Origin of the sequence: Paenibacillus hexagrammi (genome assembly GCF_021513275.1) — a bacterium.
Taxonomy (GTDB): domain Bacteria; phylum Bacillota; class Bacilli; order Paenibacillales; family NBRC-103111; genus Paenibacillus_E; species Paenibacillus_E hexagrammi.
The window spans coordinates 5,640,856-5,698,526 of the sequence record NZ_CP090978.1 but is presented as its reverse complement, the minus strand read 5'-3'; the positions used below and the strand labels follow the sequence as shown (position 1 = coordinate 5,698,526).

Here is a 57,671-nt window from a genome sequence, read left to right as displayed (position 1 = left end):
GTAGATGCCGTGATTGTTTTTGCGCGGTATGTATGCCTGCCGCATGCCCGGCGGGCTTTTTTGTGTTTGCTGAGGTGTACATCTATACATACTAAGGGGAAGAAAGGAAGTTGATGAAGGATGGCTAATTCACAAGCTGTATCCAAGTCTTTAAAGCTGACCGATATTCTGGTTACCATTGTGATTGCTGCAGTATTCGGAGTTATTTATAAAATATGGGGGCCGATGTATGACATCATTCAACCGCTTGGTCTACACGCCGAGCAGCTGAGCTATGGAATGTGGTTCATCGCGGCAACATTTGCATTTTTGGTTATTCGCAAGCCGTGGGTAGCCGTTTTGGCGGAGGTTGCGGCTGCAACGATTGAGACTTTTTTTGGCGGGGAGTGGGGAATTTCCACACTTGTTTATGGACTGCTGCAAGGCCTGGGCGCTGAACTTATATTTGCATTATTCCTTTATCGTAAAACGAGTGTTGGTGTTGTGGTTCTTGCATCGATCGGTTCCGCGATATTGTCTTTATTCGTTGACGCTTACTATGGATACATTGAATCCATGACCTTCTGGAACTACTGCTTGTTCATCGGGTTCCGACTGATTGGAAGTATCGTGATTTCCGGCTTTATCGCCTACTACCTGGCGGCTGCTATCGAGCGCACCGGCGTTCTGAATGCCATTCGCCCTGCATCGCAAAAAAGACTACGATCAATTGAGGTAATCGTATGACAACTATAACCCCCGTGTTGCAGCAGCCGTGACTGATTTGCGGCTCAAATATCCCGGAGACGACGCCCCCTGTTATTCAAGGGGGTTTCCTTTTCGTTCAGACCAGGTGAAAAAGTGCTTCTGCTCGGACCAAGCGGCTGTGGTAAATCGACACTGCTGCAAGTGCTGAGCGGGATGGTGCCGAGTGTGATTGAGATCCCGATGAAAGCCGAGGAACTCCGTACCCCGGAGCGCTGGGGCTATGTATTTCAGGACCCGGATACGCAGTTCTGCATGCCCTATGTCGATGAAGAGATTGCCTTTGTTTTGGAAAATATGCAAGTGCCGCGCGAGCAAATGCCTGCACTCATTCGGCACTATCTGGAGCTGGTCGGGCTTCAATTCGAAGACATCCACACCCCGATTCAAAATTTATCGCAGGGGATGAAGCAGCGGTTGGCTATTGCAAGCGTCCTCGCCTTGGAGCCGGAAGTGCTCTTCCTGGACGAACCGACTGCGCTTCTGGATGAAGAAGGGACGCAGCAGGTGTGGGAAACCATTCGGGCAACAAGCGAAGGCAAAACGCTGCTCATCGTCGAGCATAAGATACACGGCATTCTCGATCTGATCGACCGGGTTATTGTTTTGACGTCAAATGGCGAAATCCTTGCGGATGGCGAGCCTGCAGCGGTATTCGCTTCCTATAAGAAGGAACTCATTGACTTTGGCATTTGGTATCCTGGAGTTTGGGAGGATTACGATACGGAACGTGGAGACATTTGCAAGGAAGCGGCTGCACCTTCTTCCGAACGTGAGGTGCTCATCACTCTCGACGGCTTTCAAGCGCTGCGCGGCGGCGAGGTGAAGCTGGAGACCGGCATGCTGACCGTTGGATCAAGGGAGTGGGTTGCCGTTGCCGGACATAACGGTGCAGGCAAAAGCTCACTGCTCCTAGGCATGATGCGGCTTGTTCCTACGAAGGGCATTTGCGAGATTGCCGGAGTCCGTGGTAAAAAAGTAGCAGACATCGCCGATCACGTCGCTTTTGTATTTCAAAATCCGGAGTTTCAATTCGTGACCGGGTCGGTAGAGGAGGAAATCGCCTATTCCTTGGAGGAGGGGCAAGAGGGGCAGGTCGAAGAGCTGCTTCGAAAGTATCAGCTGGTTGAGCTCCGAAGCAGGCATCCCTTTCAACTCTCTATGGGACAAAAACGCAGGCTAAGCGTCGCCTCCGCTCTTGTGCGTAAGCAGCGCATCCTACTTCTTGACGAGCCTACTTTCGGGCTGGATGCCCGTAATACGTTTCATATGCTGGAGATGCTAGAGGAGTTAAGGCAAGAAGGAACCTCCATCATGATGGTGACGCATGACCATCATATCATTCAGCGATTCGCGGACCGGGTGTGGCAAGTTCAGCGCGGCCAAGTATCCGACTTGACTCCCGGTCAATACTTGGAGCAATTCGAGCAAAGTGAGAAGGGGGAGGTGCTGCTATGCAACTGAGCTTTGCATTTCGTGAAACGTGGCTGCACCGGGTGAACCCCGGCGTAAAGCTCCTTGCCTCCGTTGCTTTGTTTGCCATGGTTTTGTTTACGCACAATGTTAATGTCATGATGTACCTAACGGCTGGGACGATTCTGTGCCTGCTGCTGCTAACTGGCCATCCTATGAAGCGGATTCTGCTTTATACGTCACCGTTCCTGCTCATCTTTATCTCGTCGGCTACCGGCATGATGATGTTCGGAGAGGGAACGACAACCTGGTTCCGATATGGCATCATTCATGTTACGGAGGAGAGTTTCTTTCGGGGGATTCATCTGGGCTTTCGTGCTCTGCAGGTAGCATCTGTTGGTCTTTTGTTCAGTCTGACGACGCGGCCCGTTGCCCTATTTTATTCGCTAATGCAGCAATGGAAGGTTCCGCCTAAATATGCATACAGCTTTCTGGCTGCTTTGCGGATGATTCCAACTCTAATAGAAGAGTTCCAAACCTTGCGACATGCGCTCAAAGTCCGCGGCCGTAAGAAGCGCAATCTTCTGACCAGCTGGTACACAACGCTCCGTATGTACTCGATCCCTTTGCTTGCCCAAAGCATCAGGCGTGCCCACCGGACAGCCGTTGCGATGGAAGCCAAACGCTTCTCGGTCGGCAAGCAGCGCACTTACTATTACCATATCCGGTATTCGCCGGTCGATATCTGGTACGCGCTCAGTATCGCACTGCTGCTTACACTTTCGTATCTATGCGGCCATGTCCTGCCTTTCACCGCAATTACGGACGTTCGCTGATGCTCGGAAGAAGAAGGCCCGATTCATTTGAATTGGAGAGACTGTTGATTAACTGGAATGAAGAGCTCCGTAGTTTTCGGAGAAGCGTAGCGGGTGCCTTTGACAGTTTTGTTATCACCTTAGAAGGCTCTTATTTCAATCCAATAACAAAATGTCAACAGCACTCGGAGAAAATCTACTGAAGCTCGTAATGGATCCAACTTGATCAACATTCTCCCCCGATTCCTCTGAATCGGCTTTTTCGTGCGCCTCACAGTCGCACAATCTAAGTGGTTCAAATCCACTCGGTAACTTTACCCTTTAAAGTGCCGTAGCCGAAGCAGAAGTCCTAACTCCAGTAGGAGAAGGATTGGCAGGGTGTCTCTCGCGAGGGGGAATCCGAAGGGCCTGCAGGCAAAGTCCAGCCCGGAATGCGGTGAACCAGAGGTGGCGGAGATGTTGGATGACCCGCCGGAAAAACGGGGAAATCTATGCCATAGGCATATCTTGCAGGAAAGCGCGAAAGGGATATGACCTGCAAGGCTCATCTACGTGATTAGGGTCAGGATGGATGGAACAGAATGTGCAGATAACTGAGGGAAGTCTCGTAGTTTCCTCTGCGCAAACGCGTGTGAGGTAGGCAAGGTATAACCCTAAGGGGAAAGCCAAATCGATGAACTGCGAGATGGCGGATCGTTCCGTAGTAGCGAATAAGTCTGAGCCGATGAAAGCTGGTAACAGTCTAGAGGGGAAAACTCGGATGAGTATGCGCGTGGGGAAAAAAATATTCTTAGTCGCATAACCTGCTTCCACTTCAAAAGAGGGAAGACAGAGGCAAAGGGAACGTGCTTCGTCAAAGACTGTGAGTTCAAGTGAGTGGAGATCGTAAGCGCCTTAAACCAGAGAGGGTATGACCAAGAGGGTGCGTCCCGCCGAGAGCGAGATAGCGCTTGGGGATAGAGGCAAACTGGCGACCTGAGTACACCTCAGGCAACAGGAGCGATTGAAAAAAAAATTTTTTCTAACACGCGGTTGCATGAGGTAGAACGAGTAAGGAATCGATCATCTGTAGCGCGAACAAGATCAGCTTGGTGAGTAGCAGGTAAAGGTGGTGAAACACCAATGAAACCGAAACGACGATACTACTCCCTGATCGACAAAATATATCAAATGGACAATCTGAATGAAGCCTGGCTGGCAGTAAAGAAGAATCAAGGAAGTGGCGGAATTGATGGGGTAAGCATTGGTATGTTCGAGAAGAACATAGGCATCAACCTAAAGGAAATCCAAAGGCTACTGCAACAAGATCGGTACAAACCCGACCCTGTCAGGCGACATTTCATCGAGAAGGAAAACGGGAAGTTAAGACCGTTAGGCATTCCCACAATCCGAGATCGCGTATGCCAGCAGGCTGTACGTCAAATCATCGAGCCGATCTTTGAGCAAGACTTCTACTACTACAGCTTTGGCTTCCGACCTGGATACTCTGCGCATCAAGCAATAAACACGATTCGACGAGCAAAGCGCGGCGGATACGACTATGTGGTAGACCTCGACATTATATCCTTTTTCGATGAAATTCCGCATGAACTGCTGATGGAAAAGGTTCGTGAACGAATAACCGACGGTAAAGTGCTGACGCTCATTCGCGGATGGCTCACCGCAGGAGTCATGGAAGATGATCAGTTCCATGAAACGTTAGTCGGGTCCCCACAAGGCGGGGTCATCAGTCCATTACTTGCGAATCTATATCTGAATCATTTCGACTGGAGTATGAAGGAGAAGGGGTTTGCTGTGGTCAGATATGCAGATGATGCAGTTATTCTTTGCAAAACAAAGGAGCGAGCAGAAGAAGCATACCAAACGGCAAAAACCATCTTAGAAGGGGAACTTCAGCTGAGAATGCATCCAGAGAAAACGAAAGTGGTGCAATTCGATGAAGGATTCCGTTTTCTAGGATTTGACTTCTGGAAAGAATATCTCATCTTGCCGGACGCAAAAGTGAAGAAGTACAAAGAGAAAGTCCACAAGATCACCCGAAGGCAGCAAGGTAACAACCTTAACGAAATGATGAAGAAGCTAAATGAAGTGTCACGCGGGTTTGGTAACTATTTTGGGATTGGGAACGTAAAGAAAAAGTTTCAACGCCTAGACGAATGGACACGCATGAGAGTGCGAGCTTTTATGCGGAAAAAGAAGTCTACGGTTTCAAACCGGCTTATTCCAAACAAAGTATTGGAAGAAGCAGGGATGGTATTTCTAACAAACTTACTCACCACACGTTTCTAATTCAGCAGTGAAATTTGCAATCCGGTGACGGGTGAAGACGACTCACTCCTGAAGATGGGGAACTGACGAAGGAAAGCCGTGTGCGGGAAATCCGCATGCACGGTTTGATGAGGAGTCCGGGGGAGTAATCCCCCGTCTTACTCTACTTTTGCGGAGATGATTTCATTTTTCTGTTATAATAGGTTCAATATGCATATGAGGGGATGACTATGGAGTTTATAAGCACTAGAGGCAAAGTAGAAAAAATCGGGTTCATCGACACCGTGTTGATGGGACTGGCGGATGACGGGGGACTCTTGATTCCGGCGCAAATCCCGCAAATTCCGCAGGATAAATTGCAGCAAATGGCTTCCATGACTTATCAGGAATTAGCCTATGAGGTGTTCTCGCTCTACACAAACGATGAAATTCCTCAGGATGATTTGAAAAGTCTGATTCGCGACAGCTATGCGACCTTCCGTGACCCCGAGGTTACTCCAGTTCGCAAAGTGACGGACAATATGCACGTGATGGAGCTGTTCCACGGCCCGACGTTTGCTTTTAAAGATATCGCGCTGCAGTTCCTTGGCAACCTGTATTCCTACGTGTCCAAGAAGAAGAATACGATCATTCATATTCTGGGTGCGACATCCGGAGACACCGGCGCTTCGGCAATCGAAGGCGTCAGAGGCAAGGAAGGCATCCGCATTTGTATCCTGCACCCTCACCAGAAGGTCAGTAAAGTGCAAGAGCTGCAAATGACGACTGTCAATGACGAGAACGTCCTCAACCTTTCGGTCAAGGGAACCTTTGACGACTGCCAAAGAATTATTAAAGATCTGTTTGCTGATGTGGAGTTCAAGAATAAATATCACCTCCGTGCCATCAACTCGATCAACTTTGTGCGGATTTTGGCTCAGACGGTGTATTACTTCTACGCTTACTTCAAGGTTGCTGGAGCTTCAAGCGCACAAACTGTGAACTTCAGTGTGCCAACAGGTAATTTTGGCGATATTTTTGCAGGCTACTTAGCGAAAAGAATGGGATTGCCGGTCGGCAAACTGATCCTGGCAACCAACGAAAACAACATCCTGGAACGCTTCATTCAAGAGGGTGTCTATAAGCCAGGACAATTCGTCAGCACTTACAGCCCTTCCATGGATATTCAGGTGGCGAGTAATTTTGAACGTTACCTGTACTATCTGGTTGGAGAAGACGCGGAGAAGGTTGCTTCCTATATGGCGCAGTTTAAAGCTGAAGGCGAAATTCGCATCAGCGAGGAGCTGCTTGGCCAAGTCCAGCAGGACTTCGCGGCTCATGGTGTTAGCGGGGATGAGTGCCTGCAAACCATCAGCAGCTACTACAAGAACAATGACTACTTGCTCGACCCGCATACCGCCTGCGGTGTCGCGGCTTACGAGAAGCGTAATCCGCAAGACGAAGTGTGCGTGACGCTTGCAACGGCTCATCCGGCGAAGTTTAACGAGTCCATTGAAAAATGCGATATCGAGCAAACCTTCCCGGAACAAATCGCCGCATTAATGGATAAACCTCAGTACCAAACCGTCGTAGACGATTCGGAAAAAGAGATCGTGGAGCGGCTGGAGAAGTTTTATACGATTGGATAAAGAAGCAAAAAAGGTGCTCTGCCAGTGATGGCAGGGCACCTTTTTTGGTATGTGCTGCTTCCGAGGGGGAGCGACTGGTACGAAAGTATACCATAACCCCCTCAATAGGAGCAGCCAAAGATTACTCTAAGGGGCAATGTCACAAAACGTATCGGAAGGTATACTAGGTTTTGTAAGCGGGAGTTGCGTGGAGGAGGTAGAGAGAACACAATGAACCGTCTGAAATGTAAAGTTGCTGTCGCTTCATTGATGATTTCAACACTCTATACCATGAGTACCGCATATGCGTACTCAGACGCAGGGAACGTTCTGCAGAACTGGTATCAAGCACAACTTCATGATTCTATAAGCAGTGCGAAAGGTATCTTGATTCGTCAGCAATCCAACCATTCTGTAAAGGAACTGAAAGATGCTATTCAAGATATGATTTCACGAACAAATGGAAAATTGAAGAAGGTTGAATTTGAAGCTGGTATGCAAGTGATAGGTAGTATTCAGACAGTCAATGCTTCCTATCAAGCCCAAATCGAACAAGCGAGTAAGCAACTTAAAATTCAATCTGCCAAAAATCAATTTGAACGATATGTCAAAGAAACTAGTGAGCAGTTCGATATTGAACTTGATCAAACGGTTGACAAGTCGATTAAAGAGATGACATCAAGTATGGTTCAGTAAATTTTTTGAAGAGGTTTTACGTGAAAAGGGCTTGTGCGGATTAGTCAGTTTTGGGATTAATGGGTTCACTTCTCGTGAACACAGTTCAAACATATAAAAATCTAAAGGAGAATGATCGACAATGAAATCTTTGAAAAGCAAAATTGCAGTTGGTGTTATTGCGACAGGTTTAGTAGCAGGAATGGGGACAGCTTTTGCAGCTAAAGATGCAGGAGGACAACTTCAAAATTGGTATATTGCTGCTTCCACAATTACTAAAGGTCTAATAGCCGGTGATGTGGCTGGTTATGTTAAAAATCAATCTGCTCAATTCAAATCAGATTCTGCTGCGATTGACAGCAATGCTGTAACAAATGTTAAAGTAACTGGTGACACAGAGACAAGCCGAGTAACTGGAAATATTACAAAAAGTGTTGATCAATACGCAAGTCAATTGGACAGTAAGTCAAAGGACATAAAATCATATATGCCTGGTGAGTATGATTCAGCGGTAGCGTTTTCTAATGGTATTAATAACGGTATTGTTAAAGGGATTGCTGATACTGGAACAGCAAACATTAAGAAAGATGTTCCCGCGCAAGGTGCTGCTTCCTTGAATGGTCTGAACACAACGGTTGCTACGGCTCAGACTCAAGCAGTTCAAGATTTAAACAAGAAAATTGAAGAAACAAAAGGTGAACTGAAAGATCTTCTTCAAAAAGAAAGAGAAACTGCTGATACTGAAATTAAGGCAAACCTGGATAAACAAGTTATTGATAAGAAGGCTGAACTTCAAAAGCTTGCTGATGATCTTGAAAAACAAAACAAAGATGCCATTACAAATCAAGGTAAGTCTCTTGAAGATAAAGCTCTAAAAGATTTGGATAACATTGTAAACGATATCGACGGGACACGTTTGTGGTAAGATGTTAAATCTAATAGAAGGTCCTCTCGGACCTTCTAGCTTATTTTAATTAAGGATGAGGGAGGGTAAATTTATGAATCTTAAGTCAAAAAGAAAAATCGTTGCTGGATTTGTTTCTTTAACCGCTATAGTTGCTGCTACAACAAGTGTTTCTTACGCAGATGTAGATATTGCTGCTTCTTTGAATGCTTGGTTCAACAAGAAGACGGAGATTATTTTACAAAGCTTAGACGAGTCCATGAAGTCCGAAACAGAAAAGCAAAAAAACATGTTAAAGAAAGAACTGCAGCAACGACTTAATAGATCCTCTCAAGAACTGGAAGGATTTACAGAAGAACAGAAGCAGCTCCGCATCCAAGCGATTCAGCAATATGCGCAAGAGCTTGTAGATAAAATGGATGTAAAGACAGAAGTTGATCGTCAACAAATCGAGGAAAAGCTTTTGTTAATTGAGAATAGCGCTAAAGCTGCTATGGATTCGTTGGCTGCTACATATGTACCTCCGGCTGTTGTGTTTACACCTGCTACTCCTGTAACGGTGGGACAAGCTCCTGGAGCCATACCGGCGGGACCTGCACAAGATAGCGGTGCAGCTGTGCCTCCAGGTCCGGCACCATCTCAGGATAACAGTGCAGCCGAGCCTTCCCAGGATCCGGCTTCTGCTGAAGACAGCAAACCAGCGGATGCAATCACATCGCCGCCTGTTGTGGGAACCCCTGAATATTCTGAAACAGCTCCGACTACGCAGGAAGAAACGGTTCCCGCTGTGACCGATGACGTATATGGTGAACAATAGTTTATGACACTTAGAGGGAGAGCAGACTATGACGGAAGCAACTCTGGAGAATGGAATTCCTGGTGTTAAGAAAAAAATGAGGTATGGGGATGGATCAGGTTTTTCGTTCTTCTGGGAATAGCCTATATGCTTATTAATAATATGATCGGATTGACCCGAGTATCTGGAAACTCGATGAATCCCACACTTCAAAATTCAAGTATTGTACTATTAAATAAAATTCCGTTGTTTTACAGCCAGCCTGTGTACGGGGATGTTGTAGTTATTAAGGATAGCCGATTGGATTACAGTATCGTTAAACGTGTGATAGCTGTCGAAGGTGATCGCATAGCAATCCGCGACGGGGTAGTGTTTGTGAATGATAATCCGCTTCCAGAGCTATATACGTTTGGAAAATCGCAGGATATGGAAGAGCAAACCATAAAGAATAATTACATTTTTGTAGCCGGTGACAATCGTACGCCAGGTGCAAGTCTTGATAGCCGGGATCCGCAGATCGGCCAAATTCATATTAGTGCAGTCAGAGGCTATGCTGCAGTTTCCCTATTTCCGATGTATCGCATTGCCAAGCCTTTGAAATTATAAGTAGGTAAAAAAAGATCCGGCGGCTTCCGCGGATCTTTCGTCATATATTAGGCCTCGCGTTGCAGCTCGAATTGGACCAGGCCTTTGGAATAAGCATAAAGAGCTGCTTGAGTGCGGTCTGCTAAATGGAGCTTGGCAAGGATTTGGCTAACATGCTTTTTAACGGTGAATTCGGTGATATAAAGCTCGGTTGCGATCTCTTTGTTCGATCTGCCCTTACCTAAGGTTAGTAAGACTTCCAGCTCCTTAGGTGTCAGGTCGGAAAGGTCTGTTTCCATATTGGCTGGGCCTTGCTCCATGATTGTATCCATAAAGACCGGGTCGTAATACTTGCGTCCACGGGCGACTACCTCAACTGCATAAAGCAGGTCCTCGGGGAGTGCTTCTTTCAGACATATTCCTTCTACTTGCAGGGACTGTGCCAATTGAAGCTCGCCGCGGGTTATGGAAGAAGTCAGAATCATATATTTACAAAGGTGCCCCATTCGTCTGGCTTCTTGTATGAAATCTAGGCCATTATCATTGCCTAAGTTTAAATCAACCAATACGAGTTCCGGTTTAGTTGTATCCAGCAGCTGTAAAGCATCGTTAGCGCTCGATGCCTCTCCAATGATGTTCAAGTTATGTCCCGCAGCCACGACCATGCGAATTCCTTGGCGCACTAGGGGATGGTCATCTAGAATGATCATGTTGATCATATCGTCTTCCTCCATTAACGAGAAAAATATGATAATATACAATAGTTCGTTAGTCCTTGGTGTAATTTCCTGCAGTTTCCATTGTATAATAAATATTACTTTTTGACTACTTATTTTTGAGAAGTGGTGGTATTTTATGTCATATTTTAAGCGGGAAGCTCTATTTGGGTACTTACTTTTTCAGTTTGCAGCTCTTCTGCTAGGACTTTTGATCTACGGTAGAAATGGAGTGCATCTTGACGCGTTATTATTAATGTTCCTGCTTATTCAATTTGTATTTGGTTTGCTTCATCTCAATAATCCCCATAGCAAAATATCACGCCTATGTAATGTACTGAATCTATGCTTATCTGTTTATTTCTTATGGGGGACAGGGGGGCTCTCGAGTCCGTTCCTCTGTTACTTTGTGATAGGTTTACTGGTAATTAAGCAGTATGCAGACTGGCGCTTTTGCCATGCGGTTTGGCTGCTCTATCTCGCAGCGCTGCCTATTGTTTTGGCGCTCTTATATGATCGTGCAGTTCTACCATATATCGAGGAACAACTGCAATACGGTTTTTATATACTTTTCTTTTATGGCGCTGTTGGGACCGTGCAGTATTGGGCGGGGCGGTTGAAGATTCATTTCAGGAAGCTGGACCTGATCTATGCTTCAAGAGAGAAGCTTTCTAAGGATAAGGGAAGAGGACAGGTTCTGTATATGGAGGAGCTGTTGCGAGAGATTTTAGGTAACCGTACGATCCTCTTGTGTATGGATGATTCATCTGTATTTGAGAAGTCTGAGAGCTGGACGCACACGTACTACAATAATTATTTCAATCAGCATCCGTTGGAGGAGGATAGTGCTTATAGGTATGTGCCTTCGCCGACAGGGCAAATAGTATCCTTGTACATACAGACGCTGCGTCTCTGTAACGGTCAGCGTTATGGCTGGCTGTTAGTCGAAGCTGAGCCGGATGAGTTAGCCGAATATCATAAAAAATATATGAAGCTAATCCTGGCTCAGCATGAAGTTCACTATGAATATCAGGAAATTTTACGAAATGTCCAGAAAAGCGCGGTCACGCTTGAACGGGATCATATTGCCCAAAATATTCACGATGGCATTGCTCAAGAATTGTTCTTTATATCCATCCAATTGTTTCAATTGAGAAGCGCACTGTCTTCTGAAATTTCGTCCGAAACGGTTTCCATTCTAACAGAGATAGAGAAGAAGGTAAAAGAAAGTCATCGGGGGATTCGCAGTTTTATTGTTGAACTTAAGGATGAGAAGAGAAAGTTTAATCTTCATCATGCTATTCAGCAGCTGCTGAAGCGAATTACAGTGAATACGGGTATACATCCCGTCTTTGAGCATTCCGGATGGATTCCTCATGAGAGGCTTGAGATCGAGGAGACCATCTATCACTTGGTTGAGGAGGCTGTCAACAATGTAGTGAAACATGCTGAGGCTAAGCGGCTTTCCGTTCAAGTGAATGTAACAAGTGTACAGTGGACGGTTATTATTCAAGATGATGGTAAAGGGATGCCTGGACTGGCAGCGGATACGAAAGGGAAATTTGGCCTCAATGGTATGGAGAATCGAATTAAGGCTTTAAACGGCTCGCTTTCCTTTCATTCCGAAGAGCTTGCTGGTACTACAATTACGGCGTTCATCCCCAGAGATAGGAGCACGACATATGTATAAGGTGGTAATAGCCGATGATCGGCGGATGATCAGGCAAGGGTTGCGTATACTGCTTAGCGGACAAGCAGAATATAAGGTTATAGGTGAAGCGAGGGATGGAGACGAAGCCGTTGAGCAATGCTTAATGCTTGTCCCTGACCTGCTGCTTTCGGATTTGAAGATGCCTGGCACCCCGATCATAGAAGCGGTTAAGTTTATTAAAGAGAAGCTTCCCAATATTAGGATTGTGATCTTGACTGCTTTCGACGAGAGTGAGGATATATATATAGCAGCGAAAGCAGGAGTGGACGGATATATTATGAAGGATACGGAGCCGGAGCAGATTCTACGAACACTGGCCCATGTTATGGAAGGGGCCACAATTTTTCAGCCAAAGTACAATTCCGTGGAGTCACCGGATTCAAGGGGGATCTCCTTGGGGCTGAATAAGCTGCAAGGCCAGTCTGCTCATCAGTTATTTCTAGCAATGCTAGCAAGCTTAGCGACAATTGCTTGTATGCTTGGATCTGTGTATTGGATCATGAATAGAACGGTGGATTCACTGATTTTTTGCACTGGATTTTTGGTCGCGTCATTGCTGGTTTGGGGAATGTATGCGCTGCAGCTTCGGGCTATACGAGTGAATCCGCTAGCCAAGCATGCGGGCCTTTATGGAACCTTTTTGTTTATTTTGGCCGTTTCTGTTTACAATCCGATGAATATCCGTGAGATGTGGGTTTTGTTGTTATCTATTCCGCTTATCGTGAGCTTGATTACTTCTTTTCGTTATTATTTATACGCCTCCGCTGCGTTTTTGTTTATTTTTTTCATATTTAATTTCATGGAATCATCGAGTAGTCTGCTTGACCGGGAAGCTTTGGTGCTTTCAATTATTCTGAAGCATTTGTTTGCCTTAGGCTCCGTTGCTTTGGGTCTGTTGATTCAGCATAGTTTAAGCCAGTTAGGCGAGAAGCTGCAGGCGGCATCTTTTCAGAAGCAAAAGCAGCAGGTTATACATATGCTAGAATGCTTCATTTCCGTAGGAGAGCGTAAAACACAAACCTCTCGCAAAGAAATCGGAGAGATGAGTACTCTTTTGAAGGCCTTAGTGAAGGAGCATGGCGAAGTGGAGGTACATGAATGGGAAATTGATTTCCTATCACTGCTTCATTTCGTGAGCCGTGTTAAGCTGCCGGACTACATGTTTGAAAAAGAGGGCAGGCTCTCTGAATTCGAGTTTGAGGTTGTAAAGGAGCATTGCTTTATGGCCAAAGAGCTATGCCAAGATATCGCGGATTTCCAATTCATACAGAGTGCTTTTCTGTATCATCATGAGAAAGTGGATGGGACCGGGTACCCTTATCAGCTCAAGGGAGACGAGATACCGCTTCTATCTCAAATGTTGGGGCTCGTCGAGGTGTTTCAGGCCATGACAACACCAAGATCTTATCGCCAGGCGATGTCCGAGCATGAGGCCTATGAAGAAATTCAAAAATTAAACGGACTATCTTTTAGAGAGGATATCATCAAATCCTTGGGTAAAGTCATCTCTTAATATAGCAAGGGACGAACCATGAAGTCGAAGACTTAAGGTTCGTCCCTTGTTTGTAGTTAAAACATGTATAACTACTACTTAACCGTCACATAAGTGGTAGCTTCTGCGCCGCTAGGCAGTACAGATGTCAACTCAAAGGAAGTCACGTTGCCGGTAATGGTTACAGTGCCGTCTTGAGCAACTTCCACAGTGCCTGTTGCGCCTGCGTCTTTGTCACCTTCTACATGATTTGTAATGAATAACGTGGCCAAGGCAAAGTTATATTTCTGAATTTCATCCTTTTCATATTCAATACCGTAGTTATCTACGATCTTCAGATCCATGGCTTCATAAGCGTTGAAGGTAGAGGAAGAAGCCTCGTAGGAAGTGTTGCCTACTTCCATGGTTTTGCCTGCTACACTGTCTGATTTTACAGTCACGTTAGCTTGCATGGTTTTGATGTCGCCATTGATGGCTTTGAACAAGATGTTCAAAGTAGCTGTTCCTGCTTTTTTACCGATGGCATAGCCATGATGATCGGCTGTGACGCCTACGGCTACTACGCTTGGATCTGTGGATGTAATAGTTTCGACCAAACCTGGCACTGCTACCGCATCTCCGCCTGAAGTTACGTTAATTTCAATTTCTTTAGCAAATTTACTCACAGTCGGATTCTCAGCATTGACTTGTGTTTCAAGTCCGTTTAGACCTGTAGCTGCATCCGTCAAGCCGCTGTCGAGTACGTTCGCAAGCTCATACGTTTTAGTCGTATACGTTGTGCTTCCTGTGCTGGTGGATGTGCTAGAAGCTGCCACAGTGAAGCTCGCCGCTGCGGTCTTCACTTGAGAAGCGTCCAATCCGCCGAGTGTAACGGTGTAGTCGCCGGCATCAAGCGCAGAGTCTGCTGTAAGTGTCGCAGATTTCTTGTCGCTTGCCCATGCTACAGTCGTTTGAACCGATGCAGTTCCCTTTGTTAAAGCAAGGGTTGCCTTTGTTGTATCAACCTCGCCATCCAGAGTTACAGTGATTTTCTTGTTATCGCTGGATGCTTGCGCGGATTTCACGGACACAGGAGTCTGCTCGGCTGCCGGTGTCTCAGGTGTTGTTGGCTTGATTTGCTCGTTAGTTGCATAAGAGCTGGTTACAAGATCAGATCGGTCGGCCGCGGTATCCCCGGCTTTTCCTGCAGGGTGAATACCCAGACCGGTCGCTTGTTTGACTGCATCAGCATACCAAGGGCTTTCCGTCATGCTAACTTTTTTGCCAAGCCCCTTCAATAGAATAGTATCCAATTGTCCCGTTGTAACCTGATCGCCAGGAGCAAAGGTAGTATCGGTAATACCATCAATCAATCCGGCTTTCTTGGCTGCTTCGATATACGGGATCGCCCAACCGTTAGCCGGGTCGTCCGCATGAACGTCAGCGAAGCTGGATACTTTAACAGTATGATCAACCTCAATGCCGAATATCAAAGTGGCTACCTTCGCGAACTGTGCGCGAGTCATATTCTCATGAATACCGAAGGAATCCTCGGATACGCCTTCGAAAATTTTCGCTTCAAGCATAGCGTCGATTTTAGCTTTTAATCCGGCATCAATGTCTTGCAAATCCGTGAAGCTTGCGGAAGTTTTGACTGCTGCCTCGGCTGCAGAAGCTGTTCCCTGCGGGCCTACGAGGGCCGAAGTGGCAAAGAAAGAGAATGCCATTGTGCTTGCCGCTAGTAAAGAAAGAGTCTTTTTCATAGTACCTCCTAATTTAGAAGAAAAATTTATATAATTAATGAGTGCTGCGCACAGAAGTCTACTAATCTACAACCCATAATGTTCAGTTCAGTAGTCTTAACTATACATTGCTACATTTGTACTGTCATTGTCAAATTGTTGTCAATCGAGGGGCAGGAGTGCCAAAGAGAGAATCAAATTTTCGTAGATTCTGGCTGTTCTGGCTCATACAAACAAGAGAGCTCAGGCCTAATACGCCCAAGCTCCTCGTTCTTGTTTCATTATGGAGAGACGCCGATCCTGAATCGTACGCCCTGTAAAGCCAGAAGAAGGTGCTGGTTGAACTTGCTTCGTTCATCATAGAAAAGGCCGTGACCGCTTTGTTCAAAACGGAGAAGCGCCGAATCTTTGATACCCTCATGCATCTTGATTGCCAGATCGAACGGACAGATCTGATCTAAAGCACCGTGAAAAATGGTAGTGGGCACCTGCACCTTGGCCAGGTCCGTTCGCAAGTCTTCATCCCGCAGAGAGGCCGCGGTTGCTGCTGTAGAACGGGCGGAGGCGGTTAAGCCGAGAGATTGGAACCACTCCATAAAGGGATTGCTTGGCTGGGAAGCGAAGAATTTGCTGCCAAAGTCTGATAGCATACGAGGGCGGTCCTCCATAGTCTGCTCGATTAGTAGCGTGACATCCTCCGCTTTTTGGCCGTAAGGAAAGTGGCGCCTCTGAACGAAGGAAGGGGCTGCGGCGCCTAGCAGGACAAGTTGAGAAACGCGGTGCCCGGAATGCCTAGACATATACCGGACGGCAATGGCTCCCCCCATGGAGAACCCTACCAACTTCACGTTATGTAACTGAAGAGCGTCCAGGATAAAGCGAATATCGTCGGATAAGGCATCATAGGTATAACCATGCCAGGGCTTGTCAGACTGACCAAAGCCCCGCAGATCGATTAAGATGCAGCGGAACCCGAATTTAGGTAGCTGGGACGTCTGATACTCGAACATGCGGTGGTTGACAGGCCAGCCGTGAAGAAAGACGACGGGGCGGCCTTTTCCGATATCCTCCACAAATAGGTTGACGCCTCTCTCTACTTCTATATAATATCCCACGGTAATAGTCTCCTTTATGAGTCTTTTGATTTTTTTTCGATATGTAGTGCTAACCTATGAAGATCCGGTCGGAGATATGAGCGTAAAATTGCATAAGCCCGTGCCATCATGCACAATTAAGCTGATAGAGATGGAGTCAAAGGAGAGTGGCAGTATGAATGTCAAAGAAGCGATTCTCAGTCGTCGAAGCATTGGCAAAGTCAAGCAGGACGCTGTACCTGAAGAACTCGTTCAGCAGGTGCTTGAGGCCGCTGTGTGGGCGCCAAATCATGGTCAAACCGAGCCCTGGCGATTTTGGGTGATGACGGGTGAAGGGAGGAAGCTCCTGGGGCGAGGCTATGCGGAGGTTGCTATTGCAGAAGCGGGAGACATCAGTCCGGATGAGATCGCCGAGCTTCGCGCTGCACAGGAGAAGAAGGCGCTTCGTGCACCTGTAGTTATCGCCGTTGCGGTGACACCGACCGCGCTGCCAGGAGTGCCGGAGATTGAGGAATATGCTGCTGCTCATGCGGCGGTACATAATATGTCTCTCATGGCGCACGCCCTAGGCTTAGGGACGATATGGAGGACTGGTGCCCCAACGTACCATCCGAAGATGAAGGAAGTCTTTGGTCTTCAAGGAGCAGAAGAGTTGGTTGGCTTTGTCTATATCGGCTATCCCGAGAGGGAAGCGCCTGAGGGGAAGCGAACCCCTCATCAGCAGAAAACGGTTTGGGTGAGAGAGTAAACATAGTGTCCCGATTAGCCTTGGGAAAATGTGCATAAAATCTGCGCGATTGCCGCATACTTTGGTTAAAAAAGGATGTGAACTGCATGAGCCAGAGCAATGAAACGTCAGCCTATCGTCCTGACGTGACGAATTACGATTACGTATGGAATAGTGATCAAGACGAGTACATAAAGAGTGCTGCTGTTCAAGATTCCGTGGAACAACAAGCTGCGGAAGAACAAACGGAGCAATAGTCATTGAAAGTTCGGAGTGCGTAACGCATACAACAAAAAGATGCCTCTCTCCTTCTTAGAAGGGGGAGGCATCTTTTTGTTGCCACGCGGAGAACAATTCTTCCGCTGAACGCGGTCGCACATCTTAGAAAAACCTTGAAAGTGGTTTATCTCATGCTTTCAAGGCTACTGCAATCTGTGCGGCTACCTGCGCGTTGTGATAGACGAGCGCGATGTTCGTAGCCAAGCTTCTTCCGTCCGTCAGCTGCTTGATGCGTGAAAGCAGGAACGGGGTTACATGTTTGCCGGTAATGTTCTGTTCTTTGGCTTCATTCAGCGCTTGCTTAATTACGCCTTCGATTTCCAGATGGTTCATGGCGGATTCGGCTGGGACCGGGTTGGCGATGATGGCACCGCCTTCTAGACCTAGCGCCCATTTGGTTCGGAGCATATCCGCAACCTGGGACGGCTCATCCAATCGGAAGTCCACGCCGTATCCGCTCTCGCGCGCATAGAAGGACGGGAATTCGCTTGTTTTGTAGCCGACTACTGGCACGCCGTGCGTCTCCAAGTACTCGAGTGTACGTCCGATGTCGAGGATGGACTTGGCTCCCGCACACACGACGGCTACGTTGGTCTTAGCCAGTTCAGTCAGGTCGGCGGAGATATCCATGGTTACTTCGCCTTCGCGGTGTACGCCGCCGATGCCGCCTGTGGCAAATACTTCAATGCCGGCAAGCGCAGCGCCGATCATCGTGGCAGCAACAGTTGTTGCGCCGATTTTGCCTGCAGAGAGGATATACGGAAAGTCGCGGCGGCTGACCTTTTCGACGTTCTTGCTGGTTGCGAAGGTTTCGAGCTCCTCCGGCGTCATACCGATTTTAATTTTGCCGTCCATCATACCGATCGTCGCGGGCACGGCGCCGTTATCCCGAATAATTTGTTCGACCTTTTGCGCCATTTGAATGTTTTGCGGGTAAGGCATCCCGTGGGAAATGATCGTCGTTTCGAGGGCTACGACCGGCTTTTCGCTATCCAGCGCTTCTTTTACTTCATCGGTCATGGATAAATAAGAGTTCAGGTTCAAGGTCATCAGTTCTCCTTATAGGTATGATTAGACTTCCGAAGGGAAGCTGTTCTGCATGGTTTGCACCAAGACTTCTTCTGTTAACCGGCTTGAAGCCGATTCATTTGTTTGCAGGGTGAGGTGTGCCGCTGCGGTTCCGAGCTTGCAGGAGTTCAAGTATGAATGGTCGTGGAGAATGCCGTAAGCGACGCCTGCGACGAAGGCATCTCCTGCCCCTGTGACCTCAACGACGTCCGTAGGAAGTGGCGGCACAAAGGTGCTTCCGTGCTCATCTTGATAAAGAACGCCCTGCTTGCCCAGTGTGATAAAAACGTGCTGCACACCGCGCCTGCGAATAGCCTCCGCAAGCTCCGTGATAACAGCGGGGTCCGCCTCTTCCCCGGTCGATGCTCTGCCGGCAAGCTCATAGGCTTCCTCGAGATTAGGGAATATAGCGGTGATTCCCGTAAGATCGTGAGGTAGCTTCTTGGCCTTCTCTGAAGAGACGGGATCAAGAAACAGAAGAACCCCTTCCGCTCCGCAGCGCTTCACTAGCATGTCAAGGCTGGCCTGAGGCAGATTCGTGTCGGCGATCACCAGCTTGGAAGCGGCGATATGCGGCCATTTCTCATTGAGCAGCTCGGGGCCGAACGCATCGTAGATGTCCATGTTGGCAAATGCGAGAAACATTTCGCCGCTGGCATCGAGCAGTGCTGTATAGGTTCCGGTATGGGCTCCTGGTATCACAATGGATTGGCTGATGTCGACGCCGCGATGGCTCGTTTCGCCCAGCACCCATGTGCCTGCCTTATCGTCTCCGACAGCTGTAATCAGTGCGCTTCGGCAGCCGAGCCCGGCCAGGTTCTCAGCGATATTGCGGGCGACACCGCCGCAGGACTCCGTGACGGTTACCGGATTGGAGGAAGCAAGGCGGATCGGCGCCTTGCTGGCGGCTTTATTGTCCAGATTAGCCCCGCCTATGCACATCACGGAGCTTTCATCTGCGATGATGTAAGCTCTTCCGCGAATCATCCCCTTCTTCGTCAGCGAAGCGATATACCCTGCTACAGCGGATCGGGAGATGCCGATTTGATTTGCGAGCTCGTTCTGAGAGATGAACGGATTAACACGGATAAGCGATAAAATATGCTGTTCCCGGTCCATGAATGGCTCCTTTCCTAATCAAAGGACTACCTACAGTTTATCTGATGGTTAAACATATGTCTATCAGACAAACACATGTCCGTACCTACCGAAAATAGAAAAAGGAGCATGAATGCCGGATGCAACCGGACATGCTCCTAATTGTAAGCATACGTTATCTTACCGGATCGGTTTTGCGAATGAATCCCAACAAGCCGAGCAGTCCGAGTAAGCCTACTAGATTGCCGCGCGAGCCGGTCGGCGTGCCGGACGAGTCCGACAGCATTTGATAGGAAGCAGCGGGGCTAGGTCCGAAGGGAGGGAAGTTCGCACTTCCTCCGGAGGTGGAAGCTGCACGAATTCCCGTTTCCGTGCCCGGCATACCGAACGGGTTCGTATTATAGAATGTCGGCGACCCCGGACGTACCAGATGTATTTCAGGACCGGCTCCAGGTGTAGAGGGTTGCTGGGAATAACCGAATTCAGGCTTGGCGCCGACTACGGCTACAAAACAAAGGAAACCTATAAGCGCTAATTTGGTATATACGCTTGGAAGCATAGAACTTGTCCTCCTGACTGCAAGTGAGTCGCTAGTTTGTATGGCTATCTTTCCCTTTGTATTCCGGAATTATGTGCCGCATTCATCATCCTTGAGGAACAAGCTTGCCAAACAACGATCTGCTATACTAACAAAGTAATGGATAAAAGAGGAGATGAGAGGATGTATCCAAGTTTTGATCTGACCGGCAAGATCGCGGTAGTGACCGGAGCGAGTATGGGGATTGGATACGGCTTGTCCAAAGCGCTGGCTCATGCGGGCGCCAAGGTGGCTGTAACCGCGCGAAGCGTGAACGATCTAGAGAAATTGGTTGCCGAAATCGCTCAAGAAGGCGGGGAGGCGTACGCTGTTCCCTTGGATGTGCGGAATGTAGGTGAAATCCAAGAGGTGATGAACCGGATTCAGAAGCATTTTGGCCGGATCGATATTGTTGTAAACAATGCGGGTTTGGGTGCGAATCATCCAGCCACTGAGGTTACGGAAGCGGACTGGGACAGCATGATGGATGTTAATCTGAAGGGGCTCTTCTTTTGCTGCCAGGCTGCTGGCCGTATCATGCTCGAACAGGGCTACGGCAGAATTATCAATATGAGCTCCCAAGCCAGTGTGGTGGGCATTAAGGATCATGCCGTTTATTGTGCTTCTAAGGGCGGTGTCAACCAGTTGACGAGGGTGCTGGCGCTGGAATGGTCGTCTCGCGGGGTGACAGTCAATGCGGTGGGGCCTACGTTTACATACACGCCGGGTACAGCGGAAAGACTGGATGATCCCGACTATTTACAAACTGTCGTCGATCGGATTCCTGCCGGGAAGGTAGCTGATATCAAGGACGTTGCAGGTGCGGTCATTTATTTAGCGTCTCCAGCCGGAGATATGGTGACAGGAACGGTACTGCTCGTCGATGGAGGCTGGACGGCCCAATAAGCCCGACCTGGCAGGCCGAACTGATGATAAAGGTATTTGGGGACTCAGTAGTATCCTGAGAGGCGCAGCGATCGGATAAATAGCTGCCGAAGCTCGGAATGGAGCCGGAGCCTACAGGATCAACAAACTCCCCAACCCTGGTTGGCCATGTGGGACGTCGCTCACACTTCGGTCGTTCGGGACGGGGCTCCGGCCCTTGAATAGAATATACTCTCCGCAAGGATGATCAAACAAGCACCCTGCAGAGCAAGCGCGGACTGTCGGCGTCGACAGAGAGCCGGGCTTCCCGAATAAAAGCCGATGAAGAGCTTTTATTCAGGCAGCCCGGCAATACAGTGCTGCTTTGCAGGGTTTTTCTGCGTCATTATCGCTTTACTACATTAAAGTTATCCTCGATTAACAGCCAGTTCTGCGGAAAGCTGAGACCCAGCTTCCAGTAACTGATTCCTCGAATGTCCAATTCCTTCAGCAAATTAAACTTGGCTTGAATGGATCGCGCATCCTCAAACCAGACCACATGCTCTTTGCCTGCGTCATCCCAGTAGTGGAAGTACGGAGCCTGCGCCGTGTAATCGTACAGGATTTGCGCATTTTGCTTGCGGGCCAGACTGATCGCGGCTTGCGGACTGATGGCTTTGGCAAAAGGTCCTCCTTTTACATAAGGCAGCGTCCAATCGTAGCCGTACAGATTTTGCCCCATCATGATTTTGGATGCTGGCATTTCGCTAAGTGCATATTCCAGTACTTGCCGCACCGGTCCGATCGGGGAGACGGGCATGGGCGGTCCGCCGCTGTAGCCCCATTCGTATGTCATGATCACAACGAAGTCCGCGATTTCACCGTGGGCTTTATAGTCATGCGCAGAATACCATTCTCCCGCTTGGGTAGCGCTTGTTTTGGGGGCTAGAGCGGTCGACATTAAATAGCCTTTCTCATGAATCCGAGCCGCAGCTTTCCTTAGAAAACGATTGTAGGCAACCCGGTCTGCGGGGTACAAATGCTCGATATCGAAGTGAATGTCTCGAAAACCGTACTGCTGCGCTGTGGATAGGATGTTATCCAACAGTTGATTCTGTATGGTTGGATTTGTCAGAAATATATGTCCGAGCTCCGCACTGAATTGGTTATTCTCCAAATTCGTGACCACCATCATCAAAGTAACGGCATCTTGAGCGGCAATGTCACTTAAATCGTCGAGAGGCGGGGCCTGCAGTGACCCGTCGCGCTGGATGAGGAAGCTGAAGGGAGCCATGTACGTAAGGTGGGGAGCGGCCTCCCGCGCGGATTTGAGCAGGGCTGGTGCCACTTCTTTCCCTCGAGGCTCCAAGTAGGCATTGACTTCAGCTTCGCGCTTGGGAGCGGGTGGAATATACAACCGTGTTCCGACTCGAAGAGGCTGATTAGGCGTCAATTGATTGACGCTTAGTAAAGTTTGCAAATCTACGCCAAGCTTACGCGCGACTAAATAAGGGCTGTCTCCGGGCTGCACCCAGTAATAGGAACCAACAATGGGGATGACGAGTGCCTGTCCGATGACGAGCGAGTTCTGGGGTGACAGCTGATTGGCTTCGGCGATTTCTGCCGCGGTAACTCCGTAGGCTTGTGCAAGTCGGTATAAGGTTTGGCCTCGCTGTACGACATGAATTTGCACAAAAATCCCTCCTGACTTTTCTGAATTCTTTCTACTACGATATTCCGAGTGAAGGGAATGGGTGTATGTCTAATTGTAAAAATAAAATGTCATATAACATGACATGAATGACTTAGGGGTAACGGAAATAGAATGAAAATATTCGGGATTCAGCCTTTTTTCTTTTGTGTAAATGACCTAAAAGCGAACGAAAACTGATTATTTAGTATAAATATTCGTGTATTTTTCGTTATTTTGGTGTGAAAACCAAGAAACTTTATAAATTGTTGTTGAAAAATACCAACTACTGAGTTACATTATAATTACATTATTGGTGTTAGGTATAGTTACACAAACATAAATTTTTAACTATTATGTAATGAAATGTGCCATATAACGAGGCGGGAGCGTGAGTGATGATGAAGAAGAAAATCGTCCTGGTGGGAAATGGAATGGCTGGAGTCAGCTGTATCGAGCAATTGCTGAAGCTTGCGCCGAACCGATACGAGATCACAATCTTTGGAAGTGAACCGCATCCGAACTACAATCGTATCCTGCTCTCGTCCGTGCTCGCCGGTGATGCCGGCATGAACGATATCGTGATGAACGACTGGTCCTGGTATGAGGAACATAACATTACCCTGCACACCGGCCACACGGTTACTCACATCGATAAAGAGCGGAAGACAGTCCGTACAGACATGGGAATCACGGCTGAATATGACGAACTGATCCTGGCAACCGGCTCGCTGCCTTTTATGCTGCCGCTGCCTGGTGCGGATAAAGAGGGCGTTATCGCGTTCCGGGATATCAAAGATTGCAAAGCCATGATGGAAGCGGCAAAGACGTATAAGAAGGCTGTCGTAATCGGCGGCGGTCTGTTGGGTCTGGAAGCGGCGCGCGGCCTGCTGAATTTGCATATGGACGTATCGGTTGTTCATATCAACGAATATCTCATGAACCTGCAGCTGGATCGTACGGCATCGCACATGCTGCAGCTTGAGCTTGAAAAGCAAGGGATGAAATTCCTGCTGAAGAAGAACACCGAGACGATTCTGGGGAAAAAACGTGTGAGCGGCCTCAGGTTTACTGACGGCTCGGAAGTAGAAGCGGACCTCGTTGTCATGGCGGTGGGCATACGGCCGAACGTAGCGTTAGCCAAATCCAGCGGCATAGCGATCAATCGGGGAATCGTTGTGAATGATTATCTGGAAACCAGTGTTCCCGGCATCTATTCCATCGGTGAATGCGCCGAGCATAGAGGGGTAGCTTACGGACTCGTCGCTCCTTTGTATGAACAAGGCGCCGTTCTCGCGAAGCGATTGGCGGGTGTGGAGACAGCGGGTTACCAAGGTTCTGTCGTTTCTACCAAGCTGAAGGTGTCGGGTGTGGATGTCTTCTCGGCAGGCGAATATGCGGATAAACCGGAAACGCGTGCAGTTCGTGTTCAGGACGACTTTGAAGGGATCTATAAGAAGGTTGTTATTCGGGACGGCAAAATCATCGGTGCCGTGCTGTTCGGGGATATCAGCGATGGGTCCAGATTGTTCGCTATGATCCGTAATGGCGAAGATGTTACGGGCAAAGAGAAAACAGTGCTCCTCGGAGAAAGCGGTACACCGGCGAAAAGCGGAGCTGAGCTGATCGCAGCCATGAGCGATGACGAGGTTGTGTGCGGGTGTAACGGCGTGTCAAAGGGAGCCATCGTTCAAGCGATTCAAGAGAAGGGGTGCTCCAGTGTCGGTGAGATCAAAGCCTGCACGAAGGCTTCTGCATCATGCGGCGGTTGTAAACCGCTAGTTGCAGACGTGCTCACTTATGTGCTTGGTGCTGAAGGTGTGAAAACCGTCAAGGAAGGGATGTGCGGCTGTACGCCGCTGGGCCGTGATGAAGTGGTGGAATCCATTCGCAGCATGAGACTTACAACTTCGAAAGAAGTGATGAACGTGCTGGAATGGTCGAACCCGGAGGGCTGCTCCAAGTGCCGCCCTGCGCTCAATTACTACCTCGGTATGGTTTGGCCGGAAGAGCATGCAGATGAGCGGGAATCCAGGTTCGTGAATGAACGCAATCATGCGAATATTCAAAAGGACGGCACTTATTCTGTGGTTCCGAGAATGTACGGGGGCGTTACAACGCCGAAGGATTTGAAGCGAATCGCAGAGATCGCTGAGAAATATGAAGTGCCGCTGGTCAAAATGACTGGAGGACAACGGATTGACCTTCTTGGTATCAAAAAAGAGGATTTGCCCGGCATGTGGGCGGATTTGGATATGCCTTCCGGTTATGCCTACGGCAAATCGTTAAGAACAGTGAAGACTTGTGTGGGCTCGACCTTCTGCCGCTTCGGTACGCAGGATGCGATGGGAATGGGGATCCAGCTTGAGAAGAAATTCGAGCGGCTGAACACGCCGGCGAAGGTGAAGATGGCTGTATCCGGCTGCCCGCGGAACTGTGCGGAGGCGACGATTAAAGATTTTGGCGTTGTAGCCATTGATGGCGGCTGGGAGCTCCACATTGGAGGCAACGGCGGTACGAAGCTTCGCGGAACAGACTTGCTGTGCAAGGTGAAAACGGAAGAGGAAGTCCTTGAATGGTCCGGCGCTTTTCTTCAATATTACCGAGAGACGGGCAAATACAACGAACGTACGGCTGAATGGATAGAACGGATCGGACTGGAGCAGGTTAAGGCCGCTTTGGCTGCCAAGGAAGATCGCGATGCGCTGAACGGTAGAATTGACAAGACGCTGGATTTAATGAAAGATCCTTGGAAAGAAATTATCGAGCAGCAGGAGCTTCGGCAAACCTTTGTTCCGATGGAGGAGCAGTCGGCGGAATCGATCATCTAATTGGGGGAGGATGAAAGCTATGAAACGGATCCACGTGGGCCATGTAACGGAAATCGGGGAAAAAAGATCGAGAGTAGTTCGGGTCGGAGCCTTGGAAATCGCGATGTTTAAACTGTCGGATGGAAGCATTAAGGCCATTGAAAATCGCTGTCCGCACAAGGCGGGAAAGCTGTCGGAAGGCATTGTGTGCGATCATCATGTGTTTTGTCCGCTTCATGATTGGAAGATTGATTTGCATAACGGTGTCGTGCAAGCGCCGGATGAAGGCTGCGTTGCATCCTTTCGGGTAGAGAAGGACGAAGCAAGCGGGGAGCTGTACGTGCATATTGAAGAGGAAAAGATCCTTGCCTCATAAGACAAGGCGGGAATGCAGGGCTGCGGTGGAGTAAGGGGGGCGCCGCGTCAGGCATGACTTTTTCAGGGAATGTGGAGGTTGACCTATGGGGAAACAAAGGCTGGTTGTCATTGGAAACGGTATGGCCGGCGTGCGCTGTGTGGAAGAGATCTTAGCGCATGGGCGCGATCGATTTGATATTCAGATATTCGGCGGAGAGCCGCATCCGAACTACAATCGGATCATGCTGTCCAAGGTGCTTCAAGGAGATACGACCGTCGCGGATATTACGATCAATGATTGGCAGTGGTATCGTGACAATGGTATTACTCTACATGCAGGAGATCCGGTTATTCATTTGGATACGGCCAGGCGCTTAGTTGTTAGTGAGCAGGGACGTACGGTTCCATACGACAAGCTGATTCTTGCGACGGGGTCGCTGCCCTTTATGCTGCCGCTGCCAGGCGCGGATAAATCGGGAGTTACTGCGTTTCGGGATATCCGTGATTGCAACAAGATGGTGGAGGCTTCTAAAGAATATCGGAAAGCTGTCGTCATTGGAGGCGGTTTGCTTGGCCTGGAGGCCGCACGCGGTTTGCTGAATCTGGGCATGGATGTTCATGTCGTGCACATTCACCATTATTTGATGGAACGGCAGTTGGATTTCACGGCGGCGGGGATGCTGCGTAAAGAGCTGGAAAGCCAAGGGATGAAATTTCTGCTCGAGAAACATACCGAGCGAATTATCGGCAAGAAGCGGGTAGAAGGGCTTCAATTCAAGGATGGGAGCAAGGTAGAGGCTGATCTGGTCGTTATGGCCGTAGGTGTACGTCCTAATATTCAGCTTGCGCAGGATAGCTGGATTGAAACGAACCGGGCTATCGTGGTCAATGATTATATGGAGACCAATGTGCCTGATGTTTACGCCGTTGGAGAATGTGCCGAGCACCGCGGAATGGTGTACGGTCTCGTCGCCCCCCTCTATGAACAGGGCAAGGTGCTGGCGAAACGCATTTGTGGGCTTGAGACGGAAGGCTATGCAGGTTCGACACTGTATTCGCAGCTTAAGGTTTCAGGTGTTGAGGTGTTCTCAGCGGGGGAAATCCGTGATTCGGAGGTCTCCACGTCTTTGCAGATATATGACGGCATTCGCAATACGTACAAGAAGGTTTTTGTTCGCGATAACAAAATTGTTGGCGCGGTGCTATTTGGTGACAGCAGCGAAGGTAATCAGCTGCTGGGCTATATCAAGCAGCAGGCGGACGTGTCCGTGCTGGACGAAGGTAAGGCAGGCTCAGCGGGTGGCGGCGCCGATGAGGCGTATGCCGAGTCGCTGCCGCTGACAGCGACCGTCTGCTCCTGCAATGGCGTCAGTAAAGGCGCCATTCTGGACGCCGTGCGCGAGGGCGGCTGCGCGACGGTCGAGGACATACGCGCCTGCACGCGCGCGTCCGGCACCTGCGGCGGCTGCAAGCCGCTTGTAACGGCGATGCTGCAGCTCGCCTTGCGCAGCAAGGACGCGCCGCCGCCGGCGAAATTGACCGTGTGCGGCTGCACGCCGCACAGCCATGAGGAGCTGCGCGCAGCGGTGCGCAGCGCAGCATTTGCCTCAGCGCGCGAAGCGATGGACGCGCTGGGCTGGGGCACGCCGGACGGCTGCGGCATCTGCCGCCCGGCCGTGCGCTACTACGTCGGCCTGGCGCAGAGCGCAGCGGGCCGACGTCAGGGCGAAGCCGCCGTGCAGCTGCCGGCGGCCAGCCTGCTCGCGAACGGCACGTATGCCGTTCGGCCCCGCATGTACGGCGGCGTGACGAGCGCCGAGCAGCTGCGGCGGATCGCCGGCGCGATCGAGAAGTACGCCATTCCGGTGGCGAAGCTGACCGGCGGTGGCTATCTCGAGCTGCTCGGCATCGACGCCGCAGTGGCGGCCGCCGTCAGCGCTGAGGTGGGGCTGCCGGGAGTGGCGGCTGCCGGCGGCACTGGGGCAGGGGCTCCTGCGGGTTACGCAGCCAGTACCAGTGCTGTAGAGGCGGTAGCCGCAGCAGCGGTCAATGGCAACATCGACGCAGGAGTCGCCGCAGGTTCTACAACCAACAGAAACTCCAGGCTAGTAGCTGACGTGGGTGCTACAGCCAATAGCAACTCCGGGCTAGTAGCTGACGTGGGTGATACAGCCAATAGCAACTCCAGGCTAGTAGCTGACGTGGGTGCTACAGCCAACAGAAACTCCGGGGCAGTAGCTGACGTGGGTGCTACAGCCAACAGAAACTCCGGGGCAGTAGCTGACGTGGGTTCTACAGCTAACAGCAACGCCGGAGTGGCAGCCAACGCGACTCATGCTCTAGGAACGCCAATAGAAGCTGCGTCCGTGGAGTTACCCTACTGGCTCTCTTCCCCACTTTCAGCATCGTATGGAAGAACCGTCGGCACGGTAGCCACCTGTGCCGGATTGGGCTACGACCACGGCGCTCAGCGCGACTCCGTCGGGCTGGGAGCCCGCCTCGAGCGCAGGCTCGAGCAATTGCCGATGCCAGCAGCCGTTAGCGTTGCTGTCTCGGCTAGCCCGCTGCATCGGGCTGGTTCGCTAGCCAAGGATCTTGGCCTGGTCGGAGCGCCTGCCGGCTGGGAGATCTACGTGGGCGGCAGCTCAGGCATAAAGATCCGCCAAGGCGAGCTGCTTTGTACAGAGCCTTCGGATGAGGAGGCGTTGGATGTGGCATCAGCGTACCTGCAGTGGTACCGGGAAGAGGCAGATTACGGCGAGACAACCGCGCAATGGACGGAGCGCAAGGGGATTACCGGAATTCGGGAGGGGCTCTTTGACCTTCATTTTCGTGCTGAACTGATGACAAGAATGAAGGTTAAGCTAAAGTCGGAAGAAGGAGCCCCAGTGCGAGGAGTGGGGTTGTCGCATGACGCCTGTCAGTTACATGAGTCTGCTAATACGCAGCGAATCGCTGCTTGGAGTAGGTGAGCGGAGAAATGAGTACCATTGTGGAGCATCAAGTCGAACAAAATGGGGTTCGGGTCATGGATACGCAGTGTCCATTTTGCAGTGTTCAGTGCAAAATGCAGATTATTGAAGAGAGAGGCGCTGGAGAGAGCCGTCCTTCCTATCAGGTCATCCCGAAGCCGAATGCGGCTTCGGAGGGGCGTTTGTGCATCAAGGGCATGAATGCCTACCAGCATGTCCTGACTGGAGAGCGGATTGAGTATCCGCTGCTCAAGAAGGACGGCCGGTTCGAGCGTGTCTCTTGGGAGGAGGCCTATGAGGCTATCGTCCGCCGATTCACTCAGCTTCGCAGTTTGTATGGCCAACATTCCATCGGGCTTTACGGAGGGGGCTCGCTTACGAATGAATCGGCTTATTTGCTTGGGAAATTCGCGCGTGTCGGCCTGCGGACGAAGTATATCGACTACAATGGCCGATTCTGTATGTCTGCGGCTGCATCTGCTGGCGTCAAGGTGTTCGGGATGGACCGAGGACTGACGAACCCGTTATCCGACATTGAACGGGCCGATTGCATCATCCTGGCGGGCACGAATATTGCGGAATGCCAGCCGACGCTGATGCCTTATTTTACGAGAGCCAAAGAAAAGGGAGCGTTCCTTATCGCGATCGATCCCCGCGAAACGGGCACGACCCGCATGGCAGACCTGCATCTTCGGGTGCGTCCGGGTATGGATGCCACCTTGGCGAATGGCATGCTGAAGGTGCTGCTGGAGGAGGGGCTGACAGACGAAGCGTTTATTCAAAATCGCACGGAAGGCTTTGCAGAGCTGAAGGAGCATTTGGATAGCTTGGAGCTGGCCGAAATAGCCGAGTTGTCCGGCGTGCCCGAAGGTTTGATCCGCAAAGCGGCGTTTGCGTACGGGAAGGCGTCAACCGGCATGATCTTCACGGCTAGAGGCGTCGAGCAGCAGACCGACGGACATATGGCCGTACGCAATTTTCTGAACCTCATCCTGCTAACCGGTAAAATCGGCAGGCCTGGTTGCGGCTACGGCGCAGTAACCGGACAGGGCAACGGCCAAGGAGGGAGAGAGCACGGGCAGAAGGCCGACCAGCTTCCCGGCTACCGGCTGATTGAAAATCCGGAGGACCGCGCTTATGTAGCCGGTGTATGGGGGATCGACCCTGCTGAGCTTCCGGGCAAAGGTGTCTCTGCCTATGAAATGATGCAGAAGGTACACGAGCAGGAAATTCGCGCACTCTTCGTCATGGGATCGAATCCTATTGTTTCGAATCCGAATGCTAATTTTGTGGAGGAAGGGCTCAAGAAGCTGGATTTTCTGGTTATCGCGGACTTCCTTATGTCAGAGACGGCGCAGCTCGCTGATCTAATCCTACCGGCAACGGCATACTTGGAGAACACCGGAACCATGACGAATCTGGAGGGGCGGGTGCTGCTTCGAGAAGCGAGCCGTCCTGCAAGTGGGGAGGCAAAGCATGATTGGCAAATTCTCTGTGATCTGGCATCCAGACTGGATCGAGCCGCATTCTTTCCCTTTGCTGATGCGGAGGAAATCTTCGAGGAGCTTCGCTTAGCCAGTCGTGGGGGCACGGCGGACTATTACGGCATTACCTATGATCGGCTGAGACAGGAAGAAGGCGTATACTGGCCATGTCCTGAACCGGGCCATCCGGGGGCCGAACGGTTATTTGAGGAGTCCTTCCCTCTCGCAAGCAGGAAAGCTTATCTGACTCCGGTTGAGAATCATCTGCCGAAGGAGCTGATTAGTCCCGACTACCCGTTATTTCTGACGACGGGAAGAGTGCTAACCCAGTACCTGACGGGAGTACAGACCAGACGAAGTCCTGCGCTTGCTGCAAGAGATGTGGAGTCGTTTGTGGAAATCCATCCAAGCACGGCTCGGAAATATCGTTTGGAGGAAGGTACTCTTGTCGCAGTGGCCTCCAGAAGAGGCGAAATTTATGTGCGCTGCCGCTTTAGCAGCGACATTCGTGAGGATACCGTATTCGTGCCCATGCACTGGGGAGATACGCAGAACGTGAATAAAATTACCCTGGACGCCCTTGATCCGACGTGCCGAATGCCCGGCTTCAAGGTGTGTGCGGTCCATGTAACTCCGTTTTTACTGAATGAAATGGCGTAGATTAGCCTAAAAAAACCTGTGGTAACCGAGGAGAATTCCTTCGATTACTACAGGTTTTTTTATGGTTTCCGTATGTATAACGTCACGCAGCTGGCCCTACTTCATAAGGAGGGATTTCATACGCCCGCCGTTAAGAATGCTTTCAGCCGATCCTTTTGCTGTAGGTGGTGGCGGTAATGCATGACGACAAGCGCGAACCACTCTTTCGCTTGTAGTGCGCCTAGTCGCGGATGTGCTGCTGTGCGCTGAGGATCAATGGCGTCCAGAGTAGGCTCTATGGCACGCATTTTTTCTTGAACGGCATGGAGTCCCTGAATGATCTGTTCTTTAGACTCCGGTTGCTGAGGCGTGTACTCCGGTGAAGGCGGTACCTGAATGCGGATGGGAGGGAATGCCCCTGACGAGAATACGGCTTGCCCAGCTTCCGATTTCTCTCCCGCTTGCTGACCAGGAGCTATGTCCTGACTGCTGCATAACTCAATATTACGGATCTGCATGCGGAGAGCTGTTTGGATAAGATGCATATACATTTGACCTAATGACCATTCTTGTTCGCTTGGTTGAGCTTGCAGCTGCTCCAATGTGAACGAATCCAGCTCCTTTACATAGTGCTGTGATAGTTCTTCCAATTGTGTTAAATATTCAATGGTATTCATGGCTTCAATATCCCCTTCCTTCTTCTACCAGTTCAGTATAACAGAGTGCTGCTGACAGCGTTATGTCAGGAAGTAGACGGCAGCGGGATAAATAATAAGAAATTCGGGTATATTTGGGGGTAAAGAACTTTTTCATTAGAGGATGAGAATTAGTGGCCTTGGAGCGGTTAGTGCTTATATGCGTGTGGGGAGTCTGTGCTGCTGCGGCGCTTCTGTTCATTCCCAGGCATCGAATTCGAGAGGCGATGCCGTATTTCTTTTTCAATCAATTGCTGACGTGGGTAATCAGTTTGCTGCTCGTGGAATTTGGTTTATTGGACAATCCTGTTCGTGAATTTCCCTTGGCAACCGGGAGCAACTTTACGAACAACTACATCCTATACCCTCTAATTGCAACGATGTTTTGCTTGTATTACCCCGTGCATTCCCGATGGTTATCGAGGGTGGGGTATCAGCTGCTGTTTATTGCGGGGCCCAATTTATACATATACTTCATTGCACTGTACACACAATTGTTGCTTATGAAAAGCTACAGTATGTGGATGAACGTACTTATTTTTTTCGCTGGCATGAATGCAACGCGTCTATATGGAAATTGGTTTTTGCAGAAGTCCCTGCTGAAAGGAACGTCATGACCGTGCCCCTTACCATAGAGCGAATTATTCTTTCCATCGTATGGCTGCTGTGCGTGGTTGCGCTCTGCCTTGTGCCCAGGCACAAAAGACGCGAAGCGCAGATGAGCTTTCTTTTTATGCAATTTGTAAGCTGGATCTTGGGTTTGGTTGTTGTTGAACAGGGCTGGCTCCTCTATCCAGATAGAGAGCTGCAAAAGAACATGACAAGCTTCACCTTTGAGTTCTTTGCTTACCCGACAGTGGCGGTCTACTTGAACTTGTATTATCCGAAAGAGAAAAGCGCAGCGTTACGGTTTTTTTACATCCTCCTATTTCCGATTGGCATTAGCGTTCCCGAGATATTCATTGAAAAATATACAAAGCTCATTGATTATGTGACATGGAAGTGGTATTGGACGTTTTTAAGCGTTTGGGTGACGCTGTATCTATCGCATGGCTTTCATTGGTGGTACTTTAAAAAAGGTCAGAGGCATCGCATCTCCGGTATGTAGCGGATAATCAGCAGCAATTCAGTTACGAGCTATATTTACAAAAAATCACATTAAGGAAGAGGGAAGAGTCATCTGTTGATGGCTCTTTTTGTCGATAAGGCAAGGTACATGGCAAAAGCTACGGAACTCATCGAAACATGGCGGAAAGTATTCATTGCAAATAGGTCGTAAAGGTCCTATATTGGGTTGGAAATATAAAGAAGGTGGGGAACGTAAAGTGGCAGTTATGCAGCAAATATCACTGACACAGCAGCTCAACATCAATAATGGTTCTCATATTCTCTATTTTTATAGTACTCCGGAAGGATACCTTCAGAATGCTGTGTCCTATATCAAAGCTGGCTTGGAGCTGAACCAGCATGTCATTTTTATTGATAGCGAAGAAAGAATTGTGCACGTACGAGGGATGCTTCAAAGAGAACTGAAAGAAGAGCAGTGGGCATTCATTCATTTTGTAAATAATTATGAGTTTTACCGCATGTATGACGATTTCCGGTTCGAAAAAATTCTCCAAAACCTAAGTGACATGATCCAGCCTTATATCGAAGGCCAATTGGAGATTAGGCTGTGGGGGCATGTAGATTGGCGCATGCAAGACAGCATTCAGAGTAAGTTGAATTTATATGAATGCAAATGTGATCTGACACTCGCAGAATTAGGCTATTTAACGGTTTGTGCTTATGATGGGTCTCAGGTGCCTGCCAGCATTCAGCTAGATATGATGAGATGCCATGAATATATGATGACGGATCATGAACTGATCGTTTCCAACTTGTACAGGCAGGGCAAGCAGGAGAATAGAACGCTGTTTCCCTCACTGTCCGTGCAAGCGGAGCTGCAGTCCGAAATGGATTTGTACAAACAAAAGCTGGACTTTGTTCACGTTGTTTCCCATGAAGTGCGTAATCCCTTGACGGTTATCAAGGCATATGCCTCCCTCGTGCAGAACAAGCTGGAGGACTCTGGGGACCGCGAGAAGCTTAAAGCGATTTGCGACTATGTCGATGAGATTGATAATGAAATAACGCATATTATTAATACCGAACAGATGCTGTCTGCAGATTCATTTTGGCGAAAAAAGCTGATTCTTCCCTACAACTTGCTTCTGGAAGTTGTACAAATCATGGAGGTAAAGGGGAGAACGCAGAACATCAAGCTGCACACGGATTTTCAATTAACTGGCAGGGAAACCATTGTTGCTAATGCCATTGGCTTTAAACTGATTGTCTCCAATTTGCTGAGTAATGCTATCAAATACAGCAACGAAGGGGATCATGTTACTTTCGAGGTCAAAAGGTCCGGAGGTAGCTTGGCGCTAGTGGTGGAGGATCACGGCATCGGGATGACAGAGGAGCAGATGAAGCTGCTGTTCCGCAAATATGAGAAGTTTAATGAAGAACGAAGCGGGCAAGGGATCGGGCTATTCATGGTCAAAAAGATCGTGGATCACTTTGGCGGAAAGATCGATGTGAAAAGTAAGCCGGGGGTAGGCACCTGTATTACGGTTACACTGCCTATAGCGAATTGAACAACGGCAAGGCTCTAAGGCCTGAACATACACAGGATAGGAAAAACCCCGCCAACCGGTATATTCCGGTTAACGGGGTTTAGGTTGTGTAGACAGAGTAAGCTCTACATTAAGCGTTGATGATGTATTGGTTAACTGTCGCCTTAATCTGCTCAAGACGTCCGGACTGGTTGACAATGTTGTTGTTTTGAAGCGCGTAAGCTTCCAAAGTCTTGAAGTTGGCTTTACCGGCTACGATGTCAGCACCGATACCGGATTTGAAGGAACCGTAGCGAGTATCGAGAATGTTATCGAACACGCGGTCTTCGATCATTTTGGCAGCAACTTGCAAGCCGCGGGCGAAGGAATCCATACCTGCAATGTGTGCATGCACAACGTCGATCGGCTCGAAGGATGTACGGCGAACCTTCGCGTCGAAGTTTACGCCGCCGCGGCCGATTCCGCCTTCGTTAAGAAGGATTTCGTACATAGCAAATGTCGTAGAATACAGATCCGTAGGGAACTCATCAGTATCCCATCCGAGCAGCAAATCGCCTTGGTTGGCGTCGATGGAGCCAAGCACACCATTGATGCGGGCTACGCGGAGCTCATGCTCAAACGTGTGGCCAGCCAGTGTTGCGTGGTTTGCCTCCAGGTTCAGCTTGAAGTGTGGCAGCAGATCATACTTTTGCAGGAACGAAAGCGTTGTTTGAGCATCGAAGTCGTATTGGTGCTTGGAAGGCTCTTTAGGCTTAGGTTCGATCAGGAACTGAGCATCGAAGCCGATTTCTTTTGCATAATCAACAGCCATATGCAGGAAGCGAGCCAGGTTATCAAGCTCAAGACCAAGGTCTGTGTTCAGCAGAGTCTCGTAGCCTTCGCGACCGCCCCAGAATACATAGTTCTCAGCGCCGAGTTCTTTACCGTGCTCAAGCGCTTTTTTCACTTGTGCCGCTGCATAAGCGAATACGTCAGCATTGTTCGTAGTAGCTGCGCCGTGAACAAAGCGAGGGTTCGTGAACATGTTAGCTGTGTTCCACAGCAGCTTTTTGCCGCTGGATTTCATGTTGTCTTTGATCAAACCGACGATTTCATCCAGGTTTTTGTTTGTTTCTTGCAGTGTAGCGCCTTCTGGAGCGATATCGCGGTCATGGAAAGCAAAATAATCAACATCAAGGATGTTCAAAAGCTCGAAGCAAGCTTCAACGCGTGCTTTCGCCAGGTCCATACCGGAATATTGATTCCAGGAACGCTGCATAGTACCGCTACCGAACGGGTCGGAGCCGTCTGCGGAGAAGGAGTGCCAGTATGCAACTGCAAAGCGCAGGTGCTCACGCATAGTCTTGCCCAACACGACTTGGTCTGGGTTGTAAAATTTAAAAGAAAGCGGATTCGTAGAAGATTTGCCTTCGTACTTAATCGTTGATACGTTACCAAAGTAGCCCATCGAGATGACCTCCGATATATGGATAGTAGAAGTATGAATTGCTTATGAACCCATCATAGCATCAAATGTTTAGTTTGTAAATTCATTAAACAAACTTAGTTCGTGCATAACGAAGATGTTCGTGTTAAAATCAGTTCATACTGCAATAGGATGACAAATTTCGAGCATTTTCATTCGTGGGGGCATACAAGTATGAAGCAAACAGGGGATCTCAACCTGGTTAAGAAAATAAATAAATCCATCGTGCTTCACCATATCCGCACCAATTCGCCGATCTCCCGCGCACGAATCGCCGAAGTGACAGGACTGACCAAGGCGACCGTTTCAAGCCTCGTGAACGAGCTGATCGAAAGCAGCCTTGTTGAGGAAATCGGCGTCGGGCAGTCCAGCGGCGGGCGTAAGCCGATGATGCTGCTGTTTAACGGCACCGCAGGTTACGCAATCGGCTTGGACCTTGGGGTGCAGGATTGTCTGGCGGTGCTGACCGATTTAACCGGCAAGGTGATTGAGGAGTATATCATTGAACATAACAATGACTCGGTAGATAACGTGGTTAACGTGCTTAAGTCGTGCATCAGCGAGCTGATTGGTAGGGCTCCGGAGAGCGTCTACGGCATTGTGGGCATCGGCATCGGACTGCCGGGCATCTGCGATGATGAAGGCAACCTGCTGTTCGCCCCAAATTTAGGATGGGAGAACGTCCCTCTGCAGCACATCATTGAGAAGGAATTCGGCATTCCCGTTGTCATCGATAATGAAGCGAATGCAGGCGCGGTAGGAGAGCGGGAATTCGGAGCCGGCAAAGATACGGCCAATCTGATTTATATCAGCATCGGTATCGGCATCGGAGCCGGAATTATTATTAAAGGGGAGCTGTATCGAGGGGCGACCGGATTCTCCGGCGAAATCGGGCACATCTCCATTCAGCATGACGGGCCCAAGTGCCGCTGCGGCAGCCTAGGCTGCTGGGAGCTGTATGCTTCCGAGCATGCGCTCCTGCAGCAGGCGCGCGAACTGTCCTTGCCGGGCGGCGAAGATGCTATCGATGTGGATGAATTGCTGAAGCTGGCAGATGAAGGCAACCCGGCTGTCATCCAGCTGTTCGAGCGGCTGGGTTACTACTTGGGCATCGGGGTCGTCAATGTGATTAACGGCTACAATCCAGAATTCATTATCCTTGGCGGGAGGCTTACGGGAGCGGAGAAATGGCTGAAGAAGCCGATGATGGCTGTGCTCGAGCGAAGAAGCCTGCCTCATCCGAGGAAGCAGCTGTCCGTTGAGTTTTCTCAATTGGATGTGCGATCAGCTGTATTGGGGGCATCGTCTCTGGCGGTGGCAAAGTTCTTTGCCGACGCTGAGGTTACGGTGGAGCGGAGCTAAGGGGAGATCACGTGGTGTTTCCGTGCGGATGTCCTTCGATGGAGGTTCAGCTGTAGGGGAGATACTGTGAACGTTTGAGCGTGTGGCGGTAGATTTGGCATATAAGGTTAGGCAGACAAGACAAGTACTCCATATACAGCGGTAGTCTAGGACTTATTGGGTCCAAGGCTGCCGCTGTTGTTTTAAGCGGGTCTTCAACAATTACGACATGCGTGAATGGTCTTTAGCATCATAAGTCGTGAGGAATAAACTTAGCGGATAGCCCTTTAGTTTTCATCGGTTAATAGGTATCAGTTCTCATCGCTGAAAAGCGTTAAACCGCGTACCCTGATTCGTCAGCGTTCCCCTGTCTCCTTCTGCGATAAGCCCGTACTCCGAGCCGCTCAGCTGTAGTTCCAGTCGCGACTGGTCGTCGAACTCGAATGTTACGAAGTAAGAAGTACTGGCGCTTGAATTTTCGGATCCGCCCCATACTTTCGTTCGTTTCGTGACGACTGTTGCATCCCTTCTTAGCACAGGCGACGAATTATTTCGCGCCCAGATATTGATCCCGTTTATCACTGAAAACACGATCATTCCAATTATAATTAACGGAATCAAGACAAACATCGCTTTAAAAATCAACGGCGGTCCATCAAACCCCATCGGCATAACAGCAGCACCCCTCTTTTGTAAAATTTTTCAAGTGTTATCTTTTACGATACTCCACGCCCCAAAGTTTCAACTTGAAGCTGAAGTTCCCTAAAAGTTTCCGACGACCTTTGTGTTACCACACGAACCTGCCCTTTAGATCAACGATAGAAAAAGCAGTCGCCGCGGTGGCAAACTGCTCCTGAATGATTGAACTAAAGGTCGTTTAGTTTAATAAACATTGAATAATTATAGCTTGTTGTACGAAAAGTAAATCTTTTTTAAATGTATAGCCAACGAAGTATTCAGAAGATATGACTTCCTCACTTACTTCCATCGCCCGAAAAAAGGGCGGGCACGGATTCAATAGTGCTCCATTTGGAGCAAGTTTCATTCTCTCAAGCGTGACTTGGTACTCTGCTATGTACTGTTCATTTCGAAATTCATCAGGTAACGAATCTGTTAAAACAACTTCGCTTACTTTAATAATTTCGTCAAGCTCCGTGTAGAACTGATAATTATCTGAGTCGGTTCTTAACTCATGACCTTTCAAACAAACGTGATTAAACTTGAAATCCAACACTTCTGCTGCAGTTAACCATGATCTGCAAATGTTTCCTGCTGGTCCGACGAAAGTGTAAGAAAGATTCTGAAAATGTTCCTTTCTTTTACTTATAGCATATAAGTCTGACAAGACTTCGCATGGATGATTAACACTGGTCATTGCATTAATTACAGGAATTTTTGAATGGCTAGCCAAATCCCTTATTTTAGAAAAATCAGCATGCCTTACAATCACCCCGTGAGCCCAATTTTCGATGTACTTAATAACATCTTTCAATTCTTCCTTTTTGTCCAGGGCTTCTGAGGGGAACATTATACAGTCGCCACCTAAACTTTTTATTCCAATTTCAAATGTGATTCTTGTCCTTATGCTTGATTCAGGGAAGAATAAAACAAATGTTTTTCCCTTTAAGAAATTCTCGTGCATGCCCGATTTAATTTCGTCTGCTGAGCTGAAAATTCTATAGATGTCATCGCTTGACAACTCATTAATGTCTAGTAAGTTCAATTGACCACCCTTTTTTGTATAAAAATACAACTTTACGTATATTTATACTATTGAAGATTTGGTTTGTCCACTATTTTTCAATTAATAATTTTGCTAGTTAGATTCACTAGTGTTGCATAAAAAAACCACAAGCCAATTGTCACATTATTCTGAATAAAATTCTCGGCTCATAGACCAAAAGGTCGAAGTCCTGTCAGAAGGTAGCCTTTATCCATTTGGTAATTTTATGGTAATTGCTTCGTTTTAGCACCAACATCCAGCTTTATTTCGACTTTCACCCACTTGCGGACCTTCTTTCCGGTTGTCGATCTATCTGATCGATCCAGGTTTGAACTGGTTCCCAAAGTAAGGTCCTGAGCCACCGGTAGATTTGTAGCAAACTATGCTTCGACTGTGTTTCTAATTTCACCAACACCAGTAAGCAAAACGCGATTAACGCAGTCCAAACCTGGTTCATCACGGCCCGTTCAGTGGTTCCGTAGAACTTCTTAATCCGAATATGTTGCTTCAACCATTTGAAGAATGTCTCGATCGCCCAACGTTCCCGGTAAATCTGACCTATCTCCTCTGCTTTTAGGTCAAATCGATTCGTTAAGATAGCCACTGGGTTCCCTTCCGAATCTACGGTGTGAATGAGACGAAGGACATTCTCCATCCTTTTTTGCGGAGTGCCCACATATACCATCTCGTCGGAAAGCACCGCACTCTCAGCAGGAAGCTGAAACGAGTCGATGGACCGAATCACCGCATTTTTCTTCGTTCTTGTGACGAAGAAGATGCCGCGATCGCAGTAATCATCGAACTTGGCGTAGTCGACATAGCCTCGGTCGTAGACGTAAGTAACACCGATCTCGTTAACTAGAGCATCCATCTGAGTACGGTCATTCTTCTTAGCTGGCGTAATCGTTACTTTTTCGGGTACTACAGTATCATCGTCCATGTACTCCAATCGAAAATGAAGTTTGATCCCGGCCTTGGTCTGACGAAACTCCGCCCATTTGTACTTCTGTAAGCAGAGTCCGATTGTCGTCGAGTCAATGATCTTGAAGTCCTTTCGGAAGACAGTAGGAGATGTGCTACGGCGAATGCGTGCGACGAGCTCGGAGAAGACACTCTCAAGTGAAGCAGGGTCTACCTGATTGTGCTTCCGGCATAATTGAGACGCTGAGATGGAGCTTAAACCAAGTTCTTTCTGAAAGCCTTTCGAAAGTACATCAACGGCAATATCTCGCAGGGCATCACGCTGTTGGATTTGTGCATGCAGGAACAATTTAAGATAAGCAATTGTGGTTAGTTTTTTAACATACTTATCCTGTCCGGTCATCGCGATACGATCCGTGAAGGATTTCGTACAAATTGGAGAAATCCATTTACCAAATGAAGAAAATAGGGTATTCTTGTCCATGGGTTGATCCTTTTCGGTGGATTATGGACAGTACTACCTGTCATTCCATTGTAAAGGATCTTTTTCTGTTCGAATGTCTAAATAACAGAAGATTGTGAAGATTCAGAGAAATTTAATGCAACGCTAGTGAGTTAGATTAATTCCCACGTAGAATTCCACATTAAGTTCATTGGACACCCCAATCAAGTGCATCATTCCTCTCTCCACTACCAAAGACTTGGTACAATTGGAGCGGAAAACAGGTATAATAAAAAGATAAATTTTACCATTTGGTAGACGAGATAGGGGAGTGGCTATGCCGGATTGGTCCTATCATTCCATATTTAAACCAATGCTGTTCCGTATGCCTGCAAAGCTTGCTCGGGACATCACCCTCTTTACGATGGGAACGCTAAGCAGAATGCCGGGAGGGCCGCTTGTCATCCGGACAATGGGGCATATGGAGCTGACCTCCATATTGTCCGGCGAGCTGGCCGGTGTGCCGATTGCGTACCCGGTCGGATTAGGCGGGCGGCTGGATCCGCATGGCACGGCCCATCGGGCGATGGCTCAGCTCGGCTTCGGTTTTATCGAAGTCGGTCCCGTGACGGTGCAGGCGATCCAAAGGGACGAGCCGATTCTGCGGGAGGTGGACGATGAAGCCATCGTCTACCCGGATGGGTACGAGAACGATGGCGCAGACCGCATCGCCGAGCGCATGCAGCGCGGCAGCGGACACCGGCTGCCGCATTTCTTTCGGCTGCGTCCGATGCCGGGACGGACGCCGGAGCAGGCTCTTCACGAGTTGCGCGAGCTGCTCGTGAAGCTGGCCCCTTACGCGTCGGGGTTTTACCTCGACGCGCTGGATGAAGGATGGCCGCCGGAGCAAGCGGCGGCCATCCTTCTGCAGGCGCAGCAGCTTGCCGGCGAAATTGCGCTGGGCAAGCCTGTGCTGCTCTACGTGCCGCTGGATGCTTCGCAGGCGGCACTAGAGGCCCTTGCCGGCAGCGGCGCACTGACGCGCTGCCAAGGCGTGGCGCTCGGCGAAGCCGTGCGCCAGGAGGGCGGCGGCAGTTGCGTCGCCGCCGATGCCCTTGGCGCATCGCTGAGCGCGGTGCGCCGTCTGCGAGCGCTGCTGGCGGAGCGGCAGCCGCTTGTCGCCTGCGGCGGCGTACACCAGCCGCAGGACGCCCGCGAGCTGCTCGCCGCAGGCGCGGACTGCGTCCAGCTGCACAGCGGGTTGGTCTACGCCGGGCCCGGTCTCGCGAAGCGGGTCAACGAAGCGGTGCTCTACGACCGCCTGTGCCAGCTGCCCGAAGCGAAGCCGTATTCCTTTTGGGCGAACTGGGGCTGGATGTATCTTCTTGGCATCGGCATGCTGATCGGAGGCGTGCTCGCCTGGCTGATCGCGGCATCCAGTGTGCTTTTGCCGTACGATGAGGTCTTTTTAGGCGTGAAGCGCCATACAATATTAGAATGGAATCCTAGGGTGCTGCACTTCATGTCACACGACCGGATTACGCTGGCCGGGACGATGATGTCGATCGGCATCTTTTATACACAGCTGGCCCGCCATGGACTTCGGGAGGGGCTGCACTGGGCCAAAACAGCCGTATTCGCCTCCTGCGTAGTCGGGTTCAGCAGCTTTTTCCTCTATCTCGGGTACGGTTATTTCGATCCGCTGCATGCTGCGGTAGCCGCTGTCCTGCTGCCGATGATGCTGCTCACGCTTCGGGGACTTTCGGACAGGCCCTCCCGTAAGCCTCCCGGCTTTCTGAATGACCGGATATGGCTCAGGGCGCAGTGGGGACAGTGCTGTTTTGTTGTGATGGGGGTGGCCTTGGCTGTTGGAGGGCTTAGTATTTCCTTCATCGGGATTACGGGCGTATTTGTGAGCACGGATTTGGACTACCTTGGTCTCAGCCCACAGCAGTTGTCCGCCTGGAATGATCGGCTGATTCCGCTGATTGCCCATGACCGGGCTGGGTTTGGCGGAGCGCTCTTTTCCCTATCCATAGCCATCACGGCGGCGGCCTTGTGGGGGGTCAATAAAGGGGAAGCTTGGCTGTGGTGGACGTTCCTTTACGGAGGATTACCGGGGTTTACAGCTGGACTATGGGTGCATGCACATATCGGGTATACCGACTTTATTCATCTGCTGCCTGTGTATGTGGCCATCGTTTTATTTGCGGCGGGCTTGATCTTGACCTTTCCTTATTTGATGCGAGGGACTGGCAGGGGGGCGGAGTAATATCGGCGAGTATTTCTCATAGAGGAGCTGCGAGAATGAGTTTGAAGAACGCAATAATGCAGCATCCGCTAATAAAGATTACACGGCTGCTGCATTACGTACTTGCATAGCTAATTTCCAACTTGTCAAAATCTACTTTCAGTCCGGTCCGCAGCATGTAGTCTATTCCTATGATGCCATTAAATCCATATGGCTCATGAATAGAACCTAGCTGTAAATGAAAATAAGGCAGGATTACAGAGTCAATCCGAATATTGTGCACCAACTGCTCGTAACAAGCCTCACTGGTTCCGCCGATTCCATACATCCGCTTTACATTTCCGTTGATGAAGTCAGGATACAAGCCGATTACCGCGAGTGCATCCGTATCAAATACAGTAGCAGCACAGCCGGTATCAAATAGCACGTCGGTTAATTCAATGGTACGATGATTATATGCGATGGATAGGGAAACAATTGGCAGCCCATGAATCATCTGAATCTGCATCAGTGCTGTCTCACTCCGGAAAAGAACTCTTCAACCACCTCAACATCTTCACGGCTGGTATGGAAGATATAAAGCTCCCGTCCGGGGTCTTCTTTGTGAAATTGCTTGTACCCTTCCCAAGCTTCCTTGGCATCCTGATATTCGTTCACTACAGACATTTCTTCAATGGTTCGAATCCTGTTCTGGGAGGTGGCTTTAAGAGCTTCGACCAGTACAAGACGATTCGGATGGACTTTTGTGATTTCATTCCATTTCATGATGGATCACTCCTTGTACTTGAATAATAAAAGTATACCATACGCACTGAGGGAGAACATCGACTGTATGTTAATCCACATCACCTATATCGTGCAAAAGTAACCCCGACATCGTGCAAATTTTGAACAGGGAGAACCGCCCATGACCAACAGTCTCATTGTGGTATTTATTTTGACATTAATTATCCATACAGCGGAGACGCTGTCTTATTCGGTACGTTTTGCCGGTGTGAAGCTGAACAAAATCGCTGTCGCTCTTTCGCTGACCGGGATCATCGTGCTGGTCTCCCGAACTGCTAACTTAGTACAAGCTCCTTTGACTGCCAAATTCGTGGATTTTGCGAACAAGAACCCCTCCTTTGATCTCTTGGAGAGCCTTCGGGTTATCATGTTTGCTTCCTCGATCGGAACCATTGTTGCTATCGCTCTTTTCCCTACCTTTGTGCATATATCGGGTCGTGTCATCTCCAAGCTGGAGGTCGCGGGCTCCATTCCTAAGCTGATTACCAGCGTAACGGTTGATCAGCTCAAGAATACGAAGCATTACATCAAGAAGCCCTCCATCAAGCAGCTGCGCCAGTTCCGCTATCTCGATGTCCCCAAACGCTTCATTCTGCTGAACGTGATCGTTACGGCCTTCTACACGGTCGGGGTACTGGCTTCTTTGTATGCCGCACATCTGCTTCCGGACCATACGGCAACGGCCTCCCAAGCCTCCGGTCTGATTAACGGGATCGCTACGATCCTGCTTACGTTATTCATCGACCCTCAGCTTGGACTCATTACGGACAAGGCGCTGCGTGATGACAAATACAAGGATCAGCTGGGCAAGGTGTACGTGCTGCTCATGACCAGCCGGTTCTTCGGAACGCTGCTTGCTCAATTCGTGCTGCTTCCTTCGGCGTATTTGATCAGTGTTGTAGTGAAGCATATTTAATTTATGGAATGATTAATGGTACTGCCCCGTAATGTTCTCATCCACATCTTTATATAATTTCGTGAGAAGCACGATTTGTCCCGCGTGGTAACCGTAGTGCGCAGCAACCTGGATGAGCAGAAGGCGGATCACTCTGCGATCGTAGGTCTCGTTTTCCAATGCCTGTGTTCGGTGCATGTGATTCCAGTCCTCTAGAGAGTATCTAATCTCAACTTCCCTGTCTAAATCCATTTCGGAAAGACTTGCTAATATATCAGTTGATTGGCTTCGGGTTTGCACCAGTAGGTTCTGCAGCTCTTCCTTGGTTATCCCGCCTTCAGGCTCAAATTCACCTCGGGAACGTTCTCTAATAAACGGTTTGCCGCCGATGGCACTGACGAAATTTTGATACTCGTTTCCAGCTAGATGCAGACAAAGGTTGCCGATACTATTCGTGGAAGCCTTCTGTTTGTGCCAAATCAAGTCATCATCAAGCTGCCCCAGGCTCTTTATCATGCGATCAAGCTGCTTATTCATGTCATTGAGTATGTACTTCACGATATCCAGCATAGCTAGCGATCCCCTCCCGGCTAAGATCATCTCTTGTATAAAATCTAGCGAAGCACCTTCCGGTTATTCAAATAAGACGGAGGTACTGCGAGACTCAAGCATCTCTAACGCGCATTGCTCCAGTAATGCAGCCGCTTTCCGGTACAATGCTCCTCCTAAGCTAAGTCGACGGACGCCCAGTTCCCGCAGCTTATCAAAATCTGCAAGGTCCGAATGTGCCATCACATTGAGTGGTGCGGATGTGCAGGAAGCGATAAGCTTGGTTTCTGCTTCATCCTTTAACCCAGGTACGAAAATCCCGGATGCGCCGCTCTCCACATAAGCTTTTAGCCGAGCCTGTGTTTCATGAAGAGGATTTATATTCAGAAGATATGCGTCAATCCTGGCATTGATAAAAAAGTCTTCGAAACCGTTGCTGTCTAGAGCTCCTCGGATTTTTGAAAGAAGCTGGCATTGCTCCGTGAGCTGCTTTAGCCCCGTTTCCCCCTTCAAAGAGTCCTCGATATTGATACCGGAGGCTCCTAGATGAGCGACCTTTAATACGTTGCTGACAATGGCCTCATCGCTATGTCCATAGCCCGATTCTATATCTGCTGTGACTGGGACGTTCACATGATCAACGATTCGCCCAATCACAGCTAGCTGAAGATCAAAATCGATCTCTTCCCCGTCGGTGTACCCCATACTGGCAGCGATTCCCCAACTCGTTGTGCCTATTGCTTTGAAGCCGGCCTTTTCGAGAACGCGTGCAGAGGGCAAATCCCATGCGTTTCCAAGGACAAGTAATTCATCGGATTGGTGAAGCTTTTGAAACTGTTCATTTTTGCTCACGTTCTTTTCCTCCTTGATCTATGTGTAAAGACATTCAACAATCAAAATAATACCACATATTGGAATTCCTCTGTCTGTTAATTTAGTAAGCCTGTCACACTCCCAAACTAGCTGATCTATCTTCTCAACGGGACATCCAGAAGATCTGATATTTATATTTGAACATAGTTCAATTATGATAGATAAAGTTAGCTGGATGATAGGCTCCATAGACACTAGATTTGTAAATAGGGGAGAGACGTTGTGGTTTCTGTAATTCTTCACGCACTTATTTTATCAATAGGCTTGATCATGCCGCTTGGCGTGCAAAACTTTTTTGTGTTTACGCAGGGGGCGGTCAGAGAAAGAAAGCTGCATGTCCTGGTCATTGTGATTGCAGCTTCACTGTGCGATACGGCCTTGATTACGGCTGCAGTACTGGGTGTGTCGGTTGTCGTCTTTAGCTTTGTTTGGATGAAGCTACTGCTGGTGATTGTTGGCTTTGTGTTTTTGATGTACATGGGCTATGGTGCTTGGAAAACAAAGCCTGAGTCCAGCAGGGAAGTCCGGCGTGACGCACAAATTGGTAAGCTGGTCAGCTTTACCGTGATGGTGTCGCTGCTCAACCCGCATGCGATTCTGGATACGATCGGCATTATCGGTACCAGCTCCTTGCAGTACCAAGGCGTGTACCGTGTTGCTTTTACATTGACGTGTGTCTGCGTTTCTTGGATGTGGTTCTTTTCTTTAGCTTTGGCTGGACGCTGGCTTGGGCTTCGAGACACCTCCGGCCGATGGCTGGGTTACTTGAATAAAATATCCGCGCTAGTGATGTGGGCGGCAGCTGTGTATTTGCTCAGCAGCTTGTTTGAGTAGTGTGTTAGCAGGGGTGGTGTAGGGAGTGCAAAGGGACAGGGCGTGGGGATGGATCTGCCCTGATCGGCGCCATCTTAGCTAAGTCAGTCGACTATGGGGCTGGAATACTTACTCCCTTGTCCACTATCTCCTTGATAGCATCAACAAGCTTGGCGTCAGTCACATAGTAAGTATCGCCAACGGAATTGGTGGTAAACGACATTTTGGCGGTGTTCCCTTCCAAAAGGGTAACGGCATAAAGAAAACCGTCTTTCTTGCTTTGATCTGGTGAGCGGGTGAACTCTATATCCTGAACTGACTTCAGCCATTCTTGTATTTGCTTAGGGTCGCGGTACATTTTTTTCTCACCTGTTGCTCCAATCGTTATGTGTATTTCGTCCACCTGCATGAGATTACCGGGATAAAGATCGCGAAGTTTCTCGGGAGAGTGTTCGGAACCGGTGCAACCTGCAGTGAAAATCAAGATAAATAGCCAAATCAAAAGAGTTTTGAACATTCAGCTTTTCTCCTCCGCAGTTGATGATACATAGTTAACGTTATAGGTTGCCATAATGTTTCCAGTGAACATATGTTTACTCAACCAGCTGAATTTGTCCCTGCGGTATCCCGCATAACGGTGCAAAGATAGTCGGGTTGAAGAGTTCGGCGTCTGCTATGCTTGGTAGGAAGGGAGGTTATCCTGTTGGATTCGCTTGCGAATATGAATCATGCCTTAGCTTATATTGAGGAACATTTGTCGGAGGAGATTGATCTTAAGGAAGCTTCTAGGCTTGCGTATTGCTCGGAATATCATTTTTCCAGAATGTTTTCTTTCCTGGCTGGGATTACGCTGTCCGAGTACATTCGGCGCAGACGCTTGACTCTTGCCGCTTTTGAGCTTCAAACCACCCATAGCAAAGTGATCGATGTGGCGTTGAAGTACGGCTACCAGTCTGCGGATGCTTTCTCCAGAGCATTTCAAGCTGTGCACGGAATTCCGCCTTCCTCGGCCAAAACGCAGGGTTCCTTATTAAAAGCGTATCCCCGCATGACCTTTCAGCTCACCATTCAAGGAGGCAGTGTCATGAACTATCGGATTGTTGAAAAAGGTCCTTTTCGCATCCTAGGTATTACGCGGAGGGTTCCCATCGTGTTCAGCGGTGTGAATCCACAAATTGCAGAGATGTGGAAGTCACTGGACGGGGAAACCATAGCTAATCTAAAAAAGCTTTCCAATGTCGAGCCTTTGGGGCTTGTTCAGGCATCGATCAATTTTTCCGAAGGGCGTATGGAGGAGCAGGGGGAACTCGATCATTATATCGGCGTGGCTTCAACTAAGGACTGTCCTGAACATATGGCGCAGTTGGAGGTGCCTGGTTTGACCTGGGCGGTATTTGAGTCGGTCGGGCCGTTTCCTGAAACACTGCAGAACATATGGGGGCGCATCTATTCGGAGTGGTTTCCTCAAGCTAGCTACGAGCTCGCCAAGGGTCCCGAGATGCTGTGGAACGAAAGTAAGGATATCACTTCATCAAGCTTCAAGAGTGAAATCTGGATCCCTGTTTTGAAAAAGGCACCTGCAGGTGAGGCGTAGTTCGGAGAATGTAAGGCAGGACCCAGGCACCTTTTCATCAGCACAGAGCTGAAGGAAGGGTGTTTGTTTATCCTTGTCCTGTTCCAGCGTTACCGGTACAGATGTGAGAAGATCCCCTAACTTTGATATACTGGTAAAAAAGCAACCAATCTACGCTGGAGGCATAGAGAAGCATGGATACATCTAAATACGAAAAGCATTTTTCCAATGACCGTTTCTGGGAAAAGGTCAAAAAACACGCCAAGGACGCGGGGGCCAAGGTCGTCTACGCCGGTCTGCTGTTGTTCTATGCGCTGGAAAGTAAGAAAACGCCGCTTAAAGCCAAAATTCAGATCTATGGAGCGCTGGGCTACCTGATCCTGCCGGTAGATCTGGTGCCCGATGTGGTGCCCATTGCAGGGTACGTAGACGACCTTGGCGCCCTTGGACTTGCACTTGGTGCTGTCGCCATGAGCATTGATGCGGAAGTGAAAAAGAAGGCGAAGGATAAGCTGGTGGAATTCTTCGGTGAAGAAGCGGGTAAGAGCCAGGACATCATCGACATTGACGGACAACTGGTCGATGAGATGAATCCATCGAACGATGAGGAAGCACACAAGTAAGCCGCGCGAGGGGACCTGATGACGTCGGGTCTTTCTTTTTTATACGCTGCATGTAGAAGCGCATCTAATCGAGCAGGCAGGCCAGGGGCTGCCGCTGGAGCATCCGAATTTGGTTAACGGAATTACGCTGCGATTTGTAAACAAACATATAGGAGAGAAGGACGCGTATGACTATCCAGATTGCTCGGCTTGATCATCTCGTTTTGACGGTTCAAGATATCGAGGAGACGTGCCGATTCTATACGGAAGTACTTGGGATGGAGCTTGTAACCTTCGGCCAAGGCCGGAAGGCGCTCTCTTTTGGACAGCAAAAAATCAATTTACACCAATACGGACAGGAATTTGAGCCTAAAGCCCAAAAGCCTGGGCCGGGTACAGCAGATCTCTGTTTCATTACGAACATGCCTCTGCCTGATGTGGTCGAGCACTTGAGGCGTATGGACATACCGATTGAGGAAGGGCCTGTTCCCCGTACAGGAGCTGCTGGCCCTATTGTATCTGTCTATGTGCGTGACCCTGATTTCAATTTAATTGAAATATCTAATTATATGAAGCCAAATCCATGAGCCAGCCTTTTGTAGATTTAGATCATCATGTGCGATTGTTTCTAGATCGTGTCCAGTTGTGGGAAATTGTTGGAATTTGGAGTGGGAGACGAAACAAAAGCCGCCTCGTTTACGTAAATAAATGCGGAATGTAAAAAATTAACATGACGGCGGAGGTCTTATGTCTTTTTTCAAAAAAATGCTCGCTAAGGTGGGAATCGGCAACATTGAGGTGGATTCCAGACTGCATACCGAGCAGTTCATCCCCGGAGAAGCTGTCGAAGGCGTTGTGTATGCCAAGGGAGGAAGCGTTGAGCAGAAGGTAGATCAGCTCTATTTTGCACTCATGACGCGGTATGTGAAACCCGAAGAACGGATTCATAACGGGCATAGAGAAATTGAGTATGTGCATGAAACGGTCACGATCGCGAATTTTGTGCTAGGAGAGAGCCTTGTGTTTGCACCGGGAGAAGAAATCGAGATTCCGTTTCACTTCATCCTTCCTCACGATGTTCCTATCTCCATTGGACAGAGTGAAATATGGATTCACACCGGTATGGATGTAGACAATGCCATAGATCCCACGGATACAGATCATGTAGAAATTCTACCGCATCCGTATACCTCCACGATCTTTGAAGCACTGGGAACGTTGGGCTTCCGCATACAGGAGGCGGAGAATGAATACTATCCTCACCGTGATCATCATGTGCCTTTCGTTCAAAAGTTTGATTTCGTCCCAACGCTTCGCAGTCCTTATCACGCTTCTGTTGAGGAATTGGAGTTTGTGTTCTTCCCGAATGAGCACGGCATTGAAATGATGATGGAATTCGATCGCAAAGCCCGCGGCTTGTCAGGGTTATTTGCGGAGTTACAGGATACCGATGAGACCTGCGGCCATCTGTCGTTCGGTCAAGAGGAACTAGAAGAAGGTTCCGATGCGATTGCAGAGCGGTTGGCGGAAGTTTTTGATCGATTGCTAGAAGGTTAAGATATGAAAAAAAGCCTTGTTTCCACGGAGAGTGGGCGCAAGGCTTTTGTGCATGTGCTTCTGAATTAACAACGCACATTCCAACCAAAAGGATCCTCGATCTTGCCGTTCTGGATACCCGTCAGCGTATTGTAGAGCCGCTCGGTCAAAGGCCCGGTCTGTCCAACGTTAATGGACATCGTCTGATCGTTCCAGTGCAGGCTGCCGATCGGCGAAATCACCGCCGCTGTCCCTGTTCCGAACGCTTCCTCCAGGGTTCCGTTTGCGAAAGCAGCCGCAATTTCATCCATGGATATTCTCCGCTCGGTGACAGGCATTCCCCAAGATGCCAGCAGCTGCATGACGCTGTTGCGGGTTACCCCGTCAAGGATGCTGCCGTTCAGCTTAGGCGTGACAATCTCGCCGCCAAGCTTGAAGAATACGTTCATGCTGCCGACTTCCTCGAGATATTTCTTCTCGGCGGCGTCGAGCCAGAGTACTTGGGAGCAGTTATACTCTTTGGCGAGCATCTGTGCTTTGAGACTGCCTGCGTAGTTCCCGGCCGCTTTGGCGTAGCCCATGCCTCCAACTGCTGCGCGGGTATAATGCGTTTCCACATGAATGGCGACAGGATGGATGCCTTCCTCGTAGTAGCTGCCGACCGGAGACATAATCACAGCGAACAGATATTCCGAAGAAGGGCGAACGCCGAGTCCCGCCTCGGTGGAGATAATGAAGGGACGGATATACAGAGAGGTGCCTTCACTCTCCGGGATCCAGTCCGCATCGATACGAACTAGGGATTGCAGCGCTTCGACAAAGAAGGCCTCATCAATGCTGGGCATACTGAGCCGTTCGCAGGATTGGTTCAATCTTGCCGCGTTCTTATCCGGACGGAACAGGTATACACTGCTTTTGTCAGGACTGCGGTAGGCTTTTAACCCTTCAAAGATCGCTTGCCCGTAATGAAAGACCATAGCCGAAGGGTCGAGAGTAATCGGAGCATAAGGCACAATGCGGGGATCGTGCCATCCGCTTCCCTCTGAGTAATTCATCATAAACATATGATCCGTAAAATACTTCCCAAAAGCCAAACCTGTATCTACAGAAGGCTTTGCCTTCCTCTCCGAGCTAAGCTCGACGCGAATCGTACCGTACATCTTTCATCCGCTCCCATCGTTTCCGAATCAATATTTGAAATAACTATAAAGAAAAGGCATACATTGATCAATGTCAAATTGTCAATTAAAATCATAGTTAGTATCTATGAATGAATGTTTTGATAAAAAGGGGTTCATTACGAGCTTCAGTAGCTTTTCTCCGACCACTACGCTTCTCCGAAAACTACTGAGCTCTTCATTTCTCTTTTATCGACAGTATTGTCATAGCCATGATCCATGATGAGAGGTGAGCGGATGGAGCTTCGATTATTAGAGTATTTTGTGGCGGTTTGCGAGGAGCTGCACGTAACCAAGGCGTCGGAAAAGCTGGGCATCAGCCAGCCCACTCTGAGCCATCAAATTCGGCTTTTGGAGCATCGCATGGGCACTCCGCTGTTTCAACGCATCGGGAAAAAAATCTATATCACCGAAGCGGGCCACATTTTATATAAGCATAGTCAAAATGTATTTCATGAACTGGAGCAAGCCAAGGCTGCGATCAATGAAATCCGGGGCATGCAGCGGGGGAGCCTGCGGATTGGCTGCTCGGGCAATCATCTACTGACAGCAGCGATGTTGGCGTTCCATGAGCGCTACCCGAACATTGAGCTGTCGGTCACAGAGCTTGCCACAGAGGAGACGCAGGAGGGCCTTCTCCATAACCGGCTTGACCTCGGCGTCGTATTCCTGCCTACTCAGGATGAACTGCTGGACAGCATCCCTCTGTATAATGAACAGCTGGAACTGGTCGTATCGGCTACTCATAAACTGGCAGGCGTGCCTTCCATTGAGTTGAGGGATTTGGCGGATATACCGCTGGGAATGCTTCAGAAGAAGTTTTATGTGCGGCAAATGATCGACCATTACAGTGAGGAAGTTGGCGTACCTTTGAGGCCGATTGTCGAGATGTCAACGCTGGACTCCCTGCTGCAAATGGCCAAAATCAGCATGGGAGGAGCGATCCTGCCGCGTTCATATTTAATGGCGGTGAAAAGCTCGGATATTAAAGCTATCCCGATCATTAATCCCACGCCTCAGCAGGAGGTGGGGATCGTATTTCGCAAGGATATGTACCGCTGCACAACGACCGATACATTCATCCAAGAGCTATTAAAACACTTTTGAACGCGCGTTTATTGTGATATGATGAAAAGGCTGTATCCTGAAAAAACATTATGTTCGAAAGGAACCTGATCATGGTAAACGTACAAGGAAGATGGGCGCTGATTACTGGCGCGAGCAGAGGCGTGGGCTATCAAACCGCGATCTTTATGGCCAAACAGGGCTGCAATTTGATTTTGCACAGCAGAAGCCTAGAACATACAAAGAAAGTCGAAGAAGAAGTGAAGGCTCTGGGCGTACAGGCTTACAGCCTGGGAGCTGAATTAGGTAATCACGAAGAAGTCGTACGCATGTTGGATGAGATTGAGGCTAAGGAAACGCAGGTGGATATCGTCTTTAATAATGCGGCGGTACAGATCGCTTACCGTACCGACTATTGGGCTACGCCAGTGGAAGATTTTGAAGCGAGCTTCCGTATCAATTTCATTTCCATTGCAACCATTTGCAACCGCCTTATTCCTAAAATGATCGAAAGAGGCTTTGGCCGAGTGATCAATACAACCAGCGGCATCATCAATGAGCCTGAACAAGCCGGCTATGCAGCAAGCAAGGCAGCGCTGGATAAGTTTACGAAGGACCTGGCTTCCCGACTGGAAGGAACTGATGTTATCATCAGTCTTACAGACCCGGGTTGGTGCCGTACCGATTTGGGCGGACCTCATGCCCACCATGCTGTGGAGAGCGTGATTCCAGGTATTGCCGTTGGCGCTTTCGTAGACGACAAGAAGAGCGGCCGATTCCTGGGTGCCCAGCAGTTTACGGGCATGACCTTGGAGGAAGCTGTGGCAAAGGCCGAGACGCTGGAAGCTACAAGATATGTGATTTAAAAGGTAACAAACAGAGCCGATTGTGCTCGGCATGAGACCGTCGATAAAGGTTAATGGAGAGCTCAGTAGTTTTCGGAGAAGCGTAGCGGGTGCCTTTGACAGTTTTGTTATGACCATAGAGAGCTTTTAGTTCAATCGAATAACAAAATGTCAACAGCACTCGGAGAAAAGCTACTGAAGCTCGTAATGGACCATGCTTTATCGACAAACCTGAGCCGCCTTAGTGCGGCTTTTTGTTTTTGTAAAGGTATGGTTTTCGCTTGCTTTGCCGACCGGCGGTCTGTAAGATGAGGGGGAAGGAAGGTTCCATTTTACGAGGAGGAGTCGGGGGCATGGGGTTGAAAATATGGAGAATTGTGCTCACTTTCTTTGCGGTCGCCATAGCCGGGTATGCGATTGTACAATATGGTTTTTTCAGTCCGGCAAGCGCTGGCCTTGTATCCCAGAAGCTGAGGCAGCCTGATTTTCATCTGACGCCCTGGGTCTATGTGTTGTATGCGCATATCGTGACGGCAGTGCTAGCGCTCGTATTGGGACCTTATCAATTGTTTGTGAAGCCTCAAGGAAAGCGGATTCGGCTGCATAGACGGCTCGGTTATGTGTACTTCATTTCTATTATGGTCAGCAGCATCGTCGGTCTTTATTTAGCGATATATGCAACGGGTGGATGGGTCTCCACGCTAGGATTTCTAGGGCTGGACCTTGCCTGGGCAATGTCGACGTGGCTTAGTGTCCGATATATATTAAATAAGAACGTGCAGGCGCACAAAGATTGGATGATGCGGAGCTATGCGCTCACCTGTGCGGCAATCACGCTGCGGCTGTGGCTTGGGCCGATGGCGCTGCTGTTTGGCAATTTTATAACGGGTTATCAAGTGACTGCATGGCTCTGCTGGGTGCCTAACTTGTTCATTATGGAGGCTGTCATTCGACGACGTGCTGCCAAAAGACATGCACCTGTTATAGGTGCCTAGCAGCTCTGGAGGATTTCCTTATACATATGGAGTCGCTGATTCTTGCCTTTCTTGAGCGAGGAGTTGGCGATTTTTTTGTTCAAATGAAACTTTAGATTGATAATAGTTCTCAATCTGTTTAAGATGAAATCATACTGCCGCTGCTGGCAGTTATCTTCTTCTCCTACGGATGAGGATCATGCTACTAGAAGGGAAAGATCACAGTGCTTCGTCGTTTTTTTAGTTATTACAAGCCTTATAAAGGGTTATTTATTCTCGATTTTACCTGCGCCGTCGTTGCGGGGGTATTGGAGCTCGGTTTTCCGCTGGCGGTTAACCAGGTTGTCGACAAACTGCTGCCTGCAGGAAACTGGCAGTGGATTTTGTGGGCGTGTGCGGGCTTGCTTGCCGTGTATGCGCTAAACTCCGTGCTGAACTTCGTGGTCACGTACTGGGGACATAAGCTGGGCATCAACATCGAAACAGATATGCGCAAAAAGATGTTCGAGCATCTGCAGAAGCTGTCCTTCCGTTTTTACGACAATAACAAGACGGGGCAGCTGATGTCGAGGATTTCCAATGATTTGCTGGAGATCGGCGAGGTAGCTCACCATGGTCCGGAGGATTTGTTTATCGCGGTCATGACCTTGATCGGAGCGCTAGTGCTCATGCTGACCATTAATGTGAAGCTGGCGCTGCTTACTTTCGTGGTTGCGCCGTTGCTCCTGTGGATTGCGATGCATTTTAACCGCAAAATGACGGTCACTTTTCGCCGTATGATGGGCGATTTGGCCGATTTTAATGCGCGCGTTGAGGATAACATTGGCGGCATCCGTGTTGTGCAGGCCTTTGCCAATGAAACGTATGAAAAGCAACTGTTTGCGGAAAATAACGGCCGGTTTCGGCTTACCAAGCTGATGGCTTACAAAATCATGGCCTGGAACATTTCGCTCAGTTACATATTGATGCGCTTTGTGACCGTCTTCGTACTGGTCTGCGGTACGTTCTTCGTCATTCGAGGCGAGATTACGAACGGGGAGTTCATTGCGTTTGTCTTGCTAACCAACGTGTTCCTTGCGCCTATCCAGAAAATCAACTCGGTTATTGAAAGCTACCCGAAAGGGATTGCCGGCTTTAAACGCTATATCGAGATTATCGATACGGAGCCTGAGGTCGCTGATGCCTCGGATGCCATTGAAATTGATCATCTTCGCGGAGACATCCGCTACGATGCCGTGACCTTCGGCTATGGCGAGGAGGCGCAGGTGCTGCAGCAGATTGACCTGACGATCCGCGCCGGCGAGACCGTTGCTTTCGTCGGTCCGTCGGGAGCCGGTAAGACGACGCTATGCAGCCTGCTGCCGCGTTTCTACGACGTGACCGGTGGGCGCGTGACCATTGACGGCATGGATATCCGTCAGATTCAGCTTTCCTCGCTGCGCCGCCAGATCGGCATCGTGCAGCAGGATGTGTTCCTGTTCGCGGGTACGATCCGCGAGAACATCGCTTACGGCAAGCTCGGTGCGAGCGAAGCCGAGATCTGGGAAGCCGCGCGCCGAGCGCGGCTGGAGGAGTTCATCCGGTCCCAGCCGGAAGGCCTGGAGACCGTCATTGGCGAGCGCGGCGTCAAGCTGTCCGGAGGACAGAAGCAGCGGCTCGCCATCGCGCGGATGTTCCTGAAGAATCCGCCGATCTTGATTCTCGACGAGGCGACGTCCGCGCTCGACACGGAGACCGAAGCCGCCATTCAGGCTTCGCTGGCGGAGCTGTCCGAGGGCCGCACGACCCTCGTCATTGCGCACCGATTGGCGACGATTAAGAACGCCGATCGGATCATTGTCGTCACCGAGCAAGGCATCGCCGAGCAAGGTGGGCATGAGGAACTGCTAGCTGTGGGCGGCGTTTACAGCCGACTGCATCAGGCGCAGTTCCGTTCGTAGCCGGTACGCCTGCGGGTATCCGGGCGAGAATATGGAGGACTGGATCGAAAGGAGAGGAGACATGTTTATCCTATGGCTATCCATCAGCTTTTGCAGCTTCGTCTTATTTCGTTTGTTTAGCTTGTATACCAAGACCTATTGGAAAAACGATGTTGTAATCGCTGTGGCACAGGGGCTTCTTATTTCCATTCTCATCAAATACGTGATGGCTTGAACGATTTCACTGTTCCGCAAGTCTACTCTGTAAACAATGGTAGGCGGAGGTGTATGGCTTGGGCCAAAGCTGTAGAATCGTATGGATTATGTCACTTATAGGGGGGCTGTCCATGCTATCCGGCTGCATGCCCTCACCGAGTAGCAGCTCAGAGGCGGCTACCGAAGCTTCATCTGAATTATCGGTAACCAAGGCTGATGCAAATCTGAAGACAAGCGATAAGGACAGCAAGCTTGCAACGCTTCCAGAGGAGATTACACTTTCATTTGGACCTCTGGAGCTTGAAGCACTGCCTCTGGGTATTGCGGATTCGGGGTGGAAGTGGGTCCGTTCGATCCCCTTTGGATCGTTAGGCAACCAACCTGTGCACATAGAGGTCTATGAAGAACCCTCCGATGATGGACTTCTTCCCGCTTTCTATCATGGCATTGTAAAAGTAGGGCATGAGCAGTACCTGCTCCGATATGTTGCTGCTGAGATTACTGGCAGAGATGCATCTGGTCCAGGGGAGAAGGCGGAAATTGTTCAAAAACTCATCCCAGGTCAATCCCGCTATGAGCTGCTCGGAAGCATTCCTTTATCAGGCAATGGCCCCGGACTCCAAGCTTATGTCGTAGTGGATACTGACGAAGGCAAGCTGTATGCGATTGAATGCTGGGGAATTTCTAGTTTCACGGATCTCGATCTTGACGGGCAGGAAGAATGGGTCATTGAATTCGAGGGACTTCACCTGTCGTGGCCTGACGTCAGAATCATCCGATTCAACCAGAACAGACTCGAGGTATGTAATTCGGTCACGGACGTTATCCGAAGGAATCAGAGGGATTACGCGAAGCTGTTGAAAGACCAGGAAAGGCCTGTTATTCGGATTGCTGCTGTTAGGAATGAGGAAGAATCGTTTGAGGACTATACATACGACCATGGTGTGCTGCGTTCTGTGAACCAGCCTTGACCGGAGAGGGGACTTATGAAACGTGTATCCGTGATTTTGCTTGTCATCGGCATTTGCTGCCTCAGCTTTTGGGCTGTGATGCCTTATCAATATGGAGTAAGTGCACAGTTCTTTTATGGGATGCTCGGCTTATCTAGCCTTTTCAACATATATGGCATGTATCGATTATGGAAGCATGGTCCGCTGAAGCCTCTTTTATTGACGCTGCTAGCTCTTGCGACATTATATAATGCTTACGAAGCTGTCCATGAGCAGCCTAATTTTATGCTGAAAGAGAAGCTAAGCGCCTATACGCCGAATGCTCCATTAAAGATCGT

Annotated in this window: 54 protein-coding genes (1 of these 54 running past the window's edge); 36 read left to right on the top strand and 18 right to left on the bottom strand. The window is 49.3% G+C overall.

What is annotated here, in order from left to right:
• Positions 1-120: 120 nt before the first annotated feature.
• The 9 genes from L0M14_RS26030 to lepB all read left to right on the top strand — a co-directional run bounded on the left by L0M14_RS26030 (position 121) and on the right by lepB (position 9,828).
• On the top strand, positions 121-726 hold the full coding sequence (locus tag L0M14_RS26030; RefSeq protein WP_235119337.1) for an ECF transporter S component: 606 nt from the start codon (positions 121-123) through the stop codon (positions 724-726).
• Positions 727-840: 114 nt separating this feature from the next.
• Complete coding sequence (locus L0M14_RS26025) at positions 841-2,208, top strand: ABC transporter ATP-binding protein (protein WP_235119336.1); 1,368 nt, start codon at positions 841-843, stop codon at positions 2,206-2,208.
• Positions 2,199-2,993: an energy-coupling factor transporter transmembrane component T family protein gene (locus L0M14_RS26020; RefSeq protein WP_235119335.1), complete on the top strand. Its 795-nt coding sequence runs from the start codon at positions 2,199-2,201 to the stop codon at positions 2,991-2,993. Before L0M14_RS26025 ends, L0M14_RS26020 begins: the two co-directional genes overlap by 10 nt.
• A gap of 1,101 nt (positions 2,994-4,094) precedes the next feature.
• Positions 4,095-5,261 (top strand): group II intron reverse transcriptase/maturase, encoded by a 1,167-nt coding sequence (gene ltrA / locus L0M14_RS26015; RefSeq protein ID WP_235118299.1) that lies wholly within the window; start codon positions 4,095-4,097, stop codon positions 5,259-5,261.
• 209 nt (positions 5,262-5,470) lie between these two features.
• A complete protein-coding gene (thrC, locus tag L0M14_RS26010; RefSeq protein ID WP_235119334.1) occupies positions 5,471-6,868 on the top strand; it encodes a threonine synthase in 1,398 nt (465 codons plus the stop codon).
• A gap of 210 nt (positions 6,869-7,078) precedes the next feature.
• A complete protein-coding gene (locus L0M14_RS26005; RefSeq protein ID WP_235119333.1) occupies positions 7,079-7,543 on the top strand; it encodes a hypothetical protein in 465 nt (154 codons plus the stop codon).
• Positions 7,544-7,664: 121 nt separating this feature from the next.
• Positions 7,665-8,447, top strand: coding sequence for a coiled-coil domain-containing protein (locus tag L0M14_RS26000; protein WP_235119332.1), 783 nt, complete (start codon positions 7,665-7,667; stop codon positions 8,445-8,447).
• A 73-nt stretch (positions 8,448-8,520) separates the two neighbouring features.
• On the top strand, positions 8,521-9,243 hold the full coding sequence (locus L0M14_RS25995) for a hypothetical protein (RefSeq protein WP_235119331.1): 723 nt from the start codon (positions 8,521-8,523) through the stop codon (positions 9,241-9,243).
• Between the two features lie 126 nt (positions 9,244-9,369).
• On the top strand, positions 9,370-9,828 hold the full coding sequence (lepB, locus tag L0M14_RS25990; protein WP_235119330.1) for a signal peptidase I: 459 nt from the start codon (positions 9,370-9,372) through the stop codon (positions 9,826-9,828).
• Between the two features lie 47 nt (positions 9,829-9,875).
• Here the strand turns inward: lepB and L0M14_RS25985 are convergent, their stop codons facing one another.
• Positions 9,876-10,526 (bottom strand): LuxR C-terminal-related transcriptional regulator, encoded by a 651-nt coding sequence (locus L0M14_RS25985; RefSeq protein WP_311198785.1) that lies wholly within the window; start codon positions 10,524-10,526, stop codon positions 9,876-9,878.
• A gap of 136 nt (positions 10,527-10,662) precedes the next feature.
• Here L0M14_RS25985 and L0M14_RS25980 point away from each other — a divergent pair, with 136 nt between their 5' ends.
• Together L0M14_RS25980 and L0M14_RS25975 are read left to right on the top strand one after the other, a co-directional pair.
• Positions 10,663-12,213 carry a sensor histidine kinase gene (locus L0M14_RS25980; RefSeq protein ID WP_235119329.1) on the top strand — a complete coding sequence of 517 codons (1,551 nt, stop codon included), beginning with the start codon at positions 10,663-10,665 and terminating at the stop codon, positions 12,211-12,213.
• Positions 12,206-13,747, top strand: a complete 1,542-nt coding sequence (locus L0M14_RS25975) for an HD domain-containing phosphohydrolase (RefSeq protein ID WP_235119328.1) — start codon at positions 12,206-12,208, stop codon at positions 13,745-13,747. The genes L0M14_RS25980 and L0M14_RS25975 overlap by 8 nt, the downstream gene beginning before the upstream one ends.
• A 74-nt stretch (positions 13,748-13,821) precedes the next feature.
• Here L0M14_RS25975 and L0M14_RS25970 read toward each other — a convergent pair whose 3' ends face one another.
• Together L0M14_RS25970 and L0M14_RS25965 are read right to left on the bottom strand one after the other, a co-directional pair.
• Positions 13,822-15,468, bottom strand: coding sequence for an S-layer homology domain-containing protein (locus L0M14_RS25970; protein WP_235119327.1), 1,647 nt, complete (start codon positions 15,466-15,468; stop codon positions 13,822-13,824).
• A 260-nt stretch (positions 15,469-15,728) separates the two neighbouring features.
• Entirely contained in the window at positions 15,729-16,562 is an 834-nt protein-coding gene (locus L0M14_RS25965; protein WP_235119326.1) for an alpha/beta fold hydrolase, read from the bottom strand.
• Positions 16,563-16,716: 154 nt separating this feature from the next.
• Here L0M14_RS25965 and L0M14_RS25960 point away from each other — a divergent pair, with 154 nt between their 5' ends.
• Positions 16,717-17,289 (top strand): nitroreductase family protein, encoded by a 573-nt coding sequence (locus tag L0M14_RS25960; protein WP_235119325.1) that lies wholly within the window; start codon positions 16,717-16,719, stop codon positions 17,287-17,289.
• An 86-nt stretch (positions 17,290-17,375) separates the two neighbouring features.
• Positions 17,376-17,525, top strand: coding sequence for a hypothetical protein (locus L0M14_RS25955; protein ID WP_235119324.1), 150 nt, complete (start codon positions 17,376-17,378; stop codon positions 17,523-17,525).
• 151 nt (positions 17,526-17,676) lie between these two features.
• On the opposite strand, the gene L0M14_RS25950 is transcribed toward L0M14_RS25955, so the two are convergent.
• From L0M14_RS25950 to L0M14_RS25940, 3 genes are all read right to left on the bottom strand, one after another.
• The gene (locus L0M14_RS25950; protein WP_405031140.1) at positions 17,677-18,567 is read right to left on the bottom strand and encodes a pseudouridine-5'-phosphate glycosidase; all 891 of its coding nucleotides are present in this window, start codon (positions 18,565-18,567) and stop codon (positions 17,677-17,679) included.
• A 51-nt stretch (positions 18,568-18,618) separates the two neighbouring features.
• Positions 18,619-19,734, bottom strand: a complete 1,116-nt coding sequence (locus L0M14_RS25945) for a carbohydrate kinase (protein ID WP_235119323.1) — start codon at positions 19,732-19,734, stop codon at positions 18,619-18,621.
• A gap of 154 nt (positions 19,735-19,888) precedes the next feature.
• Positions 19,889-20,272 carry a hypothetical protein gene (locus L0M14_RS25940; protein WP_235119322.1) on the bottom strand — a complete coding sequence of 128 codons (384 nt, stop codon included), beginning with the start codon at positions 20,270-20,272 and terminating at the stop codon, positions 19,889-19,891.
• 162 nt (positions 20,273-20,434) lie between these two features.
• Between L0M14_RS25940 and L0M14_RS25935 the strand changes: the two genes are divergently transcribed.
• Positions 20,435-21,196 carry an SDR family NAD(P)-dependent oxidoreductase gene (locus tag L0M14_RS25935; protein WP_235119321.1) on the top strand — a complete coding sequence of 254 codons (762 nt, stop codon included), beginning with the start codon at positions 20,435-20,437 and terminating at the stop codon, positions 21,194-21,196.
• A gap of 364 nt (positions 21,197-21,560) precedes the next feature.
• Here the strand turns inward: L0M14_RS25935 and L0M14_RS25930 are convergent, their stop codons facing one another.
• A complete protein-coding gene (locus L0M14_RS25930; protein WP_235119320.1) occupies positions 21,561-22,847 on the bottom strand; it encodes a glycoside hydrolase family 18 protein in 1,287 nt (428 codons plus the stop codon).
• Between the two features lie 398 nt (positions 22,848-23,245).
• Between L0M14_RS25930 and nirB (L0M14_RS25925) the strand changes: the two genes are divergently transcribed.
• The 4 genes from nirB (L0M14_RS25925) to nasC all read left to right on the top strand — a co-directional run bounded on the left by nirB (L0M14_RS25925) (position 23,246) and on the right by nasC (position 31,127).
• Positions 23,246-25,675 (top strand): nitrite reductase large subunit NirB, encoded by a 2,430-nt coding sequence (gene nirB / locus L0M14_RS25925; protein WP_311198927.1) that lies wholly within the window; start codon positions 23,246-23,248, stop codon positions 25,673-25,675.
• Between the two features lie 19 nt (positions 25,676-25,694).
• Positions 25,695-26,030: a nitrite reductase small subunit NirD gene (nirD, locus tag L0M14_RS25920; RefSeq protein ID WP_235119318.1), complete on the top strand. Its 336-nt coding sequence runs from the start codon at positions 25,695-25,697 to the stop codon at positions 26,028-26,030.
• 85 nt (positions 26,031-26,115) lie between these two features.
• A complete protein-coding gene (gene nirB, locus L0M14_RS25915; protein ID WP_235119317.1) occupies positions 26,116-28,983 on the top strand; it encodes a nitrite reductase large subunit NirB in 2,868 nt (955 codons plus the stop codon).
• Between the two features lie 8 nt (positions 28,984-28,991).
• Positions 28,992-31,127 (top strand): assimilatory nitrate reductase catalytic subunit NasC, encoded by a 2,136-nt coding sequence (gene nasC / locus L0M14_RS25910; RefSeq protein WP_235119316.1) that lies wholly within the window; start codon positions 28,992-28,994, stop codon positions 31,125-31,127.
• 116 nt (positions 31,128-31,243) lie between these two features.
• On the opposite strand, the gene L0M14_RS25905 is transcribed toward nasC, so the two are convergent.
• On the bottom strand, positions 31,244-31,783 hold the full coding sequence (locus L0M14_RS25905; RefSeq protein ID WP_235119315.1) for a DinB family protein: 540 nt from the start codon (positions 31,781-31,783) through the stop codon (positions 31,244-31,246).
• A gap of 158 nt (positions 31,784-31,941) precedes the next feature.
• Between L0M14_RS25905 and L0M14_RS25900 the strand changes: the two genes are divergently transcribed.
• The 3 genes from L0M14_RS25900 (at position 31,942) to L0M14_RS25890 (ending at position 34,437) form a co-directional block, all read left to right on the top strand.
• The gene (locus L0M14_RS25900; RefSeq protein WP_235119314.1) at positions 31,942-32,418 is read left to right on the top strand and encodes a CBO0543 family protein; all 477 of its coding nucleotides are present in this window, start codon (positions 31,942-31,944) and stop codon (positions 32,416-32,418) included.
• A gap of 2 nt (positions 32,419-32,420) precedes the next feature.
• Positions 32,421-32,909, top strand: a complete 489-nt coding sequence (locus L0M14_RS25895; RefSeq protein WP_235119313.1) for a CBO0543 family protein — start codon at positions 32,421-32,423, stop codon at positions 32,907-32,909.
• 226 nt (positions 32,910-33,135) lie between these two features.
• The gene (locus L0M14_RS25890) at positions 33,136-34,437 is read left to right on the top strand and encodes an MEDS domain-containing protein (protein WP_235123035.1); all 1,302 of its coding nucleotides are present in this window, start codon (positions 33,136-33,138) and stop codon (positions 34,435-34,437) included.
• Between the two features lie 109 nt (positions 34,438-34,546).
• Here the strand turns inward: L0M14_RS25890 and xylA are convergent, their stop codons facing one another.
• Complete coding sequence (gene xylA, locus L0M14_RS25885) at positions 34,547-35,863, bottom strand: xylose isomerase (protein WP_235119312.1); 1,317 nt, start codon at positions 35,861-35,863, stop codon at positions 34,547-34,549.
• Positions 35,864-36,055: 192 nt separating this feature from the next.
• Here xylA and L0M14_RS25880 point away from each other — a divergent pair, with 192 nt between their 5' ends.
• Entirely contained in the window at positions 36,056-37,243 is a 1,188-nt protein-coding gene (locus L0M14_RS25880; RefSeq protein ID WP_235119311.1) for an ROK family transcriptional regulator, read from the top strand.
• A 297-nt stretch (positions 37,244-37,540) separates the two neighbouring features.
• Here the strand turns inward: L0M14_RS25880 and L0M14_RS25875 are convergent, their stop codons facing one another.
• The 3 genes from L0M14_RS25875 to L0M14_RS25865 all read right to left on the bottom strand — a co-directional run bounded on the left by L0M14_RS25875 (position 37,541) and on the right by L0M14_RS25865 (position 40,350).
• Complete coding sequence (locus L0M14_RS25875; RefSeq protein ID WP_235119310.1) at positions 37,541-37,894, bottom strand: DUF2500 domain-containing protein; 354 nt, start codon at positions 37,892-37,894, stop codon at positions 37,541-37,543.
• A 205-nt stretch (positions 37,895-38,099) separates the two neighbouring features.
• Complete coding sequence (locus L0M14_RS25870; protein ID WP_235119309.1) at positions 38,100-38,945, bottom strand: ornithine carbamoyltransferase; 846 nt, start codon at positions 38,943-38,945, stop codon at positions 38,100-38,102.
• A gap of 274 nt (positions 38,946-39,219) precedes the next feature.
• Positions 39,220-40,350, bottom strand: a complete 1,131-nt coding sequence (locus L0M14_RS25865) for an IS4 family transposase (RefSeq protein WP_235119308.1) — start codon at positions 40,348-40,350, stop codon at positions 39,220-39,222.
• A gap of 295 nt (positions 40,351-40,645) precedes the next feature.
• On the opposite strand from L0M14_RS25865, the gene L0M14_RS25860 reads away from it, so the two are divergent.
• Complete coding sequence (locus L0M14_RS25860) at positions 40,646-42,580, top strand: dihydroorotate dehydrogenase (RefSeq protein WP_235119307.1); 1,935 nt, start codon at positions 40,646-40,648, stop codon at positions 42,578-42,580.
• Positions 42,581-42,674: 94 nt separating this feature from the next.
• On the opposite strand, the gene L0M14_RS25855 is transcribed toward L0M14_RS25860, so the two are convergent.
• The gene (locus L0M14_RS25855; RefSeq protein ID WP_235119306.1) at positions 42,675-43,067 is read right to left on the bottom strand and encodes a hypothetical protein; all 393 of its coding nucleotides are present in this window, start codon (positions 43,065-43,067) and stop codon (positions 42,675-42,677) included.
• A complete protein-coding gene (locus L0M14_RS25850; protein WP_235119305.1) occupies positions 43,067-43,324 on the bottom strand; it encodes a hypothetical protein in 258 nt (85 codons plus the stop codon). Before L0M14_RS25850 ends, L0M14_RS25855 begins: the two co-directional genes overlap by 1 nt.
• Before the next feature lie 142 nt (positions 43,325-43,466).
• Between L0M14_RS25850 and L0M14_RS25845 the strand changes: the two genes are divergently transcribed.
• Positions 43,467-44,261: a lipid II flippase Amj family protein gene (locus L0M14_RS25845; RefSeq protein ID WP_235119304.1), complete on the top strand. Its 795-nt coding sequence runs from the start codon at positions 43,467-43,469 to the stop codon at positions 44,259-44,261.
• A 12-nt stretch (positions 44,262-44,273) separates the two neighbouring features.
• On the opposite strand, the gene L0M14_RS25840 is transcribed toward L0M14_RS25845, so the two are convergent.
• Both L0M14_RS25840 and L0M14_RS25835 read right to left on the bottom strand, forming a co-directional pair.
• Positions 44,274-44,810, bottom strand: coding sequence for a DinB family protein (locus L0M14_RS25840; RefSeq protein WP_235119303.1), 537 nt, complete (start codon positions 44,808-44,810; stop codon positions 44,274-44,276).
• Positions 44,811-44,873: 63 nt separating this feature from the next.
• Positions 44,874-45,641 carry an isocitrate lyase/PEP mutase family protein gene (locus L0M14_RS25835; RefSeq protein WP_235119302.1) on the bottom strand — a complete coding sequence of 256 codons (768 nt, stop codon included), beginning with the start codon at positions 45,639-45,641 and terminating at the stop codon, positions 44,874-44,876.
• Positions 45,642-45,884: 243 nt separating this feature from the next.
• On the opposite strand from L0M14_RS25835, the gene L0M14_RS25830 reads away from it, so the two are divergent.
• Positions 45,885-46,496, top strand: a complete 612-nt coding sequence (locus L0M14_RS25830; protein WP_235119301.1) for a LysE/ArgO family amino acid transporter — start codon at positions 45,885-45,887, stop codon at positions 46,494-46,496.
• A 91-nt stretch (positions 46,497-46,587) separates the two neighbouring features.
• Here L0M14_RS25830 and L0M14_RS25825 read toward each other — a convergent pair whose 3' ends face one another.
• A complete protein-coding gene (locus L0M14_RS25825; protein ID WP_235119300.1) occupies positions 46,588-46,992 on the bottom strand; it encodes a hypothetical protein in 405 nt (134 codons plus the stop codon).
• A gap of 186 nt (positions 46,993-47,178) precedes the next feature.
• On the opposite strand from L0M14_RS25825, the gene L0M14_RS25820 reads away from it, so the two are divergent.
• The 4 genes from L0M14_RS25820 to L0M14_RS25805 all read left to right on the top strand — a co-directional run bounded on the left by L0M14_RS25820 (position 47,179) and on the right by L0M14_RS25805 (position 50,207).
• Positions 47,179-48,069: an AraC family transcriptional regulator gene (locus L0M14_RS25820; protein WP_235119299.1), complete on the top strand. Its 891-nt coding sequence runs from the start codon at positions 47,179-47,181 to the stop codon at positions 48,067-48,069.
• Positions 48,070-48,242: 173 nt separating this feature from the next.
• Positions 48,243-48,671, top strand: a complete 429-nt coding sequence (locus tag L0M14_RS25815) for a YkvA family protein (protein WP_235119298.1) — start codon at positions 48,243-48,245, stop codon at positions 48,669-48,671.
• A 167-nt stretch (positions 48,672-48,838) separates the two neighbouring features.
• On the top strand, positions 48,839-49,237 hold the full coding sequence (locus L0M14_RS25810) for a VOC family protein (RefSeq protein WP_235119297.1): 399 nt from the start codon (positions 48,839-48,841) through the stop codon (positions 49,235-49,237).
• A gap of 160 nt (positions 49,238-49,397) precedes the next feature.
• The gene (locus tag L0M14_RS25805) at positions 49,398-50,207 is read left to right on the top strand and encodes a sporulation protein (RefSeq protein ID WP_235119296.1); all 810 of its coding nucleotides are present in this window, start codon (positions 49,398-49,400) and stop codon (positions 50,205-50,207) included.
• A gap of 65 nt (positions 50,208-50,272) precedes the next feature.
• Here the strand turns inward: L0M14_RS25805 and L0M14_RS25800 are convergent, their stop codons facing one another.
• Positions 50,273-51,346: a branched-chain amino acid aminotransferase gene (locus L0M14_RS25800; protein WP_235119295.1), complete on the bottom strand. Its 1,074-nt coding sequence runs from the start codon at positions 51,344-51,346 to the stop codon at positions 50,273-50,275.
• 255 nt (positions 51,347-51,601) lie between these two features.
• Here L0M14_RS25800 and L0M14_RS25795 point away from each other — a divergent pair, with 255 nt between their 5' ends.
• The 7 genes from L0M14_RS25795 to L0M14_RS25765 form a co-directional block, all read left to right on the top strand.
• The gene (locus L0M14_RS25795; protein ID WP_235119294.1) at positions 51,602-52,471 is read left to right on the top strand and encodes a LysR family transcriptional regulator; all 870 of its coding nucleotides are present in this window, start codon (positions 51,602-51,604) and stop codon (positions 52,469-52,471) included.
• A 71-nt stretch (positions 52,472-52,542) separates the two neighbouring features.
• Positions 52,543-53,295, top strand: a complete 753-nt coding sequence (locus tag L0M14_RS25790) for an SDR family NAD(P)-dependent oxidoreductase (protein WP_235119293.1) — start codon at positions 52,543-52,545, stop codon at positions 53,293-53,295.
• Between the two features lie 332 nt (positions 53,296-53,627).
• Positions 53,628-54,269, top strand: a complete 642-nt coding sequence (locus L0M14_RS25785) for a DUF2306 domain-containing protein (RefSeq protein ID WP_235119292.1) — start codon at positions 53,628-53,630, stop codon at positions 54,267-54,269.
• 203 nt (positions 54,270-54,472) lie between these two features.
• Positions 54,473-56,188: an ABC transporter ATP-binding protein gene (locus L0M14_RS25780; RefSeq protein WP_235119291.1), complete on the top strand. Its 1,716-nt coding sequence runs from the start codon at positions 54,473-54,475 to the stop codon at positions 56,186-56,188.
• Positions 56,189-56,249: 61 nt separating this feature from the next.
• Positions 56,250-56,402: a hypothetical protein gene (locus L0M14_RS25775; RefSeq protein ID WP_235119290.1), complete on the top strand. Its 153-nt coding sequence runs from the start codon at positions 56,250-56,252 to the stop codon at positions 56,400-56,402.
• A 58-nt stretch (positions 56,403-56,460) separates the two neighbouring features.
• Positions 56,461-57,354: a hypothetical protein gene (locus L0M14_RS25770; RefSeq protein ID WP_235119289.1), complete on the top strand. Its 894-nt coding sequence runs from the start codon at positions 56,461-56,463 to the stop codon at positions 57,352-57,354.
• Positions 57,355-57,369: 15 nt separating this feature from the next.
• On the top strand, positions 57,370-57,671 hold the 5' portion of the coding sequence (locus L0M14_RS25765; RefSeq protein WP_235119288.1) for a hypothetical protein. The gene runs 301 nt beyond the window's last position; the window shows 302 of its 603 coding nt (coding positions 1-302); its start codon is at positions 57,370-57,372; its stop codon lies off the right edge, out of view.

Bases quoted from the DNA above. Each gene is read 5' to 3' on its own strand.
- L0M14_RS25815 (WP_235119298.1), top strand. From the start codon at position 48,243: ATGGATACATCTAAATACGAAAAGCATTTTTCCAATGACCGTTTCTGG.
- L0M14_RS25860 (WP_235119307.1), top strand. From the start codon at position 40,646: ATGCCGGATTGGTCCTATCATTCCATATTTAAACCAATGCTGTTCCGT.
- L0M14_RS25825 (WP_235119300.1), bottom strand. From the start codon at position 46,992: ATGTTCAAAACTCTTTTGATTTGGCTATTTATCTTGATTTTCACTGCA.
- xylA (WP_235119312.1), bottom strand. From the start codon at position 35,863: ATGGGCTACTTTGGTAACGTATCAACGATTAAGTACGAAGGCAAATCT.
- L0M14_RS25940 (WP_235119322.1), bottom strand. From the start codon at position 20,272: ATGCTTCCAAGCGTATATACCAAATTAGCGCTTATAGGTTTCCTTTGT.
- L0M14_RS25945 (WP_235119323.1), bottom strand. From the start codon at position 19,734: ATGGACCGGGAACAGCATATTTTATCGCTTATCCGTGTTAATCCGTTC.
- L0M14_RS25855 (WP_235119306.1), bottom strand. From the start codon at position 43,067: ATGCAGATTCAGATGATTCATGGGCTGCCAATTGTTTCCCTATCCATC.
- L0M14_RS25805 (WP_235119296.1), top strand. From the start codon at position 49,398: ATGTCTTTTTTCAAAAAAATGCTCGCTAAGGTGGGAATCGGCAACATT.
- L0M14_RS25980 (WP_235119329.1), top strand. From the start codon at position 10,663: ATGTCATATTTTAAGCGGGAAGCTCTATTTGGGTACTTACTTTTTCAG.
- L0M14_RS25875 (WP_235119310.1), bottom strand. From the start codon at position 37,894: ATGCCGATGGGGTTTGATGGACCGCCGTTGATTTTTAAAGCGATGTTT.
- lepB (WP_235119330.1), top strand. From the start codon at position 9,370: ATGCTTATTAATAATATGATCGGATTGACCCGAGTATCTGGAAACTCG.
- L0M14_RS26005 (WP_235119333.1), top strand. From the start codon at position 7,079: ATGAACCGTCTGAAATGTAAAGTTGCTGTCGCTTCATTGATGATTTCA.
- L0M14_RS25810 (WP_235119297.1), top strand. From the start codon at position 48,839: ATGACTATCCAGATTGCTCGGCTTGATCATCTCGTTTTGACGGTTCAA.
- nirB (WP_235119317.1), top strand. From the start codon at position 26,116: ATGGGGAAACAAAGGCTGGTTGTCATTGGAAACGGTATGGCCGGCGTG.
- L0M14_RS25850 (WP_235119305.1), bottom strand. From the start codon at position 43,324: ATGAAATGGAATGAAATCACAAAAGTCCATCCGAATCGTCTTGTACTG.
- thrC (WP_235119334.1), top strand. From the start codon at position 5,471: ATGGAGTTTATAAGCACTAGAGGCAAAGTAGAAAAAATCGGGTTCATC.
- L0M14_RS25935 (WP_235119321.1), top strand. From the start codon at position 20,435: ATGTATCCAAGTTTTGATCTGACCGGCAAGATCGCGGTAGTGACCGGA.
- L0M14_RS25995 (WP_235119331.1), top strand. From the start codon at position 8,521: ATGAATCTTAAGTCAAAAAGAAAAATCGTTGCTGGATTTGTTTCTTTA.
- L0M14_RS25985 (WP_311198785.1), bottom strand. From the start codon at position 10,526: ATGATCAACATGATCATTCTAGATGACCATCCCCTAGTGCGCCAAGGA.
- L0M14_RS25905 (WP_235119315.1), bottom strand. From the start codon at position 31,783: ATGAATACCATTGAATATTTAACACAATTGGAAGAACTATCACAGCAC.
- L0M14_RS25845 (WP_235119304.1), top strand. From the start codon at position 43,467: ATGACCAACAGTCTCATTGTGGTATTTATTTTGACATTAATTATCCAT.
- L0M14_RS25955 (WP_235119324.1), top strand. From the start codon at position 17,376: ATGAGCCAGAGCAATGAAACGTCAGCCTATCGTCCTGACGTGACGAAT.
- nirD (WP_235119318.1), top strand. From the start codon at position 25,695: ATGAAACGGATCCACGTGGGCCATGTAACGGAAATCGGGGAAAAAAGA.
- L0M14_RS25890 (WP_235123035.1), top strand. From the start codon at position 33,136: ATGCAGCAAATATCACTGACACAGCAGCTCAACATCAATAATGGTTCT.
- L0M14_RS25960 (WP_235119325.1), top strand. From the start codon at position 16,717: ATGAATGTCAAAGAAGCGATTCTCAGTCGTCGAAGCATTGGCAAAGTC.
- L0M14_RS25880 (WP_235119311.1), top strand. From the start codon at position 36,056: ATGAAGCAAACAGGGGATCTCAACCTGGTTAAGAAAATAAATAAATCC.
- L0M14_RS25785 (WP_235119292.1), top strand. From the start codon at position 53,628: ATGGGGTTGAAAATATGGAGAATTGTGCTCACTTTCTTTGCGGTCGCC.
- L0M14_RS26020 (WP_235119335.1), top strand. From the start codon at position 2,199: ATGCAACTGAGCTTTGCATTTCGTGAAACGTGGCTGCACCGGGTGAAC.
- L0M14_RS25775 (WP_235119290.1), top strand. From the start codon at position 56,250: ATGTTTATCCTATGGCTATCCATCAGCTTTTGCAGCTTCGTCTTATTT.
- L0M14_RS25975 (WP_235119328.1), top strand. From the start codon at position 12,206: ATGTATAAGGTGGTAATAGCCGATGATCGGCGGATGATCAGGCAAGGG.
- L0M14_RS25865 (WP_235119308.1), bottom strand. From the start codon at position 40,350: ATGGACAAGAATACCCTATTTTCTTCATTTGGTAAATGGATTTCTCCA.
- L0M14_RS26000 (WP_235119332.1), top strand. From the start codon at position 7,665: ATGAAATCTTTGAAAAGCAAAATTGCAGTTGGTGTTATTGCGACAGGT.
- ltrA (WP_235118299.1), top strand. From the start codon at position 4,095: ATGAAACCGAAACGACGATACTACTCCCTGATCGACAAAATATATCAA.
- L0M14_RS25840 (WP_235119303.1), bottom strand. From the start codon at position 44,810: ATGCTGGATATCGTGAAGTACATACTCAATGACATGAATAAGCAGCTT.
- L0M14_RS25950 (WP_405031140.1), bottom strand. From the start codon at position 18,567: ATGACCGATGAAGTAAAAGAAGCGCTGGATAGCGAAAAGCCGGTCGTA.
- L0M14_RS25790 (WP_235119293.1), top strand. From the start codon at position 52,543: ATGGTAAACGTACAAGGAAGATGGGCGCTGATTACTGGCGCGAGCAGA.
- nasC (WP_235119316.1), top strand. From the start codon at position 28,992: ATGAGTACCATTGTGGAGCATCAAGTCGAACAAAATGGGGTTCGGGTC.
- L0M14_RS25795 (WP_235119294.1), top strand. From the start codon at position 51,602: ATGGAGCTTCGATTATTAGAGTATTTTGTGGCGGTTTGCGAGGAGCTG.
- L0M14_RS25970 (WP_235119327.1), bottom strand. From the start codon at position 15,468: ATGAAAAAGACTCTTTCTTTACTAGCGGCAAGCACAATGGCATTCTCT.
- nirB (WP_311198927.1), top strand. From the start codon at position 23,246: ATGAAGAAGAAAATCGTCCTGGTGGGAAATGGAATGGCTGGAGTCAGC.
- L0M14_RS26030 (WP_235119337.1), top strand. From the start codon at position 121: ATGGCTAATTCACAAGCTGTATCCAAGTCTTTAAAGCTGACCGATATT.
- L0M14_RS25800 (WP_235119295.1), bottom strand. From the start codon at position 51,346: ATGTACGGTACGATTCGCGTCGAGCTTAGCTCGGAGAGGAAGGCAAAG.